Source organism: Roseateles saccharophilus (assembly GCF_004342485.1).
Taxonomy (GTDB): Bacteria; Pseudomonadota; Gammaproteobacteria; order Burkholderiales; family Burkholderiaceae_C; genus Pelomonas; species Pelomonas saccharophila.
Map to the genome: position 1 here is coordinate 1 of NZ_SMBU01000040.1, position 44,477 is coordinate 44,477.

44 protein-coding genes are annotated in these 44,477 nt (G+C 68.2%); 12 read left to right on the forward strand and 32 right to left on the reverse strand.

Annotation, left to right across the window (positions count from 1 at the left end):
• Positions 1-216, forward strand: a 216-nt coding sequence (locus EV671_RS27065) for a hypothetical protein (RefSeq protein WP_207911224.1), incomplete at its 5' end; no start/stop codon positions are given.
• Between the two features lie 207 nt (positions 217-423).
• On the opposite strand, the gene EV671_RS22385 is transcribed toward EV671_RS27065, so the two are convergent.
• The 11 genes from EV671_RS22385 to EV671_RS22435 all read right to left on the reverse strand — a co-directional run bounded on the left by EV671_RS22385 (position 424) and on the right by EV671_RS22435 (position 18,551).
• Positions 424-1,416, reverse strand: a complete 993-nt coding sequence (locus EV671_RS22385) for a PEP-CTERM sorting domain-containing protein (protein ID WP_132575996.1) — start codon at positions 1,414-1,416, stop codon at positions 424-426.
• A 71-nt stretch (positions 1,417-1,487) separates the two neighbouring features.
• Positions 1,488-4,277: an XrtA/PEP-CTERM system TPR-repeat protein PrsT gene (prsT, locus tag EV671_RS22390; protein WP_132575998.1), complete on the reverse strand. Its 2,790-nt coding sequence runs from the start codon at positions 4,275-4,277 to the stop codon at positions 1,488-1,490.
• Between the two features lie 596 nt (positions 4,278-4,873).
• Positions 4,874-5,641: a S1C family serine protease gene (locus tag EV671_RS22395; RefSeq protein ID WP_132576001.1), complete on the reverse strand. Its 768-nt coding sequence runs from the start codon at positions 5,639-5,641 to the stop codon at positions 4,874-4,876.
• Complete coding sequence (locus EV671_RS22400; RefSeq protein WP_243655848.1) at positions 5,638-6,885, reverse strand: GNAT family N-acetyltransferase; 1,248 nt, start codon at positions 6,883-6,885, stop codon at positions 5,638-5,640. Before EV671_RS22400 ends, EV671_RS22395 begins: the two co-directional genes overlap by 4 nt.
• An 89-nt stretch (positions 6,886-6,974) precedes the next feature.
• Positions 6,975-9,764, reverse strand: coding sequence for an XrtA/PEP-CTERM system TPR-repeat protein PrsT (prsT, locus tag EV671_RS22405; protein ID WP_132576003.1), 2,790 nt, complete (start codon positions 9,762-9,764; stop codon positions 6,975-6,977).
• Positions 9,764-11,125 (reverse strand): PEP-CTERM-box response regulator transcription factor, encoded by a 1,362-nt coding sequence (gene prsR / locus EV671_RS22410; protein WP_132576004.1) that lies wholly within the window; start codon positions 11,123-11,125, stop codon positions 9,764-9,766. The genes prsT (EV671_RS22405) and prsR overlap by 1 nt, the downstream gene beginning before the upstream one ends.
• The gene (prsK, locus tag EV671_RS22415) at positions 11,122-13,272 is read right to left on the reverse strand and encodes an XrtA/PEP-CTERM system histidine kinase PrsK (RefSeq protein WP_132576006.1); all 2,151 of its coding nucleotides are present in this window, start codon (positions 13,270-13,272) and stop codon (positions 11,122-11,124) included. Before prsK ends, prsR begins: the two co-directional genes overlap by 4 nt.
• Positions 13,273-13,350: 78 nt before the next feature.
• A complete protein-coding gene (locus EV671_RS22420) occupies positions 13,351-14,733 on the reverse strand; it encodes a TIGR03013 family XrtA/PEP-CTERM system glycosyltransferase (RefSeq protein ID WP_132576008.1) in 1,383 nt (460 codons plus the stop codon).
• A gap of 665 nt (positions 14,734-15,398) precedes the next feature.
• Positions 15,399-16,541 (reverse strand): branched-chain amino acid ABC transporter substrate-binding protein, encoded by a 1,143-nt coding sequence (locus EV671_RS22425; protein ID WP_132576010.1) that lies wholly within the window; start codon positions 16,539-16,541, stop codon positions 15,399-15,401.
• Between the two features lie 117 nt (positions 16,542-16,658).
• Positions 16,659-17,081, reverse strand: coding sequence for a DNA polymerase III subunit chi (locus EV671_RS22430; protein ID WP_132576012.1), 423 nt, complete (start codon positions 17,079-17,081; stop codon positions 16,659-16,661).
• A gap of 6 nt (positions 17,082-17,087) precedes the next feature.
• Positions 17,088-18,551 carry a leucyl aminopeptidase gene (locus tag EV671_RS22435; protein ID WP_132576014.1) on the reverse strand — a complete coding sequence of 488 codons (1,464 nt, stop codon included), beginning with the start codon at positions 18,549-18,551 and terminating at the stop codon, positions 17,088-17,090.
• Between the two features lie 26 nt (positions 18,552-18,577).
• On the opposite strand from EV671_RS22435, the gene lptF reads away from it, so the two are divergent.
• From lptF to EV671_RS22455, 4 genes are read left to right on the forward strand one after another with little or no spacing between them, the layout of a single operon-like run.
• Entirely contained in the window at positions 18,578-19,675 is a 1,098-nt protein-coding gene (lptF, locus tag EV671_RS22440; protein ID WP_132576016.1) for an LPS export ABC transporter permease LptF, read from the forward strand.
• A complete protein-coding gene (gene lptG / locus EV671_RS22445; protein ID WP_132576018.1) occupies positions 19,672-20,799 on the forward strand; it encodes an LPS export ABC transporter permease LptG in 1,128 nt (375 codons plus the stop codon). Before lptF ends, lptG begins: the two co-directional genes overlap by 4 nt.
• A 25-nt stretch (positions 20,800-20,824) precedes the next feature.
• Positions 20,825-21,244 carry a sirohydrochlorin chelatase gene (locus tag EV671_RS22450; RefSeq protein WP_243655849.1) on the forward strand — a complete coding sequence of 140 codons (420 nt, stop codon included), beginning with the start codon at positions 20,825-20,827 and terminating at the stop codon, positions 21,242-21,244.
• Entirely contained in the window at positions 21,241-22,185 is a 945-nt protein-coding gene (locus tag EV671_RS22455; protein WP_132576020.1) for a CysB family HTH-type transcriptional regulator, read from the forward strand. Before EV671_RS22450 ends, EV671_RS22455 begins: the two co-directional genes overlap by 4 nt.
• 13 nt (positions 22,186-22,198) lie before the next feature.
• On the opposite strand, the gene EV671_RS22460 is transcribed toward EV671_RS22455, so the two are convergent.
• A complete protein-coding gene (locus EV671_RS22460; protein ID WP_132576022.1) occupies positions 22,199-23,866 on the reverse strand; it encodes a type IV pilus assembly protein FimV in 1,668 nt (555 codons plus the stop codon).
• Positions 23,867-24,031: 165 nt separating this feature from the next.
• Here EV671_RS22460 and EV671_RS22465 point away from each other — a divergent pair, with 165 nt between their 5' ends.
• Positions 24,032-24,736 carry a Crp/Fnr family transcriptional regulator gene (locus tag EV671_RS22465; RefSeq protein ID WP_132576024.1) on the forward strand — a complete coding sequence of 235 codons (705 nt, stop codon included), beginning with the start codon at positions 24,032-24,034 and terminating at the stop codon, positions 24,734-24,736.
• A 77-nt stretch (positions 24,737-24,813) separates the two neighbouring features.
• Positions 24,814-25,887 carry a phosphotransferase gene (locus EV671_RS22470; RefSeq protein WP_132576026.1) on the forward strand — a complete coding sequence of 358 codons (1,074 nt, stop codon included), beginning with the start codon at positions 24,814-24,816 and terminating at the stop codon, positions 25,885-25,887.
• Here EV671_RS22470 and EV671_RS22475 read toward each other — a convergent pair.
• On the reverse strand, positions 25,884-26,618 hold the full coding sequence (locus tag EV671_RS22475; RefSeq protein WP_132576028.1) for a hypothetical protein: 735 nt from the start codon (positions 26,616-26,618) through the stop codon (positions 25,884-25,886). The two genes, EV671_RS22470 and EV671_RS22475, sit on opposite strands and share 4 nt — an antisense overlap.
• 58 nt (positions 26,619-26,676) lie before the next feature.
• Between EV671_RS22475 and EV671_RS22480 the strand changes: the two genes are divergently transcribed.
• Positions 26,677-27,369 carry a glutathione binding-like protein gene (locus tag EV671_RS22480; RefSeq protein WP_132576030.1) on the forward strand — a complete coding sequence of 231 codons (693 nt, stop codon included), beginning with the start codon at positions 26,677-26,679 and terminating at the stop codon, positions 27,367-27,369.
• Positions 27,370-27,375: 6 nt separating this feature from the next.
• Here EV671_RS22480 and soxA read toward each other — a convergent pair whose 3' ends face one another.
• The 6 genes from soxA to EV671_RS22510 all read right to left on the reverse strand — a co-directional run bounded on the left by soxA (position 27,376) and on the right by EV671_RS22510 (position 31,932).
• Positions 27,376-28,098: a sulfur oxidation c-type cytochrome SoxA gene (soxA, locus tag EV671_RS22485; RefSeq protein ID WP_132576032.1), complete on the reverse strand. Its 723-nt coding sequence runs from the start codon at positions 28,096-28,098 to the stop codon at positions 27,376-27,378.
• The gene (locus EV671_RS22490; protein ID WP_132576035.1) at positions 28,095-28,418 is read right to left on the reverse strand and encodes a thiosulfate oxidation carrier complex protein SoxZ; all 324 of its coding nucleotides are present in this window, start codon (positions 28,416-28,418) and stop codon (positions 28,095-28,097) included. The genes soxA and EV671_RS22490 overlap by 4 nt, the downstream gene beginning before the upstream one ends.
• A 79-nt stretch (positions 28,419-28,497) precedes the next feature.
• Positions 28,498-28,908: a thiosulfate oxidation carrier protein SoxY gene (locus EV671_RS22495; RefSeq protein ID WP_132576037.1), complete on the reverse strand. Its 411-nt coding sequence runs from the start codon at positions 28,906-28,908 to the stop codon at positions 28,498-28,500.
• A complete protein-coding gene (gene soxX, locus EV671_RS22500; RefSeq protein WP_132576039.1) occupies positions 28,905-29,279 on the reverse strand; it encodes a sulfur oxidation c-type cytochrome SoxX in 375 nt (124 codons plus the stop codon). The genes EV671_RS22495 and soxX overlap by 4 nt, the downstream gene beginning before the upstream one ends.
• A complete protein-coding gene (locus EV671_RS22505) occupies positions 29,279-31,429 on the reverse strand; it encodes a xanthine dehydrogenase family protein molybdopterin-binding subunit (protein ID WP_132576041.1) in 2,151 nt (716 codons plus the stop codon). The genes soxX and EV671_RS22505 overlap by 1 nt, the downstream gene beginning before the upstream one ends.
• The gene (locus EV671_RS22510; RefSeq protein ID WP_132576043.1) at positions 31,426-31,932 is read right to left on the reverse strand and encodes a (2Fe-2S)-binding protein; all 507 of its coding nucleotides are present in this window, start codon (positions 31,930-31,932) and stop codon (positions 31,426-31,428) included. The genes EV671_RS22505 and EV671_RS22510 overlap by 4 nt, the downstream gene beginning before the upstream one ends.
• Positions 31,933-32,022: 90 nt before the next feature.
• Between EV671_RS22510 and EV671_RS22515 the strand changes: the two genes are divergently transcribed.
• Positions 32,023-32,778: a type 1 glutamine amidotransferase domain-containing protein gene (locus EV671_RS22515; RefSeq protein ID WP_132576045.1), complete on the forward strand. Its 756-nt coding sequence runs from the start codon at positions 32,023-32,025 to the stop codon at positions 32,776-32,778.
• Here EV671_RS22515 and EV671_RS22520 read toward each other — a convergent pair.
• The 13 genes from EV671_RS22520 to EV671_RS22580 form a co-directional block, all read right to left on the reverse strand.
• The gene (locus EV671_RS22520; protein WP_132576047.1) at positions 32,775-33,596 is read right to left on the reverse strand and encodes an alpha/beta fold hydrolase; all 822 of its coding nucleotides are present in this window, start codon (positions 33,594-33,596) and stop codon (positions 32,775-32,777) included. The genes EV671_RS22515 and EV671_RS22520 overlap by 4 nt on opposite strands.
• 2 nt (positions 33,597-33,598) lie before the next feature.
• Positions 33,599-34,285 (reverse strand): response regulator, encoded by a 687-nt coding sequence (locus tag EV671_RS22525; protein ID WP_132576049.1) that lies wholly within the window; start codon positions 34,283-34,285, stop codon positions 33,599-33,601.
• The gene (locus EV671_RS22530; RefSeq protein ID WP_132576051.1) at positions 34,282-35,562 is read right to left on the reverse strand and encodes a sensor histidine kinase; all 1,281 of its coding nucleotides are present in this window, start codon (positions 35,560-35,562) and stop codon (positions 34,282-34,284) included. Before EV671_RS22530 ends, EV671_RS22525 begins: the two co-directional genes overlap by 4 nt.
• Before the next feature lie 12 nt (positions 35,563-35,574).
• On the reverse strand, positions 35,575-37,632 hold the full coding sequence (locus EV671_RS22535; protein WP_132576053.1) for an SPFH domain-containing protein: 2,058 nt from the start codon (positions 37,630-37,632) through the stop codon (positions 35,575-35,577).
• A gap of 69 nt (positions 37,633-37,701) precedes the next feature.
• A complete protein-coding gene (locus EV671_RS22540; RefSeq protein ID WP_132576055.1) occupies positions 37,702-39,153 on the reverse strand; it encodes an aminotransferase-like domain-containing protein in 1,452 nt (483 codons plus the stop codon).
• Between the two features lie 3 nt (positions 39,154-39,156).
• Positions 39,157-39,741 carry a LysE family translocator gene (locus EV671_RS22545; RefSeq protein ID WP_132576057.1) on the reverse strand — a complete coding sequence of 195 codons (585 nt, stop codon included), beginning with the start codon at positions 39,739-39,741 and terminating at the stop codon, positions 39,157-39,159.
• Between the two features lie 92 nt (positions 39,742-39,833).
• Entirely contained in the window at positions 39,834-40,190 is a 357-nt protein-coding gene (locus EV671_RS27070) for an HNH endonuclease (RefSeq protein WP_207911225.1), read from the reverse strand.
• Entirely contained in the window at positions 40,187-40,384 is a 198-nt protein-coding gene (locus EV671_RS22555; RefSeq protein WP_132576059.1) for a hypothetical protein, read from the reverse strand. The genes EV671_RS27070 and EV671_RS22555 overlap by 4 nt, the downstream gene beginning before the upstream one ends.
• A gap of 502 nt (positions 40,385-40,886) precedes the next feature.
• On the reverse strand, positions 40,887-41,327 hold the full coding sequence (locus EV671_RS22560) for an aspartyl protease family protein (RefSeq protein WP_132576061.1): 441 nt from the start codon (positions 41,325-41,327) through the stop codon (positions 40,887-40,889).
• On the reverse strand, positions 41,315-41,554 hold the full coding sequence (locus EV671_RS22565) for a hypothetical protein (protein ID WP_132576063.1): 240 nt from the start codon (positions 41,552-41,554) through the stop codon (positions 41,315-41,317). The genes EV671_RS22560 and EV671_RS22565 overlap by 13 nt, the downstream gene beginning before the upstream one ends.
• A 179-nt stretch (positions 41,555-41,733) precedes the next feature.
• Positions 41,734-41,913, reverse strand: coding sequence for a hypothetical protein (locus EV671_RS22570; RefSeq protein WP_132576065.1), 180 nt, complete (start codon positions 41,911-41,913; stop codon positions 41,734-41,736).
• A gap of 150 nt (positions 41,914-42,063) precedes the next feature.
• Positions 42,064-42,276: a hypothetical protein gene (locus tag EV671_RS22575; protein ID WP_132576067.1), complete on the reverse strand. Its 213-nt coding sequence runs from the start codon at positions 42,274-42,276 to the stop codon at positions 42,064-42,066.
• 194 nt (positions 42,277-42,470) lie between these two features.
• A complete protein-coding gene (locus EV671_RS22580; protein ID WP_132576069.1) occupies positions 42,471-42,833 on the reverse strand; it encodes a hypothetical protein in 363 nt (120 codons plus the stop codon).
• 341 nt (positions 42,834-43,174) lie between these two features.
• On the opposite strand from EV671_RS22580, the gene EV671_RS22585 reads away from it, so the two are divergent.
• The 3 genes from EV671_RS22585 (at position 43,175) to EV671_RS27575 (ending at position 44,404) form a co-directional block, all read left to right on the forward strand.
• Positions 43,175-43,621, forward strand: coding sequence for a hypothetical protein (locus tag EV671_RS22585; RefSeq protein WP_165917688.1), 447 nt, complete (start codon positions 43,175-43,177; stop codon positions 43,619-43,621).
• A gap of 11 nt (positions 43,622-43,632) precedes the next feature.
• On the forward strand, positions 43,633-43,857 hold the full coding sequence (locus tag EV671_RS22590; RefSeq protein ID WP_132576073.1) for a hypothetical protein: 225 nt from the start codon (positions 43,633-43,635) through the stop codon (positions 43,855-43,857).
• Between the two features lie 109 nt (positions 43,858-43,966).
• On the forward strand, positions 43,967-44,404 hold the full coding sequence (locus EV671_RS27575) for a YecA family protein (protein ID WP_243655850.1): 438 nt from the start codon (positions 43,967-43,969) through the stop codon (positions 44,402-44,404).
• The last annotated feature ends 73 nt before the right edge of the window (positions 44,405-44,477 follow it).

Genomic DNA, 44,477 nt, shown 5'->3' on the forward strand with positions numbered 1-44,477 from the left:
CGTCACTCAGGCACCTCACTCAGGGTGTCCGCGATCGCCTGGAACACTGTCCGCGATCAGCCTGGAATGGGTGTCCGCGATCAGTGGAATACGCAGGCTCCCATTGGTCAGTCCAAACTCCCAGCAAGCCCGCGCCGCTTCGACCCGGTCGGCATTTTCGAAACAGTAATTTCCAGAAGACGGCGGGCTGCAGGTCTTGACGAGGTTGCGGCCTGAACTCGGTCGGGGTCGAGTGTTGCAGGCTACTGCGCAGCCCAACTCGGCACATGCCCAAAGAGTCAACGCCGGCCTGCAACGTACACCCGTCATTAAAACGCAAACGCCCGATGCGATGCATCGGGCGTTCCTGGCCGGTTAACCCGGCTTGCTCAACCGCCCTAGCGCGTTCAACGCGTTCAGGACGGGTCAACAATCAGCCAAGAATCAGGCTTGCGTCTTGCGGCGACGAGCAGCACCGGCACCAGCCAGCGCCAAACCGATCAACGCCAGCGAACCCGGCTCAGGCAACTTCTTGACGACGTTCAGGGCGCCTTCGGACGTCACTTGCACGTTGACGCAGGGCACGAAAGTAGCGCCACCGTCGAACGTGCAACCACCACCCACCACGCTGCCGCCGTTCAGGGTGTTGGTCGTCGTCGCTTGGAGCAGGTATTGGCCCGAAGCGAAGCCAGCCGACAGCGAAGTGCCGGTCGAATCAGCCACGTCGAAGCCGAACAGCTGGTTGGCCACATTGGCCAGCACCGTGCTGCTGCCGGTCGTGCCGCCGATCACGTTCGTCGTGTTGGTATCGCCACCCAGACCGATGATGCTGCCGCCCGCAACCGTCGTGCTGACGCCATTCACGATGGCGATCAGCGAGTAACCGCCGGTAAGGAACGTGTAATGGAAACCAGAGCCGATCAGCGAATCGACAAAGCCGGACACGTTGCTGAACGCCAGTTCGAGCGTGTAAGCCTGACCATCAGGGCCGACACCAAAGATCTTTTGTACACCGTTGTCGCAATTGCCAACGCAGTTCTCGTTGACGTAGGCAATGGAGTTGATCATGCCGGTCTCGGAGAACTGGGCGCCAGTGAAGACATTGCCCGAACCGTTGACCTGCTGGCTGACAGTGGCCGTACCGCCGCCAAGCACCAAGTGACCGATGTTCGTATAGGTGTCGGTAGCCGGCGAACCATGGGCGAAGCCAGGGACCGTGATCTGCCAGCCGTCGAGAACTTGATAAGCAGCCGAGGCGGGCACGCTCACACAAGCCATCACAGCAGCAGCAGCCAGCGCGCGGAGTGCAGTAGTGGATTTCATTCTGTTCCTCACTAAAAAGATTGACCTGAAACGACCCGACCAACTCACGTCGATCTGCGTCAATAACCAAGCAACCACCATGCCAAAGCCAGAAAACCCTTCAACTTCAATCACTTGCGCTAGACAAGCCAACTGCGGGGCGCATATGTGTAAGATTTTTCGACACCTTGAAGCCCGAACGTGACTCACAGTCGCGCCAGCAGGCTGTTCACTTCGGCCTGCAAGGGGAACACGCTTCCCAGCGCCGCCAAACGCTGCAGCTCCTCGCGAGCTTCGGTCTTGCGGCCGGCATCAACGTAAAAACGGGCCAAGTGCAAACGGTACTCAGGCTGCTCAGGATCCAAAGACAGTGCCCGTTTCTGAAGATCGATTGCCTTGTCCAGTTCCCCGGCATCGGCCAAAAGCTGGGCGAGCGTATCCATGAAGGCCGGCCTGTTCGGTTCCAGTTGGTTCGCCTTCTCGGCGTAGGCACGCGCGCCGGGCTTCTTGGTGAGGCTCAAGACCCAGGCCAGGTTGTTTGCCGCACTAGCATTGTGGGGGTTGAGCTTTAGCACCGCGAAATAGCGCTGCTCGGCAAGCCCGTAGCTCTTCTGGACAAGTGCGACGTCGGCAAGATAGTGGATGAACGCTGCGTCCTGGGGATGCCCCGCCAGCCATTCCATTTCGAACTGCTTCGCCTCGGCCGGCTTTTGCCCCGCCAGAAGAACGCGATGCAGCTTGATTGCCAATTCGGCGGTCGGCGCCAGCTTCAGTGCCGAGCGGTAGGCCACGCCCGCCGCCGCCCAGTTGTTCTGAGTGACATCAATGTCGCCCTCAAGGGCATAGCCGAGTGGGTCATCAGGATGCTGGGCTCGTATCTCGTCCGCAATCTTGTGCGCCTGCACCGGATTGCCAGCAGCCAAGGCGGCTCGAAGCAGCGCTACCTGCCCGGGCTGAAAATCTGGCTTGATGCCAAGTGCGCGCTTGACAGTGGCTGCCGCGTTGGCTTTGTCGCCTCGCGCTGTATATAGCTGCGCCAACATCATGTACGGCTCAGGCGCATTGGGCTGCAACGCAATCAGCTTGTTGAAAGAGCTGATCGCCTGATTGCTGTCACCGGCAAGTGCCTGAACCTGGGCCAGGAAACGCCAAGCCTCCGCACTGTCCGGTATTGCCGTGACGGCATCCTGCGCACTGGCCAATGCGCCCTTGATGTCCTTGGCATTCATCTGCAGGTCAATAAGCGTCAAACGCGGCTGCGTCTCACCGGGCGCCTGCATGATCAGCTTTGACAGCATCGCCTTGAGTTCTTCCGTACTGGCGCCGGCCTTTGCACGCAGCGCCACGACGGCCATGTTTGCTGCGATGTTCCTGGGGTCAATCGCCAGAATCTTTTCATAGCGCGCCGCCGCGGCGTCGGGGTGTTTGTCCGCGACATCAAGCTCGGCCAAGCTCGATGTGGCGGGAAGGTACACGGGATCAAGTCTGACAGCCTCCTCGAACGCTGCACGCGCCTTGTCCTTGTTCCCGCGCAGCAGTTCGATGCGACCGCGCATATTCGATGGCGCAGGCTTATCGGGCGCCTTGGCCTGCAGGCCGTTCACCGCCTTCAATGCCGCGTCCCAATCCTTGCGCTCCATCAACGCCGAAACCAGGGCCATATCGGCTACCGTGCCGGTATCCGAGCCAGCCACCGCCTGGAGTGCCGCAAGCCCTTCGCCCGCCTTGCCCCTGGCTATCTGCAATAGCGCCAACGCAACCCGACTGCGGACGCCTTTGGGATCAGCTTTGGCAGCCTTGGAAAAGAATTCCTCTGCGCGGCGCCCATCACTCTGCTGCAAGTAGGCTTCGCCCGCGACAGACAAGGCCTCGGCATCGCCGCCGCCTTCCGCCAGCAGAGGCTGGAGCACGGTGAGGGCCTTGGCAGCGCTGCCAGCCCTCAAATTTGTCCGCGCCAGCAGCAACCGCGCCTTGACAAAGTCCGGCGCGATCTGAATGGCCTTGCCGAGCTGCTTGTCGGCCTCCAACAGCACGCCGCGGCGGTATTCAACGACACCAGCCAAGTAAAGGCTCTGCGGATCGTCAGCCGAAAGCGACAGCAGCGCGACGGCATGCTCATGCGCCTCGTTGAGCTGATTTTTCTGGAGTGCCAGCAGGATCGAAAAGACACGGAACTGCACTGCGCCGCCCTTCAGGGTGCGCAAGGGGTCCAGTTCCTTTTTCGCCTCAGCGAAATCCTTTTTGTCCAGCAGCGAGGCCACAAGACCGGCGCGCGCGTTCGGGCTGGATCTTTCGATCGACAGGGCCTCGCGGAAAGCTGCAACGGCGTCATCCGGCCGCCCGAGTGAACTCAACAATTCGCCCTTCAACTGAACGGCATCTACCGTCCTGGCTGATTTTTCCAGCAAGGCGTTCAACTCCCTGAGTGCCTCTGCCGGCCCGGCACTGGACGACAACAAACGGAGCCTGACCAACTGGGCATGCTGGCTACCGGCGTCCGCCGCGATGGCAGCCGTGGAGAGTTCCATGGCTTTGGCCTGCTTGCCCTGCAGGTTGTAAGTCGTCGCCAGCGTTGCCTTCAGGTCCGCGGTCGCTGCAGCCGACCCAAGCTGCGTATCGCCAAAAGTGCGGACCAGTTTGTCGCGCTCCCCGGCCGCCAGCATCGCCTGCGCGAGCAGGGGGATGACCTCATCAGCCGAATACCCAAGTTCCTTGGCCTTCTCCAATTCGATGACGGCGCCGCGGGCGTCGCCCAAATGCAATGACGCTTTGCCCAGGAGAAAACGAGCCTCGACCAATGAGGGGTTTTCCTGCAGTGCATTCTTCAATTGAAGAACCGCAGCCACATCGTCCTTCTTGCCGAGCGCAGTCTTGGCTTCCGCGAGATATTGGTCGGCGGTCTTGCTGAAACACCCAGCCAAAAGCAGGCCAGAGAGCAGCACCCCTGCTGCCCCCCTGCACTTGGCGCCCACTCCTGATGAGGAAATTTTTTTCATGACGTTCACGGTTCAGAAAGAAAGCCAAGCCAATCGTTGCCACGGCACCGTCACCCAACGGAGATCGACACCGGGTTGGGCAACGCCCCCCCAAAACATCGGGTCGAGTGCACGCGACAGCGCCCGACACCGCCTCATCAGCGTGCACCAGGACAACTGCTTGGCGCCCTGCACTACAAGACCCCGCCTGTCGGCCAGCACCCACGCGCAACACCTGCCCAGATAGGCCCGCAGACATCGAGCAGAACGGTGCGGCGCGGCAGGAATCAGCACAGCGACCGAACGGCCATAAGGGAATAGGTGACCGCTGCTAGCAGCGGTGCGGGAGCGCTCCCCTGCAGTTCCTCGAAGCCAATGCCAAGGTCGCTGCAGGTGTTTGAAGTCGATGGGTTCACGAATCACCTCAAAGTGAAGGGATCGTATCAACTAAAACTGCGTAGTTTGGTCGCCTCCCCACCCGAACGGGGTGGGAAGCAGAGGCCGTTTGAGGCCTGTTCCAAAAGGTGACCGCAGCACCGTGGGGGAAAATTTTCAACAGAAGGCCGCATCACACAACGAGCACATCGCCCCGCTCGGCAAGGCGCATTCCGCGCACATCATCTGGCCGCTTTGGCAGACTCAACGAGCGGCGCGATCTGCGCAACCGGGATGGCATAGCTGATGCCCGACGGGTTGGTCAGCGCGGACTCCTTGCCGGCCTTGGTCAGCACCATGTTGATGATGCCGACGACCTCGCCGGTCTCCTGGTCGAGCACCGGGCCACCGCTGTTGCCGGGGTAGGCCGTGGCATCGAGCTGCAGGATGTCGAAACTGCCCGCTCGCAGCTGCCGCAACGCGCGCGGGTCCAGGCTGCGGGCATTGGCCGCGGGCAGCGAGATCGGCGTGATCGCGGAGATGATGCCGCGGTGGCTGACGGTGGAGAAGCCGAGGGCGCCGCCGATAGGGAAGCCCATGAACAGCACGGCCCGCCCCTCCTTCGCCAGCGTCGGACCGGCGATACGCAGCGCCGGCACGGGAGCGCCCTCGAAGCTCAGCGCGACGAGGTCATGGGCCCGGTCCAGCGCAGCGATGCGGGCCATGCGTAGCCCCCATTCGCCGCTGGCCGCGCGCACCTGGATGCTGATCCTCTGCTCGGCTTCAGTCACGTCCGGCGAGGGCAGCACATGGGCGTTGGTGATGACGATGCTGCCATCCGCGACGGCAAAGCCGGTGCCATGGAAACCGAAGCGCGGGCTGTCCGTCGGCGAATAGGTGCCGACGAGGACGACGGAGGGCTTGCTGCGCTCGATCAACGCCGGCAGGTCGGCGGCACCCGCCCACAGCGGGGCAAGGCCAAGCAGGCATATCAGGTGGCGCCGCTTCATTGCACGAGATCGTGGGAGGTGAAACTGACCTCGAGCGCTGCGACGCAGCGGCACCAGGCATCGTCGGGCTCGGCGACCCGGAAACCGTAGAAACGGCTGTTGTCGGACTTTTTGCAACGCACCACAGATACCTCGTTACGTGACCAATCCTGGCGACCGAGCTGCACGCGCGCCTCGCCGTGCGCGTGCAGCGGCAGCTCGAGCCTGGATTCGGCCTGGAATCCCGACAGGGATATCTCGACGACGTCGAACACGAAGATGCGCTCGGCGCCGTCGATCTCGAGCTTGAGCTCGGCCGGCGCCCGCAGCGAATAGCGCTGGTGGCGACGCAGCGGATGGCCGAGCGCCGCGCCCTCGTCGACCAGTGGCAGCACGCGCCGGTATTCGGGGATGTCGTAGATGGACCAGAGCAGGGCCTTGCGGCGGTTGTCGAGCTTGTCGAAGACCTGGGTGCGCTGGTTGAAGAAGTAGTCCAGCAGCTCCGGTGTCATGACAGGGTCGTTCGTCGTGAAATAGCGGCGCTGCGGCATCTTGATGTTGGGCAGCGCCAGCTCGAAGAGATAGCTGTGCAGGTTCCTGCGCGGCGGCCGGCCGCGATAGCCGCGCCTGAACACCGCGCCCGCCGATTGCAGGTCCAGCGTCGCACCGACGGCGGGCGCGCCATTGGCGAAGTCGTATTCGGCAACCGGCGCATCGCGCAGGCGCTCGAAGAACAGCAGGGCCTCGTACAGGTCGATGCGATCCGGGTTGACGGCGATAACGAGATGGCGGGTGTCGAACATCTTGACGCAATACTCCCGCATGAACTTCATCAGCGGGAACAGCACGGCGCCGCCGGTCTTGCGGAACTCGGGATGCACCGCAAGCGCGGAGATCTCGGCGATCTGGCCGTGCTGCCGGCGCACCTGCTCCAGGTCGAAGACGCTTTGCAGCGGAAAGCCGAACACGCCCTCGCGGATCATCGAGATCGTGCCGACGACACGCCCCTCCCACTTGGCGCACAGCGTCGTCGTCGTGGGCAGGGCGTGGTAGATCGTGACCCGCATGCCCGAGGGATCCGGCTTCATGAAGCCGCTGGCGACATAGGCGTCGTGCAGGATCCTGAAGCAATCCTCCAGTTCCTCACGGGTCTCGGCCACCTTGAGCTCGAGCCGCAGGTCGGGGTCGGGGTCGCAATCCACCATGGCCCGCAACATCGCGAAACGCACCCGCTTCGGCATGCGGGCCAGCAGCCGACGCATCATCTGGTGAAACCTTCGTTTCGCAGGAGAGCGTCGGGTACTGCTCATGGCGGGCTCCCTAATGGCTTTTGAAGATGCCCGGGCAACCGGGGCTAGAGCGTGGCCAGCATGCGCTGCACTTCGGCCTGGCGATCAAAGCGCCCCCCCAGCTGCGCCAAGCGCGTCAACTCGGCCTTGGCCTGCTCCTTCTTGCCGGCCTGCAGCAAATAGGTGGCCAGGTGCAGGCGGTGCAGATGATTTTGGGGCGCCAGCGCCAGCGCCTGCTGCTGAGCCTGGACGGCGGCATCGTACTGCATGGACGCCGCACGAACTTCGGCCAAGGTATCCCACAGATCGGGCTGGTTCGGGGCCAGTTTGACGGCGCGGTCGGCGAAGTCCAGCGCCGCGGCTGCCCTGCCCTGCCTGCTCATGACCCAAGCCAGGTTGTTGAGCAACGCCGGATTCTGCGGCTGCAATGCCAGCGCTTGGCGAAAGCGAGCCTCGGCAACGTCGAACCGGCGCGCGCGCAGCGCCGATTCGCCCAGGTGACTGATGAAGCGCCAATCCCTGGGGTCGTCCGCCAGCCGCTTGCGTTCGAAGGCAGCGGCGGCGTCGACCTTGTCGGCACGCTCCAGGGTCTGATGGAGGCGTACGGCCAGCGCGCTTGCGGGGTTCTTGCCGAGGGCTGCGGTGTAGGCACGCACCGCTTCGTCATAACGCTCCTGCTGAGCAAACACATCACCTTCCAGCAGCAGGCCCTGCCAGCCTGTCTTGTCATGTGCCTGCAGCTGCCGCGCGGCCTCCAGGGCCTGGGTCGGCTGGCCATTGGCGATCAGCAGCAAGGCCTCGCCACGGTAGAGCCCGGGCTCGCCGGGCAACAGCTCGATGCCATGCCTGAGCACCTGCAGCGCCCGCGCAGCATCGCCGGCCCGGCTATAGGCCTGGGCCAGCCAGAGATGCGACTGTGGCAGCCCGGGTTTGAGGGCCAGCAGGCGCGCGAAGCTCTTGCTCGCCAGATTGGCATCGCCACCAAGCAGTTGTGCCTGGCCCAGGGCCGCCAGCAACTCGGCATCTTCGCCGAGCAGGTTGATGCTTTCCTGAGCGACCTGCGCGGCCTCGCGCGCGTCGGGCTTGGACAGCAGCAAGCGGATCAGATCCAGCCGCAGTTCGCGCGAGCCCGGCACCAGCTTGACGGCCTGGCGGGCCATCGCAAAGAGCTGCTCGCTCGACGCACCACGGTCGATTTCCAGCTTCAGCAGGGCCGAGCGCGCCGCACCGTTGGCGGGATTCTTCTCGAGCAGCTTCTGGAAGCGGGCCTGCGCGGCCTCCGGGTGCTTGTCGACAATATCCAGGCCGGCGAGCGCCGCCGTGGCCTGCATATTGGCGCCATCGGCCTGCAGCACGGCATCGAAGGCCTCGCGGGCCTGGGCCACGTTGTTGCGCGCCAGTTCCAGCCGGCCGCGCAGCATCTCGGCCACCAACCTGCCCTCCGGCTTGGCCTCCAGCGCATGGATCGCCTCCAGAGCCGCGTCGTAACGGCGCTGGCGCATCAGCAGGTCGATCAGCGTCGCGTCGGGTTCCAGCTCCGGCGTGGAGCGGGCCACCTCGCGCAATTGCTTCAGGCCTTCATCCACTTCCCCCCTGCCGACTCGTGCAACGGCGAGACCGACACGGGCCTGCACGTTCAGAGGGTCGGAGGCAACGGCGCGCTCGAGCAATTGCTCCGCCTTGCCCCCCTCGCCGCTGCGGGCGGTGGCCGCTGCGGCCAGCACCAGGGCCTCGGCGGGTGCCGGCTCCCGCTTGAGCAGCGGCTGCAGGGCCTGCAGGCACTGGTCGACATCGCCGCGGCGCAGCAGCGTCTGGGCCAACAGCATGCGCGGCCTCAGCGGCTCGGGTGCGGCGGCCACCGCCTTGGCGAGCAGGTCCACGGCGCGGTCCAACGAGTTCCTGCGGGCCTCGATCGCACCGACGAGATAGAGCAGATCGGCGTTGTCGGGCGACTGCTTCAGCAGGTTCTCGCCCAGCTCCTGTGCAGCCGGCAGTTCGCCCTGCTCCAGCTTGATCCAGGCCTTGTAGTAGCGGGCCAGCATGCTCCTGGCGTCGGCCTTCTCCAGCGCTGCCAGCGTGGCCGTGGCGCCCTGCAGGTCGCCCGCCGACAGCTGCAGCGGCAGCAGGCTGGCATAGCCCTGGGCGGCAGAAGGGTTGAGCTTGATGGCCTGCGCATAGCTCTGGCGCGCAGCGTCGGCATGGCCGGCGGCCAGTTGCAGGTCGCCCAGCGTCAACCAGTTCGAATCGGCCTGGGGATGGCCGGCAATCAACGCCTCGACCTGGGCGATGGCGGCCGGCACATCGCCCCCCAACGCGACCACCCGCGCCTGCAGTTGCAGGGCCTCCGGCAGCCCTGGCGCCGCGTCGAGGGCCCGCTTGACAGCCGCCTCGGCCTCGCCGGCCTGGCCCAACCCGAGATGCGCACGTGCAAGGCTGAGTTGCAGCGCCGCGATGGCTGGCGGATCGGTCAGCGCGGTCTCGCCGAAGCGCATCAGCACCGCCCCGTGCTGGCCCTGCTGGCTCAGCGCGCGCGCCATCAACGGCACCACCTGGTTGGCGTCGTAGCCCAGGCGCTGGGCACGCTCCAGCTCGGCGAAACCACCCTGGGCGTCCCCCTGCCTCAGCAGGGCTGAACCGAGCAGGAAACGCGCCTCGGCCAGCGAGGCATCCTTCTGCAGCGCGTTCCTGAACTCGATGCTGGCGCCGCGCAGGTCGCTGGCGGCGAGCTTGGCCTTGCCGGACTTCAGGTACTGGTCGGCACTGGAGCCGAAGCAGCCGCCCAGCAGCAAGGCCGCGGCCAGCAGCGTTGCCGCGCCTTGCGCGCGACGGTGTCGCCCCTTCTGCGGCGACGGCATCACTTGATCTGCAACCGGTTCATCAGGTCGTACAGCGTCGGGCGGCTGACGCCGAGCAGTTCGGCCGCACGGACGATGTTGCCGTCGGTGCGCGCCAACGCCGTGATGACGGCCTGGCGCTCCGCGCTCTCGCGCACGGCCCGCAGGTCCAGCAGGCTGTCGTCGCTGGCGGCCTCCGGCGCGGCACGCAGGCCGAGGTCGGCCGCGGTGATGCGATCCTCCTCGGCCATGATGACCGCGCGCTTGAGCATGTTCTGCAGCTCGCGCACATTGCCCGGCCAGCGATGGGTCTCGAGCGCACGCACCGCGTCATCGGCCAGTGTGGGCACGGGGCGGCGCATCTCGGTCGCGAAGCGGCGCGCGAAGGCGTGGGACAGCAGCACCGGGTCGCCGAGGCGATCGCGCAGCGGCGGGATGTCGACGACGATCTCAGCGAGGCGGTAATAGAGATCCTCGCGGAAGCGGCCGTCGGCGATGCGCGCCTTCAGGTCCTGGTGGGTCGCGCCGACGACGCGCACGTCGATCGGAATCTCCTGGCGGCCGCCGACGCGCTCGATGACACGCTCCTGCAGGAAGCGCAGCAGCTTGGCCTGGAGCGGCATCGGCAGGTCGCCGATTTCGTCCAGCATCAGCGTGCCGCCGTTGGCGGTCTCGATCTTGCCCAGCGTCGACTTGGTCGCGCCGGTGAAGGCGCCCCTCTCGTAGCCGAAGAGCTCGCTCTCGAGCAGCGTCTCGGGAATGGCCGCGCAGTTGATCGCGACGAAGCGGCCCTTGCGTTTGGAGGCGTCGTGCAGGCCCTGGGCCAGCACCTCCTTGCCGGTGCCGCTCTCGCCCAGCAGCAGCACGGTGGCGTCGCTGGGTGCGACCTTCTCGATCATGCGGCAGACGCGCTGCATACCGGGGTCGCGCGTGACGAGGCCGGAGAACACATCGCTGCTCTGCTGCATCTGCAGGCGGCGGTTTTCCTGTTGCAGCTCGTAGAGACGGTAGGCGCGCTCGACGGTCAGTGCGAGCACGTCCGGGTCGACAGGCTTGGCGAGGAAGTCGTAGGCGCCCATGCGGATGGCGCGCAGCGCGTTGTCCTGGTCGTTCTGGCCGGTCAGCACGATGACCTTGACGCCCGGGTCGAGCTCGAGCAGCTTCTCCAGGCACTTGAAGCCCTCGGAGACCGAGTCGCGGTCGGGCGGCAGGCCAAGGTCCATCGTGACGACGGCGGGGCTGTTGCGGCGGAACTGCAGCACCGCGCTGGCGACGTCGTCGGCAGTGACCGACTCGAAGCGATCCAGCGACCATTTCAGCTGCTTCTGCAGCGCGAGGTCGTCCTCGACGATCAGCAGCGGGGCGTGGCGGGGCGTGCTCATCGGGCGTCGAGCGCGGTCAGTGCCGCGCCCGCCTGTGCATGGAACAGGGGCAGCAGCAGGGTCACGGTCGTACCCCGGTTCAGTTCGCTTTGCACGCTGATCTTGCCTCCCAGTTCCTGGACGTATTGATAGCTCTCGTGGGCCCCGATCCCCATGCCGCTGGCCTTGGTGGTCTGGAAAGGCTTGAAGAGGCGGTTCTGGATGAAATCCTCGCTCATCCCGCAGCCGCTGTCTTCCACGCGAACGCGGGCCTGGCTACCTTCTGCATCCAGGATCAGGCGCACCTGGCCACTCGCGGGCGTGGCGTCGAAGGCGTTCTGCACGACGTGGCCGAGCACGCGTTCGACACGCTCCACATGACCGCGGGTGCTGACGCCCGGCTGCAGATCCAGCTCCAGCGCCCGGCCCTTGCTGGCCGCAGCGGCGGCAAGGCGCCGCGCGATCTGCTCCAGGTCGACGCCGCTGGCCAGGCCGTGCGGCTTGTCGCCTTCGCGCAGCTGCAGCATCAGCTGGCGCATCTTTTCGAGCGAGTTCTCGACGGTGTCGAGCATGTCCTGCTGGAACTCCGGGTTGTCGCGCAACCGCTTGGCGTTCTTCATCATCAGCGACAGCTGCGTGACGATGTTCTTCAGGTCGTGCACGACGAAGGCGGACATGCGGTTGAAGGCGTCGAACTTGCGCGCCTCCAGCAGCGCCTCGGTGGCCTGGGCCTGGGCCAGATAGCCCGAGGCCTGGCTGGCGGCGGTGCGCAGCAGGTCGCGCACCTCCCAATTCAGCTCGACGACGGCGCGCGGCCGGCCGAGCACGACGAAGCCGATGAGGGCCTCGCCGACGAGCAGCGGGATGACGAGCCAGCAGCGCGACTCGTCCACCAGCCAGCCCGGCAGCGCCAACCCGGGATAGGCCTCGCAGCGCCGGCGCCATTCGTCGACGTCGATGATCCAGGCGCGCTCGCGCCAGAACCTGGCCAAGGCCGCATCGCGAGCCTCGCTGCCCGACTGGGCCGGCAGATTCCAGCGCGCCGCCTGCACGAAGTCGGCGTTCGGCGCACGTTGCAGCCACAGCATGCCGCTCGGGCTCTCCACCAGATTGGCCAAGGCACGCACGACGGTCTCGGCCGTGTACTGAGGCTCGGCGCTGCTGGACAGCAATGCGGTGAAGCGCAGCCACTCCTCGCGGTAGTCGTAGCGGTAGCTGAAGAAGTTCTTGCTGATGTACACACGCAGCCGTGAGCGCATCGAACCCGAGGCCACCAGCAGGGTCAGCGCGACGAGGGCCACGAACACCAGCGCAAGCGACAGCGCCCTGCCCCACTCGCCGCCGGTGTAGCGGACGTAGTAGCCGACCGCCGCGACCATCAGCAGATAGGCGCCGACGAGCAGAAGCGTCGCCGAATGGAAGACCGCCGCGCGCGACACATGCAGCTTGACCAGCCAGTCCGCGTGCCGCCGCGAAGCGACGTAGAGCAGGGGCACGGCCGCGGCATGCACGAGGGGGCGCACGCTGACCGCGTCGCCATCGAGACGCTGGAACAGTACCGATTGCGAGGCGATGAAGAGGTCGAAGACGAAGATCGCGCCGAGGCCAAGGCAGACCGGCTTGGCGTTCCAGCGCGCATCCGGCGTGGCATTGCGCAGCAGCTGCTCGACCAGGATGAGGCCCAGAACCGCCTGGGCCAGCGCGACAAGGGCCTGCGGACGAGACAGCGCATCCGCGACCATCTGCTCGCCCACCAGGATCAGGCCCAGTTGCAGGCTCAGGACGATCGCCACCAGGGGCCGGATCAGGCCCAGGCCACCGGCGCGCCGGGCCGGCGGCAGCAGCATCAGCATGAAGGAGAACCACAGCGCGAAACGCAGCAGGTCGGCGCCCGGGACGACCCAGCCCGGCAGCTTGTCGGACCAGTGCCGCAGATCGTCGTCCAGGCTGGCGCCGGCCCACATCGTGCTGGCCAGCAGCGCCATGCCGAAGACGATGGCCAGGGCGGTGACCGGAAACTGCCTGCGCAACAGGCGCTGCGCGAAATAAAGCGCGAACAGCGCATAGGCCCCGCAGCAGATCAGATCACCCAGACTGCCGAGTGATGCGAAGGGAGCAAGCGGCCCAAGCAGGGTGCCAGCAGAGGAGTCCGGATCGGCGAGAGGCATGCGGGATTCAAACATGCCCGGCGGCTTCCGGGCATCGGCGCTTTTGCGCGGTATCAGGCCTGCGCCTTGGAATCAGGATCAGCGCGCGCCCTTGCCGGTCAGCACGACGGCCACCGTCTCCAGCATGATCAGCAGATCGAGGAAGAGCGAGTGGTTCTTGACGTAGTAGAGGTCGTACTGCAGCTTCTCGACCGAATCCTCGATCGTGGAGCCGTACTCGTAGCGCACCTGCGCCCAGCCCGTCACGCCCGGCTTCACGCTGTGGCGCACGGCGTAATAGGGGATCTTGCTGATCAGCTCGTCGACGAAGAACTGGCGCTCGGGCCGCGGGCCGACCATGCTCATCTCGCCCACGAGCACGTTGAACAGTTGGGGCAGCTCGTCGATGCGCACCTTGCGAATGAAGCGGCCGACGCGGGTCACGCGGTCGTCGTTCTTGGTCGCCCAGCGCGGCTTGCCATCCTTCTCGGCGTCGGTGCGCATGCTACGGAACTTGATGACCTTGAAAGGCACGCCGTTCAGGCCGACGCGCTCCTGGCGATACAGCACCGGGCCGCGCGACTCGATGCGGATGGCCAGCGCGGTGACGAGCATGATCGGCCAGGCGACGGCGAGGATCAGCGTCGCGAAGACGATGTCGCAGACGCGCTTGATCGCGGCGCGCAGCATGCCCTGGCTGAAACCGTCGCCGAACACCAGCCAGCCGGCGTTGACGTGCTTGATGTTGATCTGGGCCAGCGTCTTCTCGAAGTGCGTCGCGATGTCGACGACGCGCACGCCCGACAGCTTGCAGTCCAGCAGTTGGCGCAGCGGCATGCTGCCTCCGCGACGCTCGGTCAGCGCGACGACGATCTCGTCGACGTTGTGCTTGAGCGCGGCCTCGGTCAGGTTGGCGCCCTCGTTGATGATCTCGGCACGAGGCACCTCGGGCTGGTCTTCGTTGGGGCCGGCGTAGTAGCCGACGATCTGGGCGTGGGGGTCCGAGGCACGCAGCGTATTCCCGACGGTGCGGGCGGCAGCGCCAGTGCCGAAGATCAGGATGCGACTGCGCATCCGGGTCTGGGTGCCGGAGTGGGCAGCGTAGACACGGTGCACCATGACGGCGGCCACGGCGGCCATGGCCACCAGGGTCAGCAGGTCGCGATGGCTGGTGTTGGACGGCACCAGGCTGAAGATGGCATAGGCCAGCGGCAGCCCGAACAGCAGGCCGAACAGCGCGCGCGCGCAGGACTCGGTAACCGAGCGGTTGTGGACATGCTGATAGAAGCCCGTGGCGGAATTGATCACGAACATGCAACCGGCCAGCGACAGCCCGTGGGAAGCCGCGAAAGGCAGCACGGTCTGCGCCGACTCGCCCTGACTCAGCACGAAGGCGATGACGGCAAAGACAATCAGGCCGAGGTCGAACAAGACCTGAAGCAGCGTCTGCCTGTGCAGGTAATGGTTGAATATTCGAATCATTTCTATCCCCGATCGGTACTGCTCAGCGTCGCCGTATAACTGCAACTAGATCAACGAAACTCGATGAAATATCGATATTCCATTCACCTCATCGCGGAGGCCGCCGGCCGCATCGACCAGCCGCTACGGACCACCTCGGAGACCGCCTGGATGGACCCGCAATGCCCCGGACCTGACGCCGCAATGAACACCGCCGACCATCCTTGATCGCGCCGGCATCATGCCTTCTGCCCCTGGGCTTGAAAGCCCCCCGTTTGGAGGGTGGATGAAGCTTGAATCCGGCTCGCGACCAAGCGGCTTGGCGGCACCCGCACCGGGTCATTTTCACGACCGGCGGCAGTAGACCCGAAAGCCGGCGACAGCACCATGACACCCGGAGCAGCACGCCCGGCAAAGCGTGCGAAACGCACAGGCCTGCGTTTGAAAAATGGTAATTCCAGGTTTTGAAAGCCCCAGAAGGACGTTGCCCTGGCGGGAATCCAGAGTGCGTGAATACTGCACACCCGGGGAGATCGGCGCAATATTCACGATTCAATCGGCAAACCTGTCGCACCCGCCATTCATTTGTCGTCTTTCATTTTGCATATTGCGCGCAGCAATATTTCGCCATAAAAAAACCCGCCGGAGGGCGGGCTTCGGGGTTGCGGCGAACCGCGGTCGATGTCTTAGCGGACAACAGCCAGTTGTTCGCGGGCACCGCCCTTGTAGGTGTAGAGGGTCAGGGCACCGTTCTTGATGTCACCCTTCTCGTCGAAGGAGATCACGCCGGTCACGCCCTTGTAGCCGGAGGTCTTGGCCAGCACCGGAAGGTACTTGGCCGGCTCGGCGGAACCGGCCTTGGCCATGGCGGCGACCATCACGTTGACGGCGTCATACACATAGGGCGCGTAGATCTGCACGTCGACGTTGAACTTGGACTTGAACTTGGCCTTGAAGTCGTCCATCGACTTCTTGGCTTCGCCTTCCACGCCGCCGGCTTCCGCGCAGACGACCTGGCCGTCACCCATGGTGCCGGCGGCCAGCTTGGGCAGTTCGCCCGTGCAGATGCCGTCGCCGCCCATGAACTTGGCTTCGATGCCCAGTTGCTTCATCTGGCGCAGCATCGGGCCGGCCACGGCGTCCATGCCGCCGAAGAAGACGACGTCGGGCTTCTTGCCCTTCAGGGAAGTCAGGATGGCGGTGAAGTCCGTGGCTTTGTCGTTCGTGAACTCGCGGCCGACGACCTTGCCGCCCGCGCCCTTGACGCCCTTCTCGAACTCGTCGGCGACGCCCTGGCCGTAGGCGGTGCGGTCGTCGATGACGGCGATGGACTTGCCGTGCAGCTCCTTCACCGAGTACTTGCCCAGCGTGCCGCCCAGGTGCACGTCGTCAGCCACGACACGGAAGGTGGTCTTGTAGCCGTTGCGGGTGAACTTGGGGTTGGTGGCGGACGGCGAGATCTGCGGAATGCCGGCGTCGCTGTAGACCTTGGAGGCCGGAATGGAGGTGCCCGAGTTCAGGTGGCCGACGACACCATTGACCTTGGAGTCGACCAGCTTCTGGGCAGCGGCGGTGCCTTGCTTCGGATCGCCGGCGTCGTCTTCGGCCAGCAGTTCGAACTTGGCCTTCTTGCCGCCGATCATGACGCCCTTGGCGTTCAGTTCCTCGATGGCCAGGCGGGCGCCCAGCTCATTGTCCTTGCCCAGGTGGGCAATGGCGCCGCTGGTCGGGCCGACGTGACCGATCTTGACGACCAGATCCTGGGACATCGCGGCACCGCTGAGCAGTGCGGCCACGGCACCCACCACCAGATTCAACTTGACTTGCATGGATCAACTCCAGTTTGAAAGAGAGAGGAACAGACAGACAACTGTTGAGTTTTCAACCAATTGAACATACCCCAAATTCGGGGGTCTCTCATTCGGGAAAGCGTGGACGCAACACTGTCAACCTGCCGCCGAAAAATGGTCCAGCCTGGCACCCGCCTGCTGGTAGACGCGGTAGCGGGAACGGCCCGCCCGGACACGCTCAGGCTCACTGCCGACGACCTCGAGCACGCGCTCGAATTCAAGCGCCGCCGACGGCATGTCGTCACCCAGGTTCAGCAGCAGGCCGCGATGCGGCAGCGCGGCGGCGTCGGCAACGAGCAACACCTCGCCAGGCGCCGGCGGCGTCGTGCCGTCCCAGCGCCTATGCGGGATGAACTCGGCCGCGTCGAAGCTCCACAGCAACCCGTCCAGCGCGGCCGCCTGGGCTGCCGGCACGCAAACGCCCACCGGCTTGCCCGCCGCGAGCGCGCGCCGGATCAGCCGGCAGGCGTAGCGCAGCGGCTCGGCCGCGTCGCTGTAGAAGCTGACCTGAAGAGCCACTCGCGCTTACTTGGCTTGGCTCAGCACGAAGTGAGTCAGCAGGCCCACCGGCCGGCCGGTCGCGCCCTTGGCCGCGCCACCTTTCCAGGCCGTACCGGCGATGTCCAGATGGCCCCAGCGGTACTTGTCGGCGAAACGCTGCAGGAACTTGGCCGCCGTGATCGAGCCGCCCGCGCGGCCGGCGATGTTGGCCACGTCGGCGAAATTGCTCTTCAGGCCTTCGGCGTAGTCCTCGTCTAGCGGCATGCGCCAGCAGGGGTCGAGCGCGGCATCGCCCGCGACGGTCAACGCGGCGGCAAGCTCGTCGTCGCTCGCATACATGCCGCTGCGAACGCCGCCCAGCGCGATCACGCAGGCACCGGTCAGCGTGGCCACGTCGACGACCACTGCCGGCTTGAAGCGCTCGGCATAGGTGAGCGCATCGCACAGGATCAGCCGGCCTTCGGCGTCGGTGTTCAGGATCTCGATGGTCTGGCCCGACATCGACGTGACGACATCGCCCGGCTTGACAGCCTTGCCGCTGGGCATGTTCTCGCAGGCCGCCACGATGACGACGAGGTTCAGCTTGGGCTTGAGTTCGGCCACCGCGCGCAGCGTGCCGATGACGCTGGCCGCGCCGCCCATGTCGAACTTCATCTCGTCCATCTCGGCGCCCGGCTTCAGCGAGATGCCGCCGGTGTCGAAGGTGATGCCCTTGCCGACCAGCACGACCGGCGCCACCGTCTTGGCCGCGCCTTCGTAGCGGGCGACGATGAAGCGCAGCGGCTCGTCCGAGCCCTGGGCCACCGCCAGGAAACTGCCCATGCCGAGCTTCTCGACGGCCTTCCGGTCCAGCACCTCGACCTTCAGGCCGTGCGCCTTGCCCAGGCCCTGGACAACTTCGCCAAGGTAGGTCGGCGTCGCATAGTTGGCCGGACGGTTGGCGCATTCGCGCGCCAGCTCGATGCCGGCGGCGACGGCCTCGCCACGCGCCAGGCCGGCCTTGGCCGCCTTCGCATCGGCCTTGCCCACCAGCAGCGCCAGCTTGGCGAGCTTGGGCGCGGCCGGCGCGCTGGGCTTGGTATGGCGGTAAAGGTAGACGGCGTCGCTGGCGCCCAGCGCGGCCTGCTCGGCCAGCGCCTCGGTGAGCCCGGCATCGAAGCCGGCGAAGGCCACGGCGGCGCTGACCGCGCCACGCGACTTGATCTGGGCCAGGCCGGCCGACAGTGCCGCACGGGCTGCGGCCAGCGTGGTCTTGCCGCTGGCGGCGAGCACGAGGCGCGGCGCCTTGATGCCCTCTGCCTGCGTCAGCGTCAACGCCTGGCCGCCCTTCAGCGCGAAGTCGCCGAGCTTGATCGCGGCCTGCGCGTGCTTGGCGACGGCCGCATCCAGACCCTTGGGCAGCGCTTCGCCGCCGAGCACGACGACCAGGGCATCGGCACCCACGCCGGCGAGCCCATCGAGCTCCGTGGTTTGAATCTTGAAGTCCATAATGACCAGAAACTAATAAAGACCTGATGCTATTCGATTCATCGACGCGCTCAGAGCTGGCCAAGAGCTTCGGCGTCACGCTCGTGGTCATCCTGACCATCGTGCTCACATCGACGCTGATCCGCACGCTGGGGCAGGCCGCCGGCGGCAATGTCGCGCCCCAGGACGTCGTGCTGCTGATGGGCTACGCGACCATCTCCTATCTCGCGCCGATGCTGACCCTGTCCCTCTTCGTCGCCATCATCCTGACGCTCGGGCGCTTCTACCGCGAGTCGGAGATGACGATCTGGTTCGCCAGCGGCATCCCGCTGTCACGCTTCGTGAAGCCCGTGCTGCGCATGGCCTGGCCGGTGCTGCTTGGCGTCGTCGTGCTGGAGCTGCTCGTCTGGCCCTGGGGCAACCAGAACAGCACGGAACTGCGTGACCGCTACCAGAAGCGCGGCGACCTCTCCCGCGTCGCGCCCGGCCAGTTCCAGAGCTCGCGCGACGGCAGCCGCGTCTTCTTCATCGAGCGCGACGGCGACAACGCGGCGACCGGCCGCAACGTCTTCATCCTCGGCAACCAGCATGAGCGCGAGTCGGTGACGACCTCGGCCCGTGGCCGGCTGGAGATGGAGGGCGATGACCGCTTCCTCGTGCTGGACCATGGCCAGCGCAACGAGACCCAGTTCAAGACCGGCGACAAGAGCCTGGCCCGCTTCGAGCAGTACAAGGTACTGACCGACACCCAGGCGCTGGCCAATGCCAACCAGTTGCCGCCCAAGGCGATGGCGACGCTGGACCTGCTGCGCTCGCCCACGACTAAGAACCTGGGCGAGCTGTGCTGGCGCCTGGGCATGATCCTCGGCGGCATCAACATGGCCCTGCTCGGCATCGGCCTGGCGGCCAGCAACCCGCGCCGCGCCAGCAACTGGAACCTGCTGTTCGCGCTGCTGACCTTCATCGTCTACTTCAACCTGATCAACCTGTCGCAGACCTGGGTCGCCAACGGCCGCCTCAGCATGCCGCGCGCCCTGGTCGTGTTGCACGGCAGCGCCCTCTTCCTGGCCCTGGCCGTCATCTGGCTGCGCGACAACGGCAACCGCTTCTGCCTGCGCCGCCGATTGAAGGGTGCGGCGGCATGAGAACCGTCCGCAGCCTGCTCTACAAAGACATCGTCGGCTCGGTCGTCCTCGTCGCGCTGGCCTTCCTGTCCCTGTTTTTCTTCATCGACTTCGTCGACGAGCTCGAGCGCATGGCCCGCGTCGGCGCCGGCGGCGCCAAGGCCGCGCTGCTGGCCGCGATGGAGCTGCCCGGCCATTTCTACGAGCTCTTCCCCATTGCCGTGCTGATCGGCGCCATCGTCGCGCTGGCGCGCCTGGCGCAGAGCAGCGAGTTCACCATCCTGCGCACCGGTGGCCTCGGCCCGGCGCGGGCGCTCGCGCTGCTGGCCGGCCTAGCCGCGGTGTTCGCGGTGCTGACCTTCGCCGTCGGCGACTATGTCGCGCCGCAGTTCGAACGGGAAGGCGACGACATGCGCGCCCTCTTCAGCCACGACGCCAACCCGGCGCGGCGCGGCGCCTGGCTGAAGGACCACCGCAAGGTCGACGGCCTGGACCGCAGCTACTCGGTCCGGGTCGGCCGCGTCGGCAGCGGCGGCGAGCTGGAAGACGTGCGCATCTACGAGTTCGACACCGAGGGCCGGCTGCTGTCGCGCACCGAGGCCGGCAAGGTCGATGTCGACGGCCAGGGCCTGTGGCATCTGCAGGCCGTCAAGCGCACGATCTGGAACCCGGGCGCGGCAGCGGCCGCGGGCACGGTCGGCAATGTCGTCGTCAGCGAGCAGCAGCTTGACCGCCTCGACTGGCAGAGTTCCCTGCACGCCGGCGTCATCGCGGCGGCGGTGCTGCCGGCCTCGTCGATGTCGACGCTGGAGCTGCTGCGCTATACCGAACACCTGTCGGCCCAGGAGCAGTCCTCGCAGGCCTACAGCATCCAGTTCTGGCGCAAGGCCTTCTACCCGCTGGCCTGCTTCGTCATGGTCGCGCTCGCCCTGCCCTTCGCCTATCTGCACGGGCGCTCGGGCGGCATCAGCATCAAGGTCTTCGGCGGCATCATGCTGGGCATCAGCTTCATGCTGCTGAACAACGTCGCCGGCCACCTGGGCCTGCTGAAGAACTGGACGCCCTGGCTCGTCGCCGCGACGCCCAGCCTGCTCTACCTGGGGCTGTCGATGGCCGCGTTCGCGTGGCTCGTCAGGTACAGATGATGAAGCCCCCGTATTCACTTCGTTCATGCCCCCCCGAGGGGGCGCCAGCGTCCTTCGGGCGGCCGTGCGGACACTGATGGACGGCCTGCTGCTGTTCGCCCACGGCGCGCGCGACCCAGCCTGGGCGCGCCCCTTCGAGATCATCGCCGCGCGGTTGCGGGCGGCCAGGCCTGACACGCCGCTGGCGCTGGCCTACCTCGAGTTCATGTCGCCGGGCATCGAAGAGGCCGCCGCGCAGCTCGCCGCCGCCGGCTGCACATGCGTGCATGTGCTGCCCCTCTTCCTCGGCACCGGCGGCCATGTGCGGCGCGACGTGCCACTGCTGCTGGAGCGCCTGCGCGAGCGGCACGGCGACGCCGTCGAATGGCTGCTGCATGCACCGCTGGGCGAGCACGAAGGCGTGCTGCAGGCCATGTGCGACGCCTGTCTCCACACACTCGAATGAACCTGCATCAATTCCGCTTCGTCCAGGAAGCCGCCCGCCGCAACCTCAACCTGACCGAGACGGCCAAGGCCCTGTTCACGTCGCAGCCCGGCGTGTCCAAGGCCATCCTCGAGCTGGAGGAGGAACTGGGCGTCGACATCTTCTCGCGCCACGGCAAGCGCCTGCGCCGCATCACCGAGCCCGGCCAGCAGGTGCTGGCCTGCATCGAGATCATCCTGCGCGAGGTCGGCAACCTGAAGCGCATCGGCGAGGAGTATTCGCGCCAGGACAGCGGCACCTTCTCCATCGCGACCACCCACACCCAGGCCCGCTACGTGCTGCCCGCGCCGGTGGCCCAGCTGCGCAAGAACCTGCCGCAGCTGCGCATCAGCCTGCACCAGGGCAGCCCCGACCAGGTCGCCAAGATGCTGCTGGACGAGACCGCCGACCTGGGCCTGGCGACCGAGTCGCTGGCCCAGTACCCCGAGCTCGTCACCCTGCCCTGCTACGAGTGGCAGCATGTGATGGTCGTGCACCGCGAGCACCCGCTGGCCACGGCCGAGCGCATCAGCCTGGAACAGCTCGCCGCCGAGCCGCTGGTGTCCTACCACCCCAGCTTCACCGGCCGCACGCGCATCGACAAGGCCTTCGCCGCCCGCCACCTGACGCCCAACGTCGTGCTGGAGGCCATCGACTCCGACGTCATCAAGACCTATGTGCGCCTGGGCATGGGCGTGGGCATCGTGGCCGAGATGGCGATGCGCGAGGAGCCGGCCGGCAGCGAGCTGGTCGCGCGGCCTCTGGGCACGCTGCTGGGCAGCAATGTGACGCGCATCGCCTTCAAGCGCGGTGCGTATCTGCGCAACTACGTCTACGCCTTCGCGGAGCTGCTGTCGGAGCGCCTGAGCCGCAAGCTGATCGAGAAGGCGATGACGGGCGACGCCACCGACTTCGGCCTGTGACGCCCCGCGCCGGTCAGGCGCTCTCGCCGAACCTGGAATCGATCGGCAGCATCACGTCCACGTCGTCGCTGCGCAGGCCGGCCTCGAACAGGTCCCGGGCCACGCCGTAAAGCATCAGCAGGTCGCGGTAGGACGGCAGCTCGAGGCTCGCCACGCCCGGCCCGCAACCATTGGCGAGCAGGGTCTGCAGCATCTGCACCGCGGCGCCGGGCTCGGCCCAGACCACCTGCAGGTGCGCGATGACGCTGGGGCAGCCGTCCAGGCTGCGCCCGCGCGCGAGGCTCTGCGACCAGCTCGGCGCCAGCGCGCGGAAATGCTGCTCGAACTGCTTCGCGAGCTCGGCGAACACCTCGGGCTCGCCGCGCTGCTGGCAGAGCTCCATCAGCATCAGATAGGGCATGGCGCTTCTGCTGCCGTGCGTCAGGTGGCCGGTCAGCAGGTCGGCCGCGGCCTCGTGCTGGCCGAGCAGCAGCAGGAAGTCGACCTGCTGCTGCAGGTCCAGCAATTCGTCGCCCAGGTTCAGATCGGGCGACGACTGCACCACGGCGGCCCGCACCGGCATCGGCTGGGTCGCCATCATGGCCAGCTCGGACGGCGTGGGCGATGCCGGCACGACGGCCGGCGCAAAAGGAGCCAACTGCGGTGGTGGCCAGGCCATCGGCCGGGGCTGAGGCCGTGTGGCGGCATGCTGGCTCTCGTCGGGCAGCAGGGCCGCGGCGCCCGCCTCGACCGGCGGCGCCACGCCGGTGGCATGCGCGGCCGGCGGCGCGGGCGGCGGTGCCGCCCCCTCGGCGGCGGCCTGCAGCGAGCGCCAGTAGGCGCTCTCGCGGCGGGCGCGCTGGTCCAGCCAGCGGCTGCCATAGAAGGCCGCCGAGCCGGCCAGCAGGCTCAGCGCCAGCGTCATCAGCCAGGTCAGCGGGTCCCGGTAAGCCGAGGTATGCACGGGCGCGGCCGCAGCGGGCGGCGCAGCCGCGGTGTCCGAGGCCGGCGGCGCGGCAAGCGCGGCTGAAGCGGCCTGGGCCTGGCGCGCCTCCAGCTCGGCGCGCAGTTGTGCCACGGTCTGTTCGAGCTGGCTGATCTGGGCCTCCAGCTCGGGCGTCAGCTCCGTCTCGGGCGCGCTGGCCGGGGCAGCCTGCGGCGTCGCCTGGCTGGCCAGCACCTCGGGTCGCTCAAGCACCAGGCGCGGGCCAGTGGCGCGCGGCTTGGCGTGGGCATGGGGCCGATGCCGCGGCGCGGCGGGCTGCACCTGCAGCAGCGCAGGCCGTGCCGGCTCCACTGCGGCAAGCTGAGGCGGCGGCGGAGCGGGCGCGGGTGGCGGTGGCGGCGCGCTGGCATCGGTTGGTGGATCGACGAAGACGTTGAACTCGCGCGTCAGCCGCAGCGGGCAGCCCAGGGCCAGCGTGACGTGCAGCGCCGGCTCCTCGATGGGCACGATGCTTTGCAGCCGCACGCGCCGCTGTCCGGGCTCGCCCTCGAGGCGCAGCTGCAGCAGGCCGGCCGGCACGCGCGCGTCGCCGGCGCTGACCTCAGCACGCAGGCAGCTGTCGCTCAACTGCTCGCCATCGGCGAGGGTCACCGGAATGCTGGCATCCAGCGGCCTGCCGAGTGCGGAGTGGACCAACGGCCGGCCCAGTCCCAGGGCCTCGGCGCCATGAGGCGCCAGGCCGAGCAGCAGTGCCAAGGCGGGGGTGAGAGCACCCAGCAACGTCGGGCGCAAGGCCGTGAGGGGCATTGACTGCAGGTGGCTGGCGATGTGGTTGAACGAAGGAGGAAACAGCGCGGGCGACTCTAACATGTGCTTACACAGCGACGGACCGGCCCACAGCGGCACAATGTTTCGCCAGACATGAACCCAATCAGCCTTACCCCCGCCGAACGCCAGCAGATCGATCAGGGCGCCTTCTTCTCGCGCTTGTCCGAGCCGCTGCGCCACGACATCCTGCAGCGCGCCTATGTGCGCCGCCTGCCCGACGAGACCATGCTCTCGCACCGCGGCGAGCCGGCCGAGGAATGGATCGCGGTCGCCAAGGGCGCCGTGCGCGTCAGTTCGGTGTCGCTGGCCGGCAAGCAGATCTCCCTGACCTATGTCGAGCCCGGCACCTGGTTCGGCGACATCGCCCTCTTCGACGGCCTGCCCCGCACCCACGACGCCTATGCCCACGGCGACACCACGCTGCTGTGTGTGCGCAGGGCCGATTTCCGCGCACTGCTGCAGGCCCACTCCGAGCTCTACGACGCGCTGCTGCGGCTGAACTGCCGCCGGCTGCGGCTGATGTTCGACATGATTGAGGATCTCAACACCCGCCCCCTGGCCGCGCGCCTGGCCAAGCAGGTGCTGCTGCTGGCGCGCTCCTACGGCGTGCAGGAAGGCGACGAGGTCCGCATCGGCCTGCAGCTCGCGCAGGAAGACCTGGCCCAGCTGCTCGGTGCGTCGCGCCAGCGCGTCAACCAGGAGCTCAAGTCCTTCGAGCGCGAGGGCGCCGTGCGCGTCGAGCCGACCCGCTTGGTGGTGCTGAGCCGAGAGAAGCTGCTCGCCGCGGCTTCGCGCTGAGACTGCCGCCGAGGAGACACGCCCGCCGCCCCCCGCCTCCCACAATGGAAAGTTCGCGCCCTACAGAACCGACATCCATGGAAGCATTCACCGGCACCCGTCCCCTCGCCCAGGCCCTCGACACGGCCGCGCTCGAAGCCTGGCTCGGCGCTCACGTTGCCGGCTTCAGGGGCCCGCTCGCCATCGAGCAGTTCAAGGGCGGCCAGTCCAACCCCACCTATCTGCTGAATACGCCGGGCGCCCAGTACGTGATGCGCAGCAAGCCGGCCCCGGTGGCCAAGCTGCTGCCTTCGGCCCATGCCATCGAGCGCGAGTTCCAGGTCATGGGCGCGCTGGCCGGCACCGCCGTGCCCGTGCCGACGATGTACGCGCTGTGCGACGACGAATCGGTCATCGGCCGCGCCTTCTACGTCATGTCCTTCATGCCCGGCCGCGTGCTGTGGGACCAGAGCCTGCCCGGCATGGGCAATGCCGAGCGCGCCGCCCACTACGACGAGATGAACCGCGTCATCGCGGCCCTGCACCAGGTCGACTTCAAGGCTCGCGGGCTGGAGGCCTATGGCAAGCCCGGCAACTACTTCGAGCGCCAGATCGGCCGCTGGAGCAAGCAATACCTGGCCTCGGTCACCGAACCCAACCCGGCGATGGACGCGCTGCTGGCCTGGCTGCCGGACCACATCCCGGCCTCGGCGCGCGACGCGGGCGAGGTGTCCATCGTGCACGGCGACTACCGCATGGACAACGTCGTCTTCCACCCCAGCGAACCGCGCATCATCGCCGTGCTGGACTGGGAGCTGTCCACCCTCGGCCATCCGCTCGCGGACTTCAGCTACCACTGCATGAGCTGGCACATCCAGACCTCGGGCGCCGCGCGCGGCCTGGGCGGCAAGGACCTGCTGGCCCTGGGCATCCCGAGCGAGCGCGAGTATGTGCAGCGCTACTGCGAGCGCACGGGCCGCGCCGATGTCGATGCCGTCATGGCCGACTGGAACTTCTACATGGCCTACAACATGTTCCGCATCGCGGCCATCGTGCAGGGCATCGCCAAGCGTGTCGTGGACGGCACGGCCTCCAGCGCCCAGGCCAGGGAGACGGCGGCCACGGCCAAGCCGCTGTCGCAGATGGCCTGGAGCTTCGCGCAGAAGGCTTAGGCGTCGCCGGGCCGCGTCGAATGCGTCCAGGCGACGGACGTCGTCGTCGGCCAGGCGCCGGCCTCGGACAAGCGGCCATTCACGCGCAGTGCCGCGCGGGCCGCGGCGTCCAGCAGGCGCACGAAGGCCTGCAGCCTGGGCAGGTCGGCGTCGGCCATCTCGGTGCGCAGATAGAGGTTGCCGCGCATGCACATCAGCACGAAGGGATGGCCCTCGGGCAGCAGATCCTGGCTGGCCTGGGTCAGGGCCTCGCCCAACTCGCCCTCCACCCAGTCGCGCGTCAGCTCCTTGGTGACGCCGACCAGGCCATAGCGCTGGCGGATGATCTGCGAGCTGGCGTTGTTGAACTTGGGAAACATCACCAGCCAGCGCATCTCCTCGGGCGTGTCGGTGTCGACCCGGGTCTTGAGCGTGTCGGTATAGGCCTCGAACACGGCGCGCTCGAGATCCTCCATCAGCGTGCGGCACAGCACCATCAACTGCAGGTCGGGGTGCAGACCCATCTCGCAGCGCATGCGCAGCTCGGTGCCGGGCAGGTAGCTGCGCTGGGACACGCCCCACTCGATGCGCAGCGCGCCGGGCTGGGCCTTGGGCTGCTCGATCAGGAAGCCCAGGCCATCGCGCGACTGCGTGAACTCGGCGTCGCGCGACGCCGCCCAATCCATGATCGGGCGCCAGCGTGCGGCGTTGGCGCGCGTCACGAACCAGTGCTTGACTTGCTTTACCACCATGAGTCGTGAGGAAGTCTGAGAATGGGGCCTAGTTGAAGCGCACCGCACGGAGGCGACGATGATCGAAGTGTATTCATGGCCCACCCCCAACGGGCACAAGGTGCACATCATGCTGGAGGAGTGCGGCCTCGCGTACCGGGTGCATCCCGTGGACATCGGCGCCGGCGACCAGTTCGCGCCGGCCTTTCTCGCCATCAGCCCCAACAACAAAATCCCGGCCATCACCGACCCCGAAGGCCCCGACGGCCAACCCATCTCGCTGTTCGAGAGTGGCGCCATCCTGCTCTACCTCGCGGGCAAGACGGGCAGGCTGCTGCCCGCCGACGTGCGCGGCAAATACGAGGTGCTGCAGTGGCTGATGTTCCAGATGGGCGGCGTCGGCCCCATGCTCGGCCAGGCCCACCACTTCCGCATCTACGCGCCCGACAAGCTGCCCTATGCCATCGAGCGCTACAGCAACGAGGCGCGGCGGCTCTACAACGTCATCAACAAGCGCCTGGCCCACTCGACCTATATCGGCGGGCGCGACTACAGCATCGCCGACATCGCCGTCTTCCCCTGGCTGCGTTCCTGGAAGAACCAGGGCGTGGAGATGGCCGACTACCCGCATCTGAAGGGCTGGTTCGACGAGATCGCCAAGCGCCCCGCCGTGCAGCGCGGGCTGGAGGTGCTGGCCGGCGCGCGCAAGCCGCTGACGGACGACAAGGCGCGCGAGGCGCTGTTCGGCAGGCGCCAGCTCGAGCAGCGCTGAACGTCGTCAAGGCCTGACGCCGGGCGGCTGCATGGTCATGCCCGCGGAGCGGCGCGCCAGGTAGACCTCCAGCGCCAGCAGCTCGGCGCCGTCCCAGTCCCACACGCGGGCGCGCACGCCGGCCAGGCAGCCGCGCAGGCGGCGCTGCAGGCTGCCCACGGCCTGCCACTCGAGCCGGTAGACCGGGTAGTCGTCGACATGGGCCTGCGGGATCAGGCTACCGCCCAGGCGCTGGCCCGCGCGTTCGTCATGGCATTGCGCGCAGGCCAGGTTGAGGGCGCCGACACGGGTCGTGAAGAGGCGCTGGCCCTGCGCCGCGACGGCGTCGAGCTCGGCGCCCTGCGGCGGCTGCAGCGGCAGGCCGCGCGACTGCCGTGCGACCAGGGCCGCCAGCGCCAGCAGCGGCTCGGCCTCGGGTGCCCAGGCCGGCCGCCGCTGGTGCTGCACGCGGCAGCGCTGGATGCGGCCAGGCAGGTCGATCAGCCCCTGGTCGAAGACCGGGTAGCGCGTGGCCGCGCCGCGCAGCGTCGCAGGCTCGCCATGGCAGCTGGCGCAGGACCTGGCGCCCTGGGCCCACAGCTCGCGACCCAGGGCCAGCGCGAGCTCGGCTGGATGCTGGGCCTCGTCGGCCTGCAGCGTGCGCAATGCCGGGCTCATCGTGTCGCGGCCCGAACGGCGCTCGTCGGCCTGGGCCGCGAGTGCGACAACCAGCAGCAGCCAGGCTCTCATGCGACGCTCAAGGCCCGCGTCTCGCGGTGCTCGAAGCCCCGGTCGCCGAACCAGGCGAAGCTCAGCTCGCCGGCCTTGCCCACGCGCAGCCAGAACGCGAGATAGGGATTGGCCGAGACGGCCGCGTACAGGTCGGCCGCGAAGACCAGCTCGCCGTCGAGCCGGCACTCGAAGCGGCGCACCAGGTCGCGCGGCAGGCGGCTGCCATCGTCACCGGCGCGGTAGCCGGTCTCCATCGCATGAGCCACCGTCGCGCGGACCTCGAAGGCAACGCCGGCCTGGATGGCTGCTGGCAGCGTAATGACGGCGCGGGTCGCCATCAGCGCCCGCCGGGCCGCCCCAAGGGCGCTGAAGCCCCCTTGGGGGGCAGTGAGCGAAGCGAGCGTGGGGGCTTCATCTTCAAGGTTCCACGCAGGCGGCCAGCGTGACGATGACGTCGACGCCGGCCTGCCAGCAGCGGCCGTCGGCCGCCCGCGCCACCGCCACGATGCGCTGGCTGCGCGCCAGCCGCATGCGGGTGCCGAACTCGGGCTTCGGCGCATCCGCGCCCAAGGCGACATGCACGACCTCGGGCTCGGGATTCAGCGGCGTGAACAGCGCCAGGCCGACGACCGGCTGGCCCGCGGCGACGCGCACCGGCACGGCGTTGCCGTTCTCGACCAGCTCGGCGATGTCGATCTTCAGCGGGCCGGCCTCGGGGTCGCGGCCGGCCCAGCCGCGGATGGCGGCGCGCATCGCCTCGTCGCTGGCCCGCGCCTCGGGCAGGCCCGCCAGCACGGCCGCCGCGACGGCGAACTCGCGCCGTCTCATGGCCGCCCCTGCGTGCCGAGGTAGGCCACGAGGTCGTCGAGCTGCTGCGCGCTCAGCGCCGCCCGGCCCGCCCACGCGGGCGCCACGTCGCGCAGGCCCTCGGTAGAGCGGAACGGTGGCATCACGGTGGCCGGATTGAAGCGCCGCATGTCGGCGATGCGCTCGCGCAGTTCCGGCGGGCTCAGGCGCGCAGCCAGGCCGTCCAGCGGCGGCGCAAGATTGCCCTGGTTGGCATCGCCCGCCGCGGTCAGTGCATGGCAGAGCAGGCACAGGCTCTGCGTGCGGTCGGCCAGCAGCGCCCGGCCGCGCTCGGCATCGCCGACTTGCGCGTGCGCGCCGGCCGTCAACAGCAGGGCCAGCAGCGCACGCATCACGCCAGGCTGTGCTTGCGCAGCGGCAGGTCGCGGATGCGCTTGCCGGTCGCCGCGAAGATCGCGTTCAGCACGGCCGGCGCGGCCACGGCGATGGTGGGCTCGCCGACGCCGCCCCAGAAGCCGCCCGAAGGCATGACGATGGCCTCGACGGCCGGCATCTGCGCCATCTTCATGACCGGATAGCTGTCGAAGTTCTGCTGCTCGACGCGCCCATCCTTCAGCGTGATCTCGCCGAACAGCGCGGCCGACAGGCCGTAGACGAAGCTGCCCTCGACCTGGGCGGCGATCTGCTGCGGGTTGACCGCGTGGCCGGGGTCGGTGGCGGCGACGATGCGGTGGACCTTCAGCTCGCCCTGCTTGCTCACCGACACCTCCGCGCAGGCCGCCACATAGCTGCCGAAGCCCATGATCTGCGCCAGGCCGAGATGCCTGCCCTTGGCGCGCGGCTTGCCCCAGCCGGCCCTGGCCGCGACCGCGTTCAGCACGGCCAGGTGCTTGGGCGAGTTGGCCAGCAGCTCGCGGCGCAGCTCCAGCGGGTCGCGCTGGGCGGCCTGGGCCACCTCGTCGATGAAGCACTCCAGATAGATCGCGTTCTGGTTCAGGTTCACGCCGCGCCAGAAGCCCGGCGGCACCGGCGGGTTGCGCATTGCGTGGTCGATCAGCAGGCTGGGCACCGCATAGCCCAGCGCGCCCTCGGCGCCGCCCGCGTTCAGGCCCTGGAAGACGACCGGGTCCCGGCCGTCCTTGATGTTCTGCGGGAACAGGCCCGCGATGATGCTCTGGCCCGAGATGCGCATATGCAGCGCCGTCAGCTTGCCCGCCGCGTCCAGGCCCGCGGTCAGCTTGCACTGCGTGACCGGGTGGTAGCGGCCGTGGGTCATGTCCTCCTCGCGGCTCCAGATCAGCTTGACGGGTGTGCCGGGCAGCTCCCTGGCGATCAGCACCGCCTGGCGCACCCAGTCGTGCACCGCGCCGCGCCGGCCGAAGCCGCCGCCCAGGTGCAGCTTGTAGACCTCGCAGGCCGACGGCGGCAGGCCCGCCGCCTCCGCCGCGGCGGCCAGCGCGCCCTCGCCGTTCTGCGTCGGCGTCCAGACCTCGCAGCGCTCGGCTGTCCACTTGGCCGTCGCGTTCATCACCTCCATCGTGGCGTGGTTCTGGTGCGGCGCGCTGTAGACGGCCTCGACCTTCTGCGCCGCGCCGGCCAGCGCGGCCGCCACGTCGCCCTGGCTGCTGCCGGTGGCGGCATCGTTCGCATCCAGGCCGGCCTTCAGCATCGCGGCGACGTCCGCGCTCGACAGCTTCGCGTTCGGGCCCTCGTCCCAGACGATGGGCAGGGCCTCCAGTGCGGTCTTGGCGCGCCACCAGGTGTCGGCCACGACGGCCACGGCCGTGTCGCCCACCTGCACCACCTTCTTCACGCCGGGCCGGCCGGCGATGGCCGCCGCGTCGAAGCTCCTGAGCCTGCCGCCGAAAACCGGGCAGTCCTTGATGGCCGCATTCAACATGCCGGGCAGCTTCAGGTCCATGCCATAGACCTGCGAGCCGTCCAGCTTGGCCGCCGTGTCCAGCCGCTTCATCGGCCGGCCGGCGATCTTCCAGTCGGCGACGGGCTTGAGCTGGATGTCGGCCGGCGATGCGAGCTTGGCGGCCTCGGCCGCAAGCTGGCCATAGCTCAGACGCTTGCCCACGTGATGCACCCAGCCGGCCGCCGTCGTGCATTCGACGACCGCCACATCCCAGCGGTTGGCCGCGGCCTGGATCAGCAGTGCCCGCGCCAGCGCCCCGCCCTTGCGGACGTATTCATGCGAGTCGCGCACGCCGCGGCTGCCACCCGTGCTCATGCTGCCCCAGGGGCGGTTGCGCGCGAGGTTCTGGCCGGGCGTCGGGTACTCGGTGCGCACCTTGCTCCAGTCGCACTCCAGTTCCTCGGCGACGAGCTGGGCCAGGCCGGTCAGCGTGCCCTGGCCCATCTCCGAGCGTGCGATGCGGATGACGGTGGTCTCGTCCGGCAGCACCTGCACCCATGCATTCAGCTCGGGCGTGTCGCCGCCCTGCGCGAGGCCGGGCACATGGAAGCCCACCATCAGGCCGCCCGCAGCAGCCGAGGTCGCATGCAGGAAGCCGCGCCGATTCAGCACCGCGCTCATGACGGGCCCCCTTCGATGACGATGGGAATCTGCCGGCGCTGCAGCTGGCCGGCGGCGAGGTGGATGGCGGCACGCACGCGGTTGTAGGTGCCGCAGCGGCAGATGTTGGTCATGGCCGCGTCGATGTCAGCATCGGTCGGCCGGGGCTTGGCCTTCAGCAGCGCCGCGGCGGCCATCAGCATGCCGCTCTGGCAGAAGCCGCACTGCGGCACGTCCAGCGCATCCCAGGCCTTCTGAAGCGGATGCGAGGCCGGGTGTTTGGGATCTGGCGCCAGACCCTCGATGGTCGTGATCTTCTGCGCCGGCGTCAGCGCCGAGGCCGGCATCACGCAACTGCGCACCGGCGCGCCGTCGATGTGCACGGTGCAGGCGCCGCACTGCGCGACGCCGCAGCCGTATTTGGTGCCCGTGAGGCCCAGCTGCTCGCGCAGCACCCAGAGCAGCGGGGTCTCGGCTTCCGCCTCGAACTGCATCCGCTTGCCGTTGACCGTCAGCTCCGCCATGCCTGCCCTCCCCTTCACCGCCACCGATGGCGGGCGCGGACAGCCTAGCAGGGGCTGCGGCGGCCTGCCAGGGCGACCTAAGATGAATTCATGGCCCGCATCCTCATGCCCCTGCCCGCCGAAGGCTATGACCCCAGCGAGACCGCCATCCCCTGGCAGCTGCTGAGCGAACGCGGCCACGGCATCCGCTTCGCGACACCCGATGGCCGCCCCGCCCAGGTTGACCCGCGCATGCTCGATGGCCGGGACCTGGGCCTGTGGGCGCCGCTGCTGCGTGCCGCCGCACCGGCCGTCGAGGCCCATATGGCCATGACCGCAACCGCCGAGTTCCAGCACCCGCGGCGCTATGCCGAGCTCCAAGCGACCGACTTCGACGCGCTGCTACTGCCGGGCGGCCATGCGCCGGGCATGAAGGTCTACCTCGAATCGACCGAACTGCAGGCCCTGGTCGCGGCGCAGTTCGCCGCCGACAAGCCGGTCGGGGCGATCTGCCATGGCGTGCTGCTGGCGGCGCGCTCACTTCGCGTCGACGGCCGCTCCGTGCTGCACGGCCGGCGCACGACGGGCCTGACCCGACAGCTGGAGATGACGGCCTGGCTGATGACGGCCGCCTGGCTGGGCCGCTACTACCGCACCTACCCCACACCGCTACAGACCGAGGTCGCTACGGCGCTGGCTCACCCCGGGGATTTCGACGTCGGCCCCCCTGCCCTGTTGCGAGACACCGCGCAGCGCCCGGGCCGTGGCTTTGCGCTGCGCGATGGCCACTACGTCAGCGCGCGCTGGCCCGGCGATGCGCACGCCTTCGCGCTGGCGTTTGCGCAGATGCTGGACGAGAACGATTAGCCGTCCAGCAGCCCCGCCTCGCGCAGCACGGCGTTGAAGGCCTCGGGCGCCTCCAGCGCAGGCAGGTGGGCCACGCCCTGCATGGTCCAGCAACGCACGCCGGGGATGCACGCCGCCATCTGCCGGCAACGGTCCACGAGGTGGGGCAGGTCCAGGTCGCCCCAGACCAGGCGCACCGGCCCAGGCAAGGCCTCCAGCCGCGGCCAGGCCGGCGAAGCGTCGATCAGCTCGCCGGCCGGCGGCGAACGCAGCGCGATGCCGTTCATGGCTAGGAAAAGTTCGCGCGCCACACCACCGACGCGGCCCTCGGGCTGGGCCGGGCCGTCCAGCCAGAGCCGCGCCTCGAGCCGGTTGATCTCGTCAATCTCTCGGGCCTGCTCTGCCGCGTCGATGGCATCGGCCAGGGCCTGCACCCGGGCATCGAGCTGGGGCGAGGGTGCCCCGGTCACGGCCGGCGCCACCAGCGTCAGGCCGGCGACCCGCCCGGGCTGGGCCAGCGCGAAATCGATGGCCAGGCGCCCGCCCTGGGAGCAGCCGACCAGCTCCACGCGCGACAGCGCCAGCGCGTCCAGCACGGCGAGCAGGTCGGCCACCATCGCATGCGGCGTGGCGGCTGCGATGCGCGTCTGGCCAAAGCCGCGACGGTCCAGGCGCAGCGCCGAGCGCCGCCCGGCCGCGGCGGCCATCACGCCATCCCACAGCCGGCCGTCGGTGATGCCGGCATGCAGGAAGACCAGTGGCACGCGGCCGTCGTCGTGTGGACGGAACTCGACAGCCAGCTCGGCGCCATCGACGGCAATCCAATGGGTGATCCGCATGCTCAGCCCGGTTCGGCAATGCGGTAGCCCACGCCCGGCTCGGTCAGCAGCACGCAGGGCTCGGCCGGCTCGGCCTCGAGCTTGCTGCGCAGCTGGGCCATGTAGAGGCGCAGGTAATGGGTCTGCTCGGTCGCGTCGGCGCCCCAGACATCGGCCAGCAGGCGGCGGTGGGTGACGACCTGACCGGCCTGGCGCACGAGGCGGGCCAGCAGCTTGAATTCGGTGGGCGTCAGATGCACGTCCGCGCCGTCGCGACGCACGCGATGGGCCGTGAGGTCCACCTCCAGGCCGGCGCGGCGGTACATGGTGACGGCCGGCTGGGCCACCGTGCCGCGGTGGCGCAGCGCCACGCGCAGCCGCGCCAGCAGCTCGCCGATGCCGAAGGGCTTGACAAGGTAGTCGTCGGCGCCGGCGTCGAGCAGGCGGATCTTCTGGCCCTCGACCTGGCGGGCCGAGATGACGATCAGCGGCGTGGAGCGCTCGCGGCGCAGCGCCTGCAGCAGCTCCTCGCCGTCGCCATCGGGCAGGCCGAGGTCCAGCAGCACGGCGTCGAGGTTGCCGGCATGGGCGAGCTGGGCCATCGCGTCGGCCAGGCTGGCCGCAGTCAGCACCTCGTAGCCCTCGACGGCCAGGGCTTCGCGCAGCGTCACGCGCAGCTCGCGGTCGTCTTCGACAAGCAGAAGTCTCATGCGGCCACCTCTGGCAGCGCCGGCGCCGCGCGCAGCGGCAGGCGCATCTCGAAGCTGCAGCCGCCATGGCCGCGCGGGCGCAGGCTTAAGGCCCCCTGATGAACCTCGGCAATCGCGCGGCAGACGGCCAGGCCGACGCCCGCGCCGGGCGGGCGCTGCGCAAAGCCGGCGAGGTCGCCGCGCTGGAAGGCATCGAAGACGCGCTCGCGCCAGGCCGCGGCGATGCCGGGGCCGCGGTCGCGCACGGCCAGCAGCACCTCGTCGCCGGCGCGGCGCACGAGCAGCTCGACCGCGGCCTCGCGCGGGCTGTATTTCAGCGCGTTGTCGATGAGGTTGTCGAGCAGCTGCGACATCAGGGCCGCATCACACCACAACAGCGGCAGGCCGCCCGCCACGCGTGCCTTCACGCGCTCGCCGTCGGGGCGGCGGCGCACGCGGCGCAGCGCCGCGCCGACGATCTCCTCGGCCGACTCCCAGTCGCAGCGCAGCGTCACGCCCGGGGCGCCCAGGCGCGCGAGCTGCAGCGTGTTGTCGGTCAGGCGCACTAGGCGGGTGGTCTCGTCGATGATGCGGCCGGCCAGCTCCTGGCGCTGGGCGGGGTTCAGCCGTTCGCCCTGGGTCTGCAGCGCCGAGGCCGAGCCCATGATGGTGGCCAGCGGCGTGCGGTAGTCGTGCGAGATGGCGGCCAGCAGCGCATTGCGGGTGGACTGGATGTCGGCCAGTTCGCCGGCCCGGCGCGCCTCGTCCTGCACGCGGCGGCGCTGCAGGGCCAGGCCCATCTGGTCGCACAGGGCCTGGGCGTGGGCGAGCTGGTCGGCGGCCAAGGCCTGGGTGCCCAGGCCACGCAGCGTGACGGCGCCCAGCGCCTCGTCCCGACCGCGCAGCGGCAGGTAGAGGTCCGGCTCGCCGGCATGGTGGGCCGTGCCGGGGCCGAGTGCCCGGCCGCAGTCGGCGCAGAGCTGCAGGCCGGCGAGCGCGTTGGCATCGGGCTCGCCGAGGACGACGTCCTGCGCGCCGGACGCCGGCCGCAGCAGCGCGGCCACCGGCAGGCCGGCCAGGGCCGACAGGTCGCGCAACAGCTCGTGGGCATGGGCCTCGGGTCGGTCGGCGTCGCGCATCAGGTCGCCGAACTCGCGCAGGGCCCGCTCCAGCCGGGCGGCCCGCTGCGCCGCGCGCAGGCCCTCCCAGGCGCGGCGCAGCTTCCAGCCGGCCCAGGCCAGCGCCAGCAGCGAGGCGGTGGCGATCCAGGGCAGGAACTGGATGAGGGAGCGAGGCATGGGCAAGGCAGTTTAGGTGGCCTCCGCTTCGACGCGCGGCTGCTCCGGCCTGGCCAGGCGGTCCTTCACGAGGCCGGCCAGCAGCACGTCCACCAGCGTGCCGCCCTGCCCTGCTCCCTGGCCGCCACCGACCAGCACCTCGGGCACCAGTTGCACACCCGCGCCGGCCAGCGCCTGGGCGACCTGCACGATGGCGTAGTTGCCCGACTCCATCGAGCCGATCTTCTGGCGGATGACCTCGGCCTCGGCCTCGCCGATGGCGAGCGTACGGCCCGCCTCGGCCTGGCCGGTCACGCGCGTGACTTCGGCGTCAGCCTCGGCCGTGATCTTCTTGGAGCGCGCCGCGCCGTCGGCCGTCTTCACCGCGGCCTGGGCGCTGAACTCGGCGATCGCCACCTTGCGCTCGGCGTCCACCACCTGGGCCTGGGTACGCGCCAGGGCCGTGGCCTGCTCGAGCTGCTGGCGCACGCCCTGGGCTTCCATCTGCGTCGTGAACGTGACCTTCTCCTGCTCGGCCAGCTTGCGGTCGGTCAGCGTCTTCATCAGCTCGGCCGGCGGCACGATGTCGCCGATCAGCGTCTCGACGGCGCCGACGTCGTAGGCCTTCAGCGCCGCAGCGATGGCGGCCTTGGCATCGGCCTGGCGCTCGCTGCGCTTCTTCAGGAAGTCGATGACGTCCGAGTTCTGCGCCGCGTTGCGGAAGTAGTTGCCGATGGTGGGCTCCAGCACCTGCGTGACCAGGGCCTCCATGCTGCCGAAGCGGGCGATGACCTTGGGCGCGTCGTTGCGCGGGATGTGGATGATCTGGCTCACGTCCAGGTTGAAGGTGAAGCCGTCGGCCGAGCGCACGGTGATGGTGGACAGGTTGGCGTCGAGCTTGTGCGCCTCGGTCTTGCCGGTGGCCCAATTCAGCACGACGTTGGCCGTGGGCACGACACGCACCTTGTGGGTGTAGGTGTTGATCGCGTACTTGCCGGGGTCCAGCACATCCACCCACACGCCCTTCTCGCCCTTGCGGACCATGTTGGCATGGCGGAAGCCCTCGCCCGTCACGTCCACGCCGGGGCGGCCGACGAAGGCGACGACGACACCGACCGACGCAATGGGCACCTCGGTCATGTCGATGATCTCGACGGTGGCGAACATCGGGTTGATGAAGTAGCGGCCGGCCAGCAGCACCTGCTCCTGCAGGCCCTTGGTGCCGCCGGCATCGACGAAGGCCTGCGGCTCCTGGAACAGGTTGTGGCCCGGCACCTCGGGGCCGGCGATCTCGCCGGTCGTGAGGGAGGCACCTTCGCGCGTCGTCACGATGCCGACCTTGTTGTCGGGCACGTCGGTTACCTGCACCTGGGTGACGCGGAACAGGCCGGGGTTGACGCGGTACTTGCCCTGGGGGATGACGCTCATCTGCGGACCGCGCTCGCCGCCGCCGTCCATGAAGGCGCGGGCGTCCTGGAAGCTGTCGCAGGCCACGGCGCGACCGATGACGCGGCCACCGGCCAGCGGGCGGCCATCGCGGGCCTCGACGATGCCGATCTTGCCGGGCTCGATGACGGTCATGCGCTCCAGGCGCACGGTGAACAGCAGGGTGTTGACGCGCCAGGCACCGGGCGGCACGACGCTCATCTGCAGGCCGCGCTCGCCGGCGGCCAGGAAGGCGCGGGCGTCCTGGAAGTTGTCGCAGTCGACATGGCGGGCCAGCACGCGGCCGTCGGGCAGGGGCAGGCCGTCGCAGGCCTCAATGATGCCGATGGCGTCATCGGGCACGACGGTGAACTTGACGAGCTCGACCTGGTACTGCCAAGGCCACAGGCCTACATGCAGGCCGGGGGCCAGCGTGTCGGCCTGCAGGCCGGCCTCGCCGTAGAGGGCCACGATGCGGCCGGGCGGCAGTTCCTTGTGGCGGCCGAACAGCACGAACTTCTTCGTGACCGTGCCGATGGAGTCGTCGGGCACGATGACGAAGCCGAACAGGCGCAGCGTGCGCCGGTAGAAGACCAGCGCGAGCAGCAGGGCCACGGTCAGCGTGGCCAGCCAGGGGTAGGTGAACAGGGTGAACAGGGCGTCCATACGGAGCTTTGTCGTGGAGAGGCCTCCACTCTCGCGGCAGCGGCGTTAGCGCCGCATAAGGAAGCGCGCTCAGCGCGCCGGCTGAGGACTGCGCGCGCGCTCCAGCGCCAGGCGCGCGCTCGTCGCCACGCTCAGCTGCTCCTGCAGATACTGCGCCAGCCGCGGCTGCTGGCTGAAGGCCGCGTTGAAGCGGATATGCGGGTCGGGCGCACCGTCGGCCGCGAAGGTGGCACCGCGCACCAGCAGGATGCCACGGCGGAAAGCCTCCTTCACGACGCCATCCACATCCACGCCCGCCGGCAGCGCGCCCCACAAGAAGAGGCCGCCCTCGCCCGGGTGCTCCAGCAGCACGCCGGCCTGGCGCAGCTGGCGCGTGGCGGCCACGCGGGCCGCGGCCAGGCGCTGCTGCAGTCGGTCCAGGTGCTTGCGCCAGCGCCCGGCCGACAGCGCCTCCAGCAGCACGAACTCGTTGAGCGCCGCCGTCGTCAGCACCGAGACGATCTTCTCGCGCATCAGCGCCTTCACCAGGCCCGGCTCAGCGGCCATATAGCCTAGGCGCAGCGAGGGGCTCATGGCCTTGCAGAAGCTCGAGTAGTAGATAACGCCGTCCAGCCCCGAGAGCTGGGCCAGGCGCGTCGGCGTGCCGGGGTGGAAGTGGCCCTGCACATCGTCCTCGGCGATCAGGAAGCCGTGGCGTTGCGCCAGCATCAGCACGCGGTGGAGGTTGGCCGCCGTGCTGCCCCAGCCGGTGGGGTTGTGCAGCACGCTCTGGATGAAGAGCAGGCGCGGCCGGTGGCGCGTGCAGGCCTCGTCGAGGGCATCGAGGTCGATGCCGTCGGGGCGGCGCGGCACCGGCAGGATGTTGACGCCGGCCTGGCGCAGGCGGTCGAACAGCAGGAAGTAGCCCGGCGTCTCCACCGCCACCGTGTCGCCCGGGCGCAGCAGCGCGCGGCAGATCAGGTCGATGGCCTGGGTGCCGCCATAGGTCGTCAGCACGCGGCTCGCGTCCACCGCAATGCCCTGCCCGCGCAGCAGCGTCGCGATGCGCTCGCGCAGCTCCGGCAGCCCCTGCGGCGGGCAGCGCGAGGCCATGCCCGCGGGCGCCCGCGCCAGGCCGCGCTGCACGGCCGCGGCGGGCACGGCGTCCTCCAGCCAGGTGGCCGGCAACGCGCCGCTGCTGGCCAGCAGCACGCCGGCGCGCTGATCGTTGGCCTGCTGGGCCAGCCAGACGGCCTCCTGCTCCTCGCCCGCCTCCACGCGCACCGCGTCGGGCATCGCATCGGCCGGCCCGTCGGCGACGAAGAAGCCGGCCGTGCCGCGCGAGTCGATCAGGCCGGCGGCCACAAGGCGGTCGTAGGCGATGACGACGGTGTTGGGACTGACGCCGAGTTGCCCAGCGAGCTGGCGGATGGAGTTCAGCCGCGCCCCCGGCGGCAGTTGGGCGCAGCCGATCAGCGCGCGCAGGCGCTGCTCGATCTGGTCGGCCAGTGGGGTGGAGGAGTCACGATCCAGCGAGAACATCGGTCAGCGCATCAGCATCACGGCCAGCAGGGCCAGGGAGGCGGCCATGATGGCATTGAACGCGCGGCGCCGGCCCGGGTTGGACAGCAGTCGGCCGATCCAGCTGCCGAACAGGGCCCAGCCCGAGATGCAGGGGAAGCCGACCAGGGCTCCGGCCAGGCTGACGAGCAGCGCAGCGGCGGGCAGGCTCAGCCCGGCCGGCATGAAGACCGACGCGACCGTCACGGCGCGCAGCCAGCTCTTGGGGTTCACGGCCTGGAAGAGCGCGGCCTGCACGAAGCCCAGGGTCTGGGGCGGCCGGTCCATCGCGACGGGCTGGCCGACGAGCCGCCAGGCCAGCACCAGCATGTAGAGCGTGCCGGCGAGCTTGAGGGCCGCATGCAGCGCCGGCCAGGCAATGAAGAGCGCCCCCAGGCCCATGCACATGACGAAGGTCAGCGTCGCGACGCCGCACACCATGCCGAGGATGGCGGGCAGCGTGCGCCGGTAGCCGTGGTGGGCGCCGCTGGCGACCAGCATCATGTTGTTCGGGCCGGGCGTGCCGGACATCAGCGCGCAATAGGTCAGGAAGGGCAGCAACTCGTTCATGCGGGGCATCGGCGGGTGGGCGATGCCGGCATTGCAACGTCCGGCCGTCGGGCCGTGAAGCTACAGCGCCTCGCGGCGCGCAGCGCGCTGTGTCAGCGCGCGGATGCGTACAGCGGCAGCGCCGACTCGGCGCGCAACCGGGCGCGGTGGAAGCGGCAGTACTCACGCTCCCAGTTGCCGTTGTCCCTGGCCTGGGTCAGGGTCAGCCATCTCAGGTTGTCCGGCGAGTTCTCGCCCTCCGCGCAGGGCGGCACGACATAGTCCACGACATAGCCTGGGCAGGCACCGGCGGGCTTGCCGGTGACCGGGCAGGGAGACAGCTGCCGGAACTCGGCCACGGCGGCCAGCGAGCGGCGCGGGCGCGCGTCCGAAGGCGCGGCCAGCACGAGGAAGACCGCGGCGGCCAGGGCCAGCGTGGTCGCCGCGGCGGCGGCCGAAGGGGCCTTCACAGCACCACCCGGCGAACGTCGATCTCGGTGTCCTCCCAGGCCACGGCATCGGGCTTGGGCTGCTCGACGCTGCCGGAAACCCTGACCGACGCCGTGCTCCGCGAAGCGGCCTCGTGCAGCCCCTTCACGCGCCGCATCGTGTCGCGGATCTGATGAAGCGAATCCTGGGCGAAGGCGCGAAGTTGAGGCTGCATGACGGGCTCCGGTGTCGATGCAGGCAGTCTCGGCGCGCGGCCACGTGAGGAATATCGCTCTTAGGGGGCAGGCAGTGGGGGATGCACGACCAGGCATCCCCCATCCCTCCCTCCAAAGAGGGATGGCCGACGCGCCAAAAAGAACCCCGGCGCGGGGCCGGGGTTGCAAACGCCGCAGGCGCATCGCGCCGGGGCACCTGCCCAGGGAGGGAGAGAAGCAGGCAAGAGAAGATTAGTGCCGCGCCAAGGCGGCCGGCGTAGGACAGCGCCGCATCGAGCCCGGAGGATGTCGAACACTGCCCGCTAGGCCGCATGGATGCTAGCTCTGCCGCAGCCAGGTGAGCGTCCGTTCCCCCATTTGTTCCCCCGCCTAGCAAGTGGTGCCCATTCCCTGATGCCAGGCTGATGCCCACGGTTCAGATCAAGGCAGGCCTCGCCAAGCTCCCAGCGAGAAGCCGTTCTACCCATTGAACTACAAGGCAGTGCCTCGGAAGGCTCAACCCTAGTAGCAGAGCGTGAAGTGCCCCGCCTGGCCGTTGTAGACCAGCAGCCCACGATCGATGACATCGCGACCGATCAAGCCGTCAATCTGCTGGCCCGCGAACGAGCTTTCGGTGACGGCGAGCGCATCAATCAACCAGCCGCCCTGCTGATGCCCTGGCACGAACAGCATGAGGTCGTACTGATACATCGGAACCGCTTGCGCGCCAGTTGACGGTGTGTGGATCATGACGGTGCCCGTCGGGTTCAGTCCCAGCTGAGAAATCAACCGCGTGTCGGCGACGGTGTGCGAGGCTCCTGTGTCGACCAGAAACGTTCCACTGACAGGCTTTGGCGCTGTTTGTCCAGCCGCCAGCATTGCACCCTGGAGAGGGACGCTCGGACCTATCAGTACGTTAATCAGCGGCCCGGCAGGGCCTGTCCCCAGCGTCAGACTGGGCATGTGCGCAGGTCACGGGTGAAGTAGGCGACCTGCTCAGCCGGAGCGATCTGCTTGACAAGGAAAGGTTCAAGCTTGAAATCGGTGTACCCGCGCTTGAGCGCATCGCCATAGGAATCAAACGTCTCGACGAGGGTGTCGCCCTTGATCAGGGCGAACTTCCCCACCTGCGTCAGCAGGGAGGGAAGGAGACGGTTGTACGTCTCGATCTCGAGCTGAAGCTTGGTCATGATCTTCCTCGTTGGTGGCTCCATCCAGTGGCAAGCAATGCTCGCTCTGGACAGCCTGAGCTTATACGACGAAAAGGGCCGGAATCGCAGATTCCGGTGTGCATCTGTCACGGCTCCCCATGGATGAGGGCCGGAGCCGCCGGGGCGCGTTGTGAATCGCGCGCCGCGTTCCGGCCGCGTCAGGGCTGCGTCTTGTACATGTCGATCAGCCTGAGGCGAAGGGAGGCGATGGCATCACCGAGGTCCTTGCCGGTTGACGAATGGTTGCTCTTGATCTCGAACAGCCCGGGCTGATGCTGAATCAATTTCGCAAGCAGCGCGTCGGCGGCAATCACAGCGCTTCCTTCATCCATGGCCATCTGGTTCTCCCTTTGTGCCCGGTGGCGCCGGGCGCGCGAAGTTGATTCTGGCCTGCAATGAGGGCTAGGCGATCGATCGGCGCCGATCCACCGACAGATTTGAGGACTACATCGGCGCCGGCGGTGCCGCGCCTTCTGATGCCCCTCGCTCTACCGGACGATGGTGATATTCCGGCGCGGTCGGTACGCGACAAAACACGTCAGGTCGGCATCGCCAGGAGCTTGGGTCAGCGACTCACCAGTTTCGAGCGCAAAGCTTGGGATGTCATACATGCCAGGGTAACCCGGCTTCGGCATCGTGGTCTTGACCACTACTACCTCGGTGCCGTCGTCGAGACGGCCGCGCAGACGTTCGATTTTCATGTTCTCTCCCTGTCCCGCGAATCGCGGCGCCGCGACTCTAACGCCCCAACCTGCCAGGGTGCGTCGTGCAGTTTGGTGAGACGTCGGCGCTCGCTCAGGCACGCCCGGCCCTCACTGAGCCCACCCCGCGTCCTTCTTCAGCTGCGCCGTCATCTCGTTGATGATCTGCAGCACCGCCTTCCAGCCCCCCCACTTCACTTTGGTTCGGGCGGCCTACGCAGGCCAGCGCAGATGATCGTGACGAGTCCGGTCTCGCCGCTATGGTTGTGGAAGCCGATAGCTGCCTCCAGGCCTGGCTCTGCGGCGACCATCTGCCCGATCCGGCTCACCCGGTCGATTAACGTTCCTTCCGTAGGGGAGTCGAGTGCGTCGATCTTCCGCAGGTCCGAAAGCAGCTGTCCCGCGTTCAGGTAGAAGGCCGCCGCGGACGCCGGCCCCGAGCCAGGGTAGGCGAAGCCCGCGCTGCCGACCCAGTACGTTGAATGCTGGCCGTCAAGTTCCACATCCACGCGCAGGACGGCAGCGGTGCCGGCGGCCTCGTCAGAACGGTTGACCATGTTGATCGCGATGGCCGCAAAAAGAAACCCCGGCGCACTGCCGGGGCTGAACCCTCTTCGCTGTTACGTCGAGGCCTGCTCAGGGAGGTGAAGCAGGGGGCAGAAGCCCGAAGTGACTGTACGGCATCACGCGTGAACCTGCCGCACGTCGAAGGTCGTTTCCTCCCACTCGCCCCAGGTCGAGTCCCGCGCCACGACGCCCCTCCAGGAAGCGCTCCCCGTCGCGGCCATCGGGCGGCAGATGCGTGAACGTAACGCTACGGCGCGCAGACCGTGGATGACGTCTTGTGTGGCGGCGCGACAATCTGTCCGAACGACGGCGCGCATAAAGGGGGAACACCGTGCACATCCAGAACCAGACCGAAAAATCAGTGTGGGAGCTTGCCGTAGCTCGAGCTGGGATGAAGCAGACCTTCACCTCGCTACTCGCCAACATCGGCTGGTTGAGTCAGCACAACTGCTCGATCCCAGGTATCGCGGTGGAGGCGCTCGACGGCGGCGACATCATCCGGATCAGGTACGACGGCTACGAGGTCGAATTGAGGCTCACCGCATTCGCTGATGACGGGAAGATCAAAGGGCGCGTTTTCGCTGTGCTCACGAGGCATCCAATGGATATGAGCAGCCCCCTGCTGGGGAGCTTCACGCTGGAGCGAGACGGGCGCACAGACATAACGTGCGAGCCAGCCGGCAACGTCGATTACGCCAGCTACGCGCTGCAACTCGTGCTCAACCTGGTGAAGGCCGCCCTGCTTCACCAACCTGCGCTCGCCGCGGCGGAATCCTGAGGGGAACTGCCATGGTCGACCGTCTCGTCGCCGCCATCCATCGCTGGTGGCATGGCAAATATGTACCTTACGAGAACGACTCCGACTCTCCAGTCGTCATCATCGGGGGCTACCACGAACAGCACTGGACATCGCAGGCCATCCATGCTGCGGCGCGCTTCCTCGCCGCAGAGTGGAAGTGGTGCGTCGGGATTGCTCTTGCGCTTCTTTCCCTTCTTCTCACCAAGTGCCACTGAGATAGGCCGAGCGCGGAAGCGCCGGCGTGTGGCGGCGTTCGGTGGCGAACCCCTCGACCACTAGGGGGGGGGACAGCTCCGGCCCGCAATATTCAAATGACCCGTGAAAATGAGTAGCAAGCCTGGCCGCAACGATCCATGCCCCTGCGGCAGCGGCCGCAAGTTCAAGAAGTGTCACGGCAACATTGCCGTCCTCGACACGTTGCGCGTGCTAAACAGCCCGCGGGCGCATCAGGAACTTCGGACGATGCTTGCTCGCCGCGAGGCCGAAGAATTCCAGCGTCGCGAGCAACAAGGACTTGGCAAGCCCATCATCTCGTCTGAGTTCCACGAGCACCGAGTCGTAGCCGTAGGCGGTACGGTCCACTTCTCCAAGAAGTGGAAGACGTTTCACGACTTTCTCAACGACTACCCGAAGATCGTCTTGGGCAAGGACTGGTGGATGGCCGAGGTGGCCAAGCCACCTGAGGCGCGCCATCGCATCCTCACCTGGGCTTTTCGAAGCTACGAACATTTCAAGGCTCATGTTATGACCGTCGCTGTCTGAGGCTTGCCAGGGCTTGATGTCCCAGGAACGTTGGGGGCGTTCGTGAGAACGCTGCCGCGGTCATCGCGGGACG

Coding starts and splice junctions, on each gene's coding strand:
- EV671_RS22555 (WP_132576059.1), bottom strand. CDS start 40,384: ATGCAGCCTCAACTTCGCGCCTTCGCCCAGGATTCGCTTCATCAGATC.
- EV671_RS22420 (WP_132576008.1), bottom strand. CDS start 14,733: ATGATTCGAATATTCAACCATTACCTGCACAGGCAGACGCTGCTTCAG.
- EV671_RS22570 (WP_132576065.1), bottom strand. CDS start 41,913: ATGGCCATGGATGAAGGAAGCGCTGTGATTGCCGCCGACGCGCTGCTT.
- EV671_RS22465 (WP_132576024.1), top strand. CDS start 24,032: ATGAACCCAATCAGCCTTACCCCCGCCGAACGCCAGCAGATCGATCAG.
- EV671_RS22535 (WP_132576053.1), bottom strand. CDS start 37,632: ATGGACGCCCTGTTCACCCTGTTCACCTACCCCTGGCTGGCCACGCTG.
- EV671_RS27575 (WP_243655850.1), top strand. CDS start 43,967: ATGAGTAGCAAGCCTGGCCGCAACGATCCATGCCCCTGCGGCAGCGGC.
- prsR (WP_132576004.1), bottom strand. CDS start 11,125: ATGAGCACGCCCCGCCACGCCCCGCTGCTGATCGTCGAGGACGACCTC.
- EV671_RS22505 (WP_132576041.1), bottom strand. CDS start 31,429: ATGAGCGCGGTGCTGAATCGGCGCGGCTTCCTGCATGCGACCTCGGCT.
- EV671_RS22435 (WP_132576014.1), bottom strand. CDS start 18,551: ATGGACTTCAAGATTCAAACCACGGAGCTCGATGGGCTCGCCGGCGTG.
- EV671_RS22475 (WP_132576028.1), bottom strand. CDS start 26,618: ATGGTGGTAAAGCAAGTCAAGCACTGGTTCGTGACGCGCGCCAACGCC.
- EV671_RS22395 (WP_132576001.1), bottom strand. CDS start 5,641: ATGAAGCGGCGCCACCTGATATGCCTGCTTGGCCTTGCCCCGCTGTGG.
- EV671_RS22575 (WP_132576067.1), bottom strand. CDS start 42,276: ATGAAAATCGAACGTCTGCGCGGCCGTCTCGACGACGGCACCGAGGTA.
- soxA (WP_132576032.1), bottom strand. CDS start 28,098: ATGAGAGCCTGGCTGCTGCTGGTTGTCGCACTCGCGGCCCAGGCCGAC.
- soxX (WP_132576039.1), bottom strand. CDS start 29,279: ATGCGTGCGCTGCTGGCCCTGCTGTTGACGGCCGGCGCGCACGCGCAA.
- EV671_RS22490 (WP_132576035.1), bottom strand. CDS start 28,418: ATGGCGACCCGCGCCGTCATTACGCTGCCAGCAGCCATCCAGGCCGGC.
- lptF (WP_132576016.1), top strand. CDS start 18,578: ATGCTATTCGATTCATCGACGCGCTCAGAGCTGGCCAAGAGCTTCGGC.
- EV671_RS22530 (WP_132576051.1), bottom strand. CDS start 35,562: ATGCCTCGCTCCCTCATCCAGTTCCTGCCCTGGATCGCCACCGCCTCG.
- prsT (WP_132576003.1), bottom strand. CDS start 9,764: ATGCCGTCGCCGCAGAAGGGGCGACACCGTCGCGCGCAAGGCGCGGCA.
- EV671_RS22545 (WP_132576057.1), bottom strand. CDS start 39,741: ATGAACGAGTTGCTGCCCTTCCTGACCTATTGCGCGCTGATGTCCGGC.
- EV671_RS22400 (WP_243655848.1), bottom strand. CDS start 6,885: ATGATGCGTCGGCTGCTGGCCCGCATGCCGAAGCGGGTGCGTTTCGCG.
- EV671_RS22470 (WP_132576026.1), top strand. CDS start 24,814: ATGGAAGCATTCACCGGCACCCGTCCCCTCGCCCAGGCCCTCGACACG.
- EV671_RS22540 (WP_132576055.1), bottom strand. CDS start 39,153: ATGTTCTCGCTGGATCGTGACTCCTCCACCCCACTGGCCGACCAGATC.
- EV671_RS22590 (WP_132576073.1), top strand. CDS start 43,633: ATGGTCGACCGTCTCGTCGCCGCCATCCATCGCTGGTGGCATGGCAAA.
- EV671_RS22515 (WP_132576045.1), top strand. CDS start 32,023: ATGGCCCGCATCCTCATGCCCCTGCCCGCCGAAGGCTATGACCCCAGC.
- EV671_RS22425 (WP_132576010.1), bottom strand. CDS start 16,541: ATGCAAGTCAAGTTGAATCTGGTGGTGGGTGCCGTGGCCGCACTGCTC.
- EV671_RS22480 (WP_132576030.1), top strand. CDS start 26,677: ATGATCGAAGTGTATTCATGGCCCACCCCCAACGGGCACAAGGTGCAC.
- prsT (WP_132575998.1), bottom strand. CDS start 4,277: ATGAAAAAAATTTCCTCATCAGGAGTGGGCGCCAAGTGCAGGGGGGCA.
- EV671_RS22455 (WP_132576020.1), top strand. CDS start 21,241: ATGAACCTGCATCAATTCCGCTTCGTCCAGGAAGCCGCCCGCCGCAAC.
- EV671_RS22510 (WP_132576043.1), bottom strand. CDS start 31,932: ATGGCGGAGCTGACGGTCAACGGCAAGCGGATGCAGTTCGAGGCGGAA.
- EV671_RS22565 (WP_132576063.1), bottom strand. CDS start 41,554: ATGACCAAGCTTCAGCTCGAGATCGAGACGTACAACCGTCTCCTTCCC.
- lptG (WP_132576018.1), top strand. CDS start 19,672: ATGAGAACCGTCCGCAGCCTGCTCTACAAAGACATCGTCGGCTCGGTC.
- EV671_RS22580 (WP_132576069.1), bottom strand. CDS start 42,833: ATGGTCAACCGTTCTGACGAGGCCGCCGGCACCGCTGCCGTCCTGCGC.
- EV671_RS22525 (WP_132576049.1), bottom strand. CDS start 34,285: ATGAGACTTCTGCTTGTCGAAGACGACCGCGAGCTGCGCGTGACGCTG.
- EV671_RS22560 (WP_132576061.1), bottom strand. CDS start 41,327: ATGCCCAGTCTGACGCTGGGGACAGGCCCTGCCGGGCCGCTGATTAAC.
- EV671_RS22495 (WP_132576037.1), bottom strand. CDS start 28,908: ATGAGACGGCGCGAGTTCGCCGTCGCGGCGGCCGTGCTGGCGGGCCTG.
- EV671_RS22450 (WP_243655849.1), top strand. CDS start 20,825: ATGCCCCCCCGAGGGGGCGCCAGCGTCCTTCGGGCGGCCGTGCGGACA.
- prsK (WP_132576006.1), bottom strand. CDS start 13,272: ATGCCTCTCGCCGATCCGGACTCCTCTGCTGGCACCCTGCTTGGGCCG.
- EV671_RS22520 (WP_132576047.1), bottom strand. CDS start 33,596: ATGCGGATCACCCATTGGATTGCCGTCGATGGCGCCGAGCTGGCTGTC.